Below are 44226 nucleotides of genomic sequence, written 5' to 3' on the forward strand. Positions count from 1 at the left end.
GCCCGAGCCCTGGTCGCTGAGGACCTTGCCGACGGCGAGAGTGGCGCCGGGTGCGACCCCCTGCTCCTTGCCGTCGGAGGCGGCTCCGGTGCCGCCCACGGTCGAGGTGACATGGGTGCCGTGCCCGTTGCGGTCGGCGACCTCCTGTCCATCGATGAAGCTCTTGCTCCGGGAGACGCGCCCGGCGAGATCGGGATGGTCGGCGTCGACCCCGGTGTCGAGGACGGCGACGGTGACCCCCTTGCCGGTGAGTCCCGCCTCCCAGGCCTTCGGGGTGCCGATCTGGGCGTTGCTCTCGGCCATGTCGGCCTTCACGCGCCCGTCGAGCCAGACCTTGCCGATGCCCGCCTGGCGGGTCACGGCCCGCCAGAAGGTGCGGCCCTTGTCCGCGTCGAGGGCAGCGCCGCGGATGCTGGGCAGCTCCCGTGTCCGCTCCGCGCCGGACGGGGTGGCCGTGCGCGCCTTGCGGTCGTAGGTCACGATGAGCGGCAGCTCGTGCGTCTGCCGGTCGGTCAGCCCCTGACGTATCAGCTCGCTCACGTCGAACAGGCGCCGGTCCACGGTGCCCGCCCGCAGGTAGGGCAGCGCCTCGTCCGGTACGACGGTGACGGCACCGTTCGCCACCTGGGTGCGCACCGCGCCGGTCGCGCCCCGCGGGCGCTCGACGGACACGGTCTTCCTCCCGCCGCCCAGGTCGGTGACGGTCACCTTGTCGCCGGTGACGAGGGTGACGGTGCGGGCGGCGGACGCCGCCCCGGCCGGCTCGGGGGTGGCGGTCCCGGTGCCGAGCGCGCCCGCCCGCCCCATGGGCAGCAGGGCGAGCACGAGCGCGGCCGACAACAGCGCCGCCCCGCGTCTCGCTGGTCCTCTGGTCGTCATCTCTGCCCTCTCTCCTCGGCTCTGCTCCGGCTGGGTCCGTGCTCCGCTTCCGCTGTGCCCGGCTCCGCTCCCGCTCTGCCCCCGTGCGGGGCGGGCGCTGCGAAGAGTGTCAGGGGGCTTGTGTTGCAGGGGAGTTGACGCGACCTGGCGGGAAGGTGCCCTGGCGGCTTCCCGCCAGGACAGGCGGGTACGAGCCGCAGAAACCGGGACAGCGCCGAGCACCGTCCGTAACAATGGGGACGGCCGAGGGTCACGACGGACGGGGGAGCCGACGCCATGGACGGACTGGTGGAGTTCAAGACGGACGAGGGTGCGCTGGTCGTCGTCGAGGGCGTCGACGACGAGACCGGATCGCGGCTGGTCGCGCGGGACGACGGGACCGTACAGGCGGCCCGCACCTTCGAGGGCTCGCTGGAGGGCGTACGGGCCGCCGCCCGCTCCGCGCTCCGGGTGTTCCGCGACGGTCTGAACCCCGATGCCGTGGAGATCGAGTTCGGCGTCAAACTCACCGCGGAAGCGGGCGCGTTGATCGCCAGGAGCGCCGTCGAGGGCCATCTCGTCGTCAAGCTCTCCTGGTCGCCGGGACAGTCCGGGGGCACCGGCTCCGCGGAGACCGCCGCACAGTCATGAGCAGCGCCGCGTGGCACGCCAGGATCAGCTGCGGGCGGGAGACGGGTGCCGGGTTCCTCGTCACCGAGCGGCACGTGCTGACCTGTGCGCACGTGGTGGCGCGCAGCGGCACCGAGGAGGTGCGCGTCCGCTTCGGACCGGGCGTGCCCGACGGGCGCGACGGCGACGGGCTGCCCGCGAAGGTCGTCGCGCACGGCGGCTGGGACGGCCGCGACACGGACCCCGGTGACGTCGCCGTCCTCGAACTCGACCGCGCCGTGACCGTCGAGCCCGCGCGGTTCGCACCCCCCGCCGACGCGTACGGGGACCCGCCGCGCAGGCTCCTCGCGTACGGCTTCCCCAAGCGGTACGAGGAGGGGACGCTCGCCGAGTACCGGGCCACGGCCGATCAGCTGATCGCGGGCGAGTGGGTCCAGCTGGAGGCGTGGGCGGCTCACGGCCAGCCCCTGGTACCGGGGTTCAGCGGCGCCGCGGTCACCCTCGCGGACACCGGCCGGGTGGTGGGCATGGTCTCCGCCGCCGCGCGGGACCCCCAGATCCGCAACGGGCGGATGCTGCCCGCGCACGTCATGGCCCGCTACTGGCCGCGGCTCGGCGAGCTGATCCCGACGCCGGAGTACGGGCGGGCGGAGAAGGAGCGGCTGCGGGAGCTGGTGCAGGGGCGCGGCCCGGAGTTCGAGGGCCGCTCCGAGTGCAGCCCCGAGCGGCTCTACAGCGACGCGGTGGGACCGTTCGGGCCGCCGCTGCCGGCCCGGCGGTTCGGCTCGCTGTGGGACGCGGCCTGGTACCTGCTCTCCGAGGTGCCCGACACCGGCGCCGTCGCCCGGTTCGCCGCGCGGCTCGCCGACTTCGTGGAGGACGCGCCGGCCCGCGGCGCGCTGCGGTCCTGGCCGTCCCGGCCGCACGACCGTCACCCGCGGCCCCCGCTGCCCGGTCCCCCGGCGGCACACCGCCCGGCGGCGGAGGGGCAGCCCTGGTCTCCGATCCTCGTCGAGATCGCGCCGAGCGGCTCGGGCGACCACCACTTCCTGGTCGAGGTGTCCGCGTACACCGGCCGGCACCGCCGGGTCGTCGGCTCGCGCGCGCTGCCCGCCGACCGGGTCCGCGGCTACGCCCTCCAGCGCATCGACGAGGCCTACCACGAACTGGAGCCGGAGGCCCGGGAGCTGATCGCGTTCGTCCTGCCCCGCCGCTGGCTCAACACGGACGTGGCGCACTGGCAGCGCAGCGCCGACGACGACAGCCCGCTCGGCTCCTTCGCCCCGCTCGTCGTGATGGACCTGGAGCGGCGGCGCAGCGGCGGACTCCAGCACAAACTGCTGCAGAAGTGGCAGCGCCTCGACGTGCAGCCCGCGGCACGGCTGCACCGCATCGGCTGCGGGGCCCTCGGCCAGGACCCGGTGCGGCTGACGATCGGGCTGCGGCGCGGCGCGGACATGGTGGGGTTCGCGGCCCCGCCCCGCGCGGGCGGCACCCGACGGCTGTTCCAGGCGAGCCTGAACGCGGCGGTGCCGGTGATGTTCTGGCCCCGTACCGGGTGCCGCGGGGACCATCGCGGGGCGGCGCACGAGGACTGCACGGGTGCGGCGTTCCTGGACCGGCTCGCGGAACACCTCGCGGACCTTCCGCCCTCCGAACTTCCCTCCCACATCCACGAGTTGCGCGAGGCCGCGTACGCCTCCGACGCGTCCGAACCGCACTGGGCGTACGACCTGGCGCTGCTCTGGGAGGACCCCAGATGCCTGCCCGACCCCGTCGGCTATCTGCACTCGCCCGTCGGCTGAGCACCCGTCCGCCGTCCGGCCGGCCCGCTAACGAGGAGAGACCATGTCCCTGTGGCCCGTCTACACGGGTGGGAGCGAGCCCCACGACGGCATCGCGAAGCTGCCGGCGCCGCCGCCGTGGCGCGACTTCGACGGCGGCCCCGAGCTGGACACGCCCGCCGTGGACGACGACACCTCGGCGGCCTCCCCGGACCGCAGGCACCGCGCCCGCACGTACCGCGCCACGGACCGTGCCGTCCAGCTCGTCAACGCGGCCCTGTACCTGCGCCGGCCGCTGCTGGTGACCGGCCCGCCGGGCAGCGGGAAGTCGAGCCTCGCGTACGCGGTGGCGCGCGAGCTGCGGCTCGGGCCCGTGCTGCGCTGGAACATCACCAGCCGCACCATCCTGCGCGACGGGCTCTACCAGTACGACCCGCTGTCCCGCCTGTACGCCGCGGGCCGCGCCGCCGCGCACGAACCGTCCGCGGACGACGGGCTCCAGGACCATCTGCGCCTCGGCCCCCTCGGCACCGCCCTGCTGCCCTACCGCCGCCCCCGGGCGCTGCTCATCGACGAGATCGACAAGAGCGACCTCGACCTCCCGAACGACCTGCTGAACATCCTGGAGGAGGGCGAGTACGAGATCCCCGAGCTGGTCCGCGCGGCCCGGCACACTCCCGCCGCCGAGGTGATGATCGCCGGAACGGACGACCGCGTCGCGGTCCTGCGGGGCCGCGTCCGCTGCCGGGCCTTCCCCTTCGTGGTGCTGACCAGCAACGGCGAACGCGAATTCCCGCCCGCCTTCCTGCGCCGCTGCGTCCGCCTCGAACTCCACCAGCCGCGCGACGCCCACCTGGAAGCCATCGTCCGTGCCCACCTCGGCGAGCCCGACGCCTACGCCCGGGAGCTGATCACCCGCTTCCTCTCCCGCGGCACCGGCGGTGAACTCGCCACGGACCAGCTCCTGAACGCCATCTACCTGACGGGTGCCGCGGGCATCGACGCCACGTCACGGGACGACCTGGCGGAGCAGCTGATGCCGTACCTGAGCCGCACCCAGGACGACGATGAGTTCTGACCCCGCCGACGCGACCGGCACACCCGGCACTTCGGACGGCGCGGCCGCCGAGGGGTCCGCGGCGGGACCCGCCGCGCTCGCCCGGCTGCTCGGGGAGGTCACCGGCGGGGAGCCGCCGGGCTCCGTGGAACTGGCCGAACTGCTGTGGCTCGCGGGGCATGCAGAAGGGCACTCGGCACCCGTGCGCGCGCCCCGGCCGCCGTCCGCCGGACGTGAGACCTCCCGCGACCCGGCCACGCCGGGAACTCCCCCTCCGGCCGGGCCGCCACCGTCCGCGCCCCCGGCGGGCCCAGGGCCCGAACCGCCCGCAGGGCCGGGACACTCCGAGGACCGTGTCCCCCTCCGACTGCCCGTCAGCGGCGACACGGCCGGAAGCGGCGGACCCGGCGACGACGACGGCCCGCACACCAGGCTCCTCGCCCCCGCGCCCCCGATGCTGCCCCACCCGCTCGCGCTCCAGCGCACCCTGCGGCCCCTCAAGCGCCGGGTGCCCGCGCCCGTCGGCCACGAACTCGACGAGGAGGAGACCGCGCACCGCATCGCCCGGCTCGGCGCCGCACCGCCCTGGTGGATGCCCGTGCTGCGCCCGGCGACGGAACGCTGGCTGACCCTGCACCTGGTGCACGACACCGGGCCCACCATGCCCGTCTGGCGCCCGCTCGTCCGCGAACTGCACACCGCGCTGGCCCAGTCGGGCGTCTTCCGGACGGTGGAGCTGCACCGGCTCACCGCCGGCGGAACAGTACGGCGGCCGGGCTCGCAGGAGGCGTACGCCGACGGGCGCACGGTCACCCTGCTGGTCAGCGACTGCATGGGCCCTCAGTGGCGGGGCGGGCCGCCGGGCGCCCGCTGGTACCGCACGCTGCGCCGCTGGGCGGCCCGGATGCCGGTGGCCGTGCTCCAGCCGCTGCCCGAACGCCTGTGGCGCACCACCGCCCTCCCGGCGACGACCACCCGGATCTCCGCCCCATGGCCCGCAGCCCCCAACTCGGCCTACTCCGTGGACTCCTGCACCGTCGCGGACCCGCACGGCTCCGGGCCGCTGCCGCTGCCCGTCCTGGAACCCTCGGCGCCCTGGCTGGCGAACTGGTCGGCCCTGGTCGCCGGTTCGGGTCAGCTTCCCGGTTCGGTGGCGCTGCTGGACACCGCTCCCCCGCCGGCCCCGCTGGACGAGCAGGGCCGCGGCGACGTCGAGCAGCTCTCCCCGGAGGAACTGGTCCTGCGCTTCCGGTCCATCGCCTCGCCCGAGGCCTTCCGCCTCGCCGGACATCTCGCCGTCGGGCGGGCCGAACTGCCCGTCATGCGGCTGGTCCAGGCAGCGATCGAGCCCAGCCCGCAGCCGCAGCACCTGGCGGAGGTCATCCTCAGCGGAGTGCTCAGCAGCACACCGGGCCCGCCCGGTTCGTACACCTTCCGCCCCGGTGTCCGCGAGCTCCTGCTGGGCACGCTGCCGCGCACCGCACACACCCGTACGGCCGAACTCCTGTCGCGGGTGGGCGCGTTGATCGACGTGCGGGCCGGGGTGGCCGCCGGGGAGTTCCCCGTGCTCGCTCCCGGGCGCGGGCACGAGCGGGGCGGCGGCGAGCCGATCGCGACGGTGCGGGAGGAGAGTCTCAGGAGGCTGGGCGGTGCGACGCCGCCGCGCTCCGGAGGTCTGGTGCTCGGCCGGTACCGGCTGGTGCGGCGGCTCGGGACGAGCGGCGGACACGCGCTGTGGCAGGCGATGGACACCGCGGCGGACCACACCGTGACCGTGCACCAGTACCCCGCCCCGCCTGCACGGCACCAGTTGTTCCTGGAGCGCGCACGGGCCCTCGCCGCGGTCGGGCACGCCCATGTGATCGCCGTGCGCGACTACGGGATCGACGACGGACTGCCCTGTCTCGTCACGGAGTTCGTCGAGGGGCTCACCGTCGCCGAGCTGACTGCGGAGGGCGGCTTCGGGCTGCCCTTCTCGCTCCTCGCGCCCCTGGCGCAGCAGGTGGCGGACGGTCTGCGGGCCGCGCACGAGAAGGGCGTCGCCCACGGCCGGCTCACCCCGAACGCGCTGCTCGTCGCTCCGGACGGCACGGTGAAGATCACCCACTTCGCGCTGGACGCGGAGCAGCCTCCCGAGCAGTCGCAGGACCTGAGCCGGTTCGGTCATCTGCTGCGGCGGCTGGCCGGAGGCGGTTCGACGCCCGAACTGGGCGCCATCCCGGGCGAGTTCAGGGCGTTCTTCGACGACGCCCTCACCCCGCTCACCTCCTCGGACCTGGCGGCCCAGCGACGCGGCAGGGACCTCTTCCTCACCCCCTCCTTCGCACAGGTCCTCCAGGCCGGGGAGGCCGCCCGGTTCCGGTACCGCCTGCTGGGCCCCGTGCGGGTCAGCCAGGGCAGCCGCCCCCTGGCCGCCGGTGCGCCCCGGGAACAGGCGCTGCTGTGCATGCTGCTCCTGCGCCGCGCGCGGACGGTGACGCACGAGGAACTGATCCAGGGCCTGTGGGGGCGCCGGCGCCCGCAGCGCGCGGCACGGCTGCTGTCCACCTACGCGGCCGGTCTGCGCAGGACCCTGGGCCCCGGCGTGCTGGCCACCACCGCGGACGGCTACGCCCTCCTCGCGGACCCCGGGGGTGTCGACCTGAACCGCTGCGAGGAGCTGATCGCCCGCTCGAAGGCCCTTCGGGACGAGCAGGACCCGGCGGGAGCGCGCGCCGCCGTCCGTGAGGCGCTCGCCCTGTGGCAGGGCCAGCCCGTCGACGGCGTGCCCGGACCCGCCGCCGAGACGACCCGCGGCAGGCTGCGCGCCCTGCGCCTCACGCTCTGCGCCACCCGCGCCGAACTCGACCTGGAGCTCGGCCGCTTCGAGCGCGCGGTGGCCGACCTCACCGAACTGCTCCGCTCCCACCCCCGGCGGGAGGACTTCCGGCGGCTGCACATCCTCGCCCTCAAGGGCCAGGGCCGGATCGCCGAGGCCATCGAGTCGTACGAGGCGTTCGAGGAGGCCGGCGAGCAGTACGGCGAGCCGAGCGCGACGATGCTGGAGCTGTACCGCGAGCTGCGCGGCGCCCCGGAACGGGCCCGGCCCACCATCGTCGTCGAGTACCTCGATCCCGGCGAAGAGGCCGGGCAGCCCCGCGGCCACAGCGCCGTCGGCCGCACCCTGGCCTGGCTGCTCTCGCTGAGCGACATGGCCCCCCGCGACTACGAGCTGCTGTCCCGCGACAACGGCTACCTCGTGATCACCGAGCCCGAGGCGTCCGTACTGACCGCGCTGCATGCCGTCATGCGTGAACTGCCGGGCGCCCTGCTGGAGATGGAGGATCCGCCGCGCCTGTCGGTCACCTTCTGGCACACCGCGCAGTTCACGCCCTCGGACCGTGCCGCGACCCTGACCGCCGACGTCGGCTCCGGCCACGACGTCGTCGTCGTCCTGTCCCCTCCGCTGCACGAGGAGCTGAGGGGCGGCGGCACGGCCGTCACCGACGCCTCCTTCCTCCCCCTGCGCTGGGAGGGATCGGGCCCGCCCGTGGCCTGGTACTGCCCGCTGGACCTGCCGGAGCGGGCGCCGGAGACCGTGCCCGAGCGACGCGACCTGGTGCGCGGCCCGTTCACCACGCGCAATCTGGAGGAGGTCGTCACCGCGGAGTCCTCCCTCACGGCCATCGTGCACAACGGCCGGCCGGACGGGGCACTGGCCCTCCTGGACCCGGCCCAGCTCCACCGGCCGCCGGGCCGGCGCGCCCTGTGGCCACTCGTCACGTACTACGAGGTCGACCTCACTGTGCATCAGGCCGCCCACGAGCTGTCCGTGCCCAGCTCGGGCGGCGGCGCCTTCGCCGCGTCGCTCTGGCTGTCCTGGCACGTGGGCGACCCGGTCGCGTTCGTGCGCGGCAGGACGACCGACGTGTCCGCTCGTCTGCTCGCCCACTTCCTCAAGGAGGCCGGGCGGATCACGCGGCGCCACCCCCTGCGCCGGGCCGGCGCGGCACAGCACGCGGTGCACAGCGCGCTCCGCAGATGGCCGGTACCGGGGTTGTCGGTGACGTGGTCCGTAAGGCTGGCCCCCGAAGGCGAACCGGCGGCCCCGCCCTCCGGGCCGCGCCCCTCGCCCACGCCGGCCCGGGCGACGCCCGCACCGGCCGCGGAGACACCGACGACTGCCGGGACGTCGTCCGCCGTCGACGCCGCCGAAGCACTGCTGCTCGGATTCGACGGCCCCCTCGTCCGGCTCTACTCCACGGAGACGGCAAAGCAGGTCACCCGCGAACTCGTCGCGCGTTTCGTCGAACTCCGCCATCCGGACGAGGCTCTGGGCGGACAGCGGCTCCTGTCGGGCGAGACGCCTCTGAACACGGCGGCCAATCCGCTGGATCTGCTGCGCGCACTGGCGCGGCACCGGCTGAGCGACGACCTGCGCCGGGAACTCGACCTGATCGAAGAACGGGCCGTCCGTCGGGCGCGGCCCACTCGGCACGCCGACGCCCTTGTCCACGCACTCGGTGCCCTCGGTCCGCGGGCGGCCGTGGTCTCGGATCTCTCCCCGAGCGCCCTGAGCGCGTACCTGGCGCAACGGGGCCTCACCGACTCGGTGGCAGGCGGGTCCCACGGCCGCGCGGACGACCTCGCCCTCCTCATGCCGGCCCCCGATTGCCTGCGGCGCGCCCTGGACCGGCTCGGTACGGCTCCGTCGGACGCACTGCTCGTCACCTCCTCCGTCGCCGAGGTCGGCGCGGCTGTGGCCATCGGCCTGCCGGTGCTCGGCTACGCCCCCGACGCACGGCTCAGGTCGCAGCTCGCACGGGCCGGCTGCGAGCAGGCGGTGACCTCGCTGGAGCCGGTCCTCGACGCCGTCCGCGCCGACTGAAACCGTCCCCCGAGTCACCCGTCCGGCGGCACCCCGCCCGGCCCCCCACAGAAGGCGTCGCCCCGGCGGGCCGCGCACGATGCGAAAGAGGACCGCCGCCCGGCGGGGCCCACGCTCTGCGCTCTCGGAGGACCTGCCATGACCGCCAGTCTGGAGCAGCTGCGCCGTTGCCACTTCGCCGTCGACCTGGGCGCCGCGCGGACCCGGGTGTACGTGAAGGGCGCGGGCCTGGTCGTCGACCAGCCGAGTGTCGCCGCGATCAACACGAAGACGGGCGCGCTGATCGCGGTGGGCGAGTTCGCCGAGAGGATGACGGGCCGTACGCCCGACTACATCCGTGTGGTGCGGCCGGTGTCCGGCGGCACGGTCGTCGACATCGAGATGGCCCAGCGGATGCTGCGCCAGCTGCTCGGCGACAAGGTCCGCCGCACGCTGCGCCGCAAGCCGCGCCTGCGAGCCGCCGCGTGCACCCCGCACGACGCGGACCCGCTGGCGCAGCGCGCCGCCGTGGAGACGCTGGTCGGGCTGGGCGCAAGGCGGGTCGAGCTCGTCGACACGCTGATCGCCGCGGCCGTGGGCTGCGAACTGCCCGTGGAACAGCCCGAGGCCACCATGGTCATGGTGTGCGGAGCCGCCGCGACGCAGCTCGCGGTGCTGTCGCTGGGCTCGATCGTCACCGCCGAGCGGGTCCCGGTGGGCGGAGAGGCCGTCGACCACGCGATCGTGCAGCACCTGCGCCACCAGCACGAGCTGATGCTGCCGAGCCAGGCCGTACGCCCTCTTCAGCTGGCCCTGTCGGGCAACGGGCTCACCGCGCAGGGCCCGACGTCCACGGAGATCCACGGCCGGGACGTGGCGACCGGCCTCGCCCGCTCCGTGCAGGTCGACACCGCCGCCGTGCGCAACGCCATCCAGACGCCGCTGACCGCCGTGCTGGACGGCATCGGCAAGGTGCTGCGCGTGTGCCCGCCGGACCTGGTCGCCGACCTCGCCGACCGCGGCATCATGATGGTCGGCGGAAGTGCGCTGCTCCCCGGGCTGGACCAGATGCTGCGGGAGGCGACGGGGATGCCCGTCCACATCGCGGAGCGGCCGGACATCTGTGCCGTGCAGGGGCTGGGCTACATGCTGGAGGGCATGATCCAGCCCATGGTCCTGGACCCGCTGGCGGGTTGACGGCCGACCGCCGAGGGCGCCGCATGACCGACCCGGTCCCCCGCCTCCCGTCCCTGCTGGAGGCCGTCCTCAGCGTCGGCACCGACCTCGATCTGCGCGCGACGCTCCAGCGCATCGTGGACGGCGCGGCGGAGCTGACGGGTGCGCGCTACGCGGCGCTGGGCATGACCGATCCGGGCCACGACGGGCTCGTCGAGATCCGTGCGGCGCGTCCGTACGCGCCCGGCACCGAGAAGGGCCCCGCGGTACCGACCGGTGACCGCCTGGAGGTTCCGCTGTGCATCGGCGACGAGGTGTTCGGGGACCTCTGGCTGGCCGGGAAGCCGGACGGGCCGTTCACCGAGGAGGACGAGCAACTGCTGCGGATCCTCGCCACCCAGGCCGGCATCGCGATCGCCAACGCCCGCCTGTACGAGACGGCACGGCAGCGCGAGCGCTGGATCGAGGGTGCCGCCGCCGTGACGACCGCGCTGCTGACCGCCGACGAGGCGTCGGACGCGCTGGCGATCGTCGCCGAACGGGCCCGGGTTCTCGCCGGCGCCACGGCGGGCGTCATCCTCCAGCCCAACCGGGCGGGCGGCATGGAGATCGTGACCGCGTCCATGCTCGGCGATCCCGGGAACATCGTGGGCGCCACCATCGCGCCCGGCAGCCCCGTGCTGGATCAGCTCCTGAGCGGTGAGCCGGTGTTCATCGACGACTCGGCGACGGACCCGCGGATGACGACGCACGTACGCACCAGATTCGGGCCGAGCATGATGCTGCCCCTGCAGGCGGAAGGCCGCCTGATCGGCACGCTGGCCCTGCCGCGCACGCGCGGCGGCCGGCCGTACACCCCGGTGGAGCGGCTGCTCGCCACGCAGTTCGCCTCGCAGGCCGCACTGGCCGTGGTCCTCGCGGACGCCCGGCACCGCCGTGAGCGGCTCGCGGTGTACGAGGACCGCGACCGCATCGCCCGGGATCTGCACGATCTGGTCGTGCAGCGGCTGTTCGCGACCGGAATGATGCTGGAGTCCACGCGGCGCAGGAGCGTCGCGGCGGGCGGCGAGGACGTGTCCGAGATGCTCGGCCGGGCGGTCGACGAGTTGCAGGCGACCGTCCAGGAGGTCCGGACCGCGATCTTCGCCTTGCAGCAGCCGCCCGCCGACGCCCCCACCACGTTCCGCGGAAAGGTGCTGCGCGAGGCCGCCGGCGCGGCGGCGGTGGTCGGCTTCCAGCCGTCCGCGCGGTTCACCGGTCCCGTCGAGAGCCGGCTCACGGAGCCGGTGGCCGGGCAGCTCCTGGCCGCGCTGCGCCGGGCGCTGGCCGCGGCCACACGCCGCGCCGGGGTGTCGTGGATCGAGGTGACGGTCGACGTGACGGCGACGCTGCCCGACGGCCGCCCCGGGGTCCGGCTGACCGTGCGCGACGACGGCGCCGCGGACGGCGTCCCCCCGGGAGCGGACCGCGGCGCCCGCACGGGTACGGACCACGGCATCCCCACCGGTGCGGACCGCGCGAGCGGGGAGGGCCGGGGCGGCGGCGAGGAGGGCGGGGGCGAGGCCGCGACCGGCGGACGCGGGGCGGGCGGGGACGGCGCGGGCACCACCGTCACCTGGCAGTCACCACTGTGACGTCGTGGCACCCGGCGAACTGACGTCCCCGAATGCCCCGGACGGCCCAGCGGCCCGCTACGGCTTGTCGCCACGCACAGGTCCCGACCGGCCAAGGCATTTTTCGGCCGCTTCCGACGAAGTGCTCGCCTCTTGTCGTTCCTATCGGGTAGAGTCCGCCGATCTCAGGTAGGGTCCGCGGTGGACGCAGTATTCCCCTATCCAAGAGTGGAAAATCCTCAAATGAACGTTTCGGTGATGCCGACGACGCGCCGCCCCGTCGCCGCCCGGCCCGTGCGCAAGCAGCACACTCCCCTGTCGGCCATCGACCCGCTCGGAACAGCCGCCGTGAGGTCGGCCGGACGAGTGACGGACATCCCTGGGCGGCGCCCCACGAAGCCGATCACTTTCGACTCGGCGCTCTAGCCACACAGACTTCGGACGGGCGCATCCGATGGCGCGGAAGCCGCACGGTGCGCCCGTCCGCGTGCGCCGGAGGCGTCAACCGGCTTGAAAGATCTGGGAGTTCGCGGTACAAGCAGCCCGCTGTCGGCACTACCCTTCACCAAGTGAAGCTTCAGCAACTGGTCCTCAAGATCCACAGTCGATGCGACCTCGCCTGTGATCACTGTTATGTGTACGAGCATGCGGACCAGAGCTGGAAAGGGCGACCCACCTTTATTTCCGAGGAAACGCTCGGGATTGTCGCCCGGAGATTCGCGGAGTATGCCGATGAGCAGAAACTCCCGTCCGTTTCCGTGATCCTTCACGGTGGCGAACCACTTCTCGTGGGACCCGTTCGCATGAGAAACATCTGTGCGGAACTCACACGCACTCTCAGCGCGGTCACGGAACTCGATCTCCGCATTCACACGAATGGCGTCCAGCTGAACACCCGGCATCTCGACGTGTTCAGGGAATTCGGCGTCAAGATCAGTGTCTCGCTCGACGGAGACCGCGCCGCGAACGACCGGCACCGGCTCGACCGCCGGCACCGCAGCAGCTACGACCGGGTGCTGCGCGCGCTGGCCCTGTTACGCGGACCCGAGTACCGGCACCTCTACAGCGGCCTGCTGTGCACGGTGGACGTGGCCAACGACCCCGTGGCGGTGCACGACGCGCTGGTCGCGCTGGAGCCGCCGCGCATCGACTACCTGCTGCCCCATTCGACCTGGGACAGCCCACCGCACAGACCCGTCGACTCGCCCACCGCGTACGCGCGGTGGCTGCTGCGGATCTTCGACCGGTGGGACGAACAGGGCCGCACCGTGGCGGTGCGCACCTTCGAGTCGGTCCTCAGCACCCTGCGGGGCGGTCCGAGCCTGACGGAGGCCATGGGGCTCGCGCCCAGCGACCTGGCCGTGGTGGAGACCGACGGCAGCTTCGAGCAGGCCGACTCGCTGAAGACGGCCTATGCCGGAGCACCCGCCACGGGCTACGACGTGTTCCAGCACAGTTTCGGGGAGCTCGCCCGGCACCAGGGCGTACGCGCACGTCAGCTGGGCCTGGCCGGGATCAGCTCCACCTGCAGACGCTGCCCCGTCGTCGAGTCGTGCGGCGGCGGGCTCTACGCCCACCGGTACAGCACCGGCCGCGGCTTCGACAATCCGTCCGTCTTCTGCGCCGACCTGCGCGCGCTCGTCGACGGCATCGCCGAGCGGACCACCGACCGCGCGCTGAGCCCGGCCGTCCACGACAGCGGTGAGCTGTGGTTCGCGCAGGGCGAGTCGATCCGGCACGCGCTGTCCCGCGCGATGGCCCGGCACACCGGGGAAGAGGACTGGGACGAGATGTGGCGGGCCCTGCTGGACCTCGACGGCAGCCCGGAGGGCCCGGCCCACGTCGACGACGTCCTCGCCCACCCCTATCTGTCCACCGCGCTCAAGGAGAGCCTGCACGACCGGCTCGACGGCCCGGCACCGCTCGCCTCGGCGATCGCCGCCGTCGCCGTCCGCGCCGGCGCCGACCTCAAACTCCGCTGGCACCAGAGCACCCGCGCGCTGCATCTGCCCACCCTGGGGACCCTCACCCTCCCCGAACCGGGACGCGTCGAGGTCTCCGTCACCGCCGGCCGGCTGCGGGTGCGCACCCACACCGGCGAGGAGCGCGCGCCCGAGGACGGCCCCTCGGTGTGGCGCCCGGTGCCCGCCACGACCCTGACGGACGGCACCGTCCTGCTCCTCGACGACGCCGATCCGCTGCGCGACTGCTTCCCCGTGCCCGTCGCGCCGCCGCTCGGCCCCGGACCGCTCGACGCGTTCGCCCGGCGGCTGCGCGGGGCGTTCGACCTGATGGACGAGCGCGCGCCCGGCTGGCGCACCGACCCGAACGCGTTGCTGGTCACCACGGTCACCCCGCTGACGGAGGGCTCGGGCGTGCGGCTCGGAGCCCACGGCCTCGGCGCGCTCGGGGTGGCCGTCGACTTCGATCCGGAGGAGTTCGTGCGGGAACTGCCGCGCACCGGGCGGCGGGCACGTCTCACCGCGCTGCGCGGGACGGCCGACCTGAACGTGCCTGGCAACCGTGCCGGCCGGCTGCTCGACGAGGCCAGCCGGGCGCTCGGCAACGCCACGTACTTCGCCGGCGACGCGGCCCTGCGGGCGGCCGCGCTGGAGCGCGCGGAGCGCGCGCTGGAGCAGCTGGGCGAACGCCCGAAGGACGAACTCACCGAGACCGGCGTGGTGCTGGCCGAGCAACTGCGGGCGGAGTGGACGGTCCTGTCGTGACCTCCCCTACCGAACTGGCGCGATTCTTCACGGAGTTGGGTGTGCGTCCCGGCGGTGTCCTCATGGTGCACGCCTCGCTCCGCGGTGCGGGGGTGCGCGCCGCCGACGTACGGGACGGGCTGCTCGACGCGCTCGGTCCCGACGGCACACTCGTCGTGCCCACCTTCACGCCGGAGAACTCGTTCACCTCACGTGCGTACAAGGCGCTCACCGCGGCCATGTCGGAGAGCGAGGAGGCGGCCTTCCGGGCGTCGGTGCCGCCGTTCGACCCGGCGACGACGCCCTGTCCGACGATGGGCGTGCTCGCCGAGTGCGTGCGCACCACACCAGGCTCGGTGCGCAGCGTGCATCCGCACACCTCGTTGGCCGGTCTCGGCCCGCGCGCCGGGGAACTGCTGGACGGGCACGACCCGCACTGCCACCTCGGCGAGGGTTCCCCGATGGCCAAGCTGTACGCGGCCGACGCACATGTCCTGCTGCTACGGGTGGGGTACGAGGTGTGCAGCGCCTTCCATCTCGCCGAGTACCGGCTGCGTCCCTCGCCCGCCCGGCGGTCCTACCACTGCGTGGTGGGCGGTCCGGGCCGCTGGACGGCGTACGAGGACATCGTGCTGGACGACGGGGACTTCGGGGCGATCGGGGCGCGTCTGCCGCGTGATCTTTGGACGGAACGGGAAATGGCGGGGAGAGCGGTGCTGCTCTTCGGGGTGCGGAAGGCCGTCGACCTGGCGGGTGTCCAGATGTCTGGATATCGACATGGTTTGACGTGAAAGAGGCGACCCGTGCGGGCCCTCGGTCGGGAAGATTGTGGGTTCCGGCCAGGTGAACATCCCGTAGGGGCACATCCACAGGCAGGGGGGCGCGTGGACATACCTGAACGGGCATCGGACAACCGGCCGTATTTCTTCCTGAGTTACGCCCACACACCGGCGTGGGGGTCCGGCGGCGGCGATCCGGACCACTGGGTGCACGTCCTGTTCACGGATCTGTGCGACCACATCATGGCGCTCACGGATCTGCCCGCGGGCGCGCCCGCGGGTTTCATGGACCGCGAGATGCGCGCCGGGGACGGCTGGCCGGAGAAACTCAGCGAGAATCTCGCCACGTGCCGGGTGTTCGTGCCGCTCTTCTCGCCGCGGTACTTCACGAGTGAGAGTTGCGGCCGGGAATGGTTCGCCTTCAACGAGCGGATCGTACGGGCGCGGGCCACCGGCGCCGGCGCCATGTCGGCCATCGTCCCCGCCCTGTGGACGCATATCGACTACGCCCAACTCCCTGATTCCGTACGGCATATCCATGTCGACCAGGCACAGTTCGGCGACCGGTACGCGGCCAACGGGATCTACGGCCTGATCAAGCTGAACCGGCTGCACGACGAGTACGAGGAGACCGTGCTCGGGCTCGCCCAGCGGATCGTGCGGCTCGCCCACGAGTCGCCGCTGCCGTCCAGCAGGCCCCGCCCCTACGAGAGCACGCCCAGCGCGTTCAAGCCGCGTGGCGAGGGTCCCCGGCGTATCCATCTGACCGTGGCCGCGCCGACCCGGCACACCATCCCCGAGCACCGGGACACCCGGCCCTACGGCGAGGACGCCCAGGACTGGAACCCGTACCACTCGGAGTCCACCCGTTCGCTGCCCGCGCTCGCCGAGGAACTGATCCGCTCCCTGGACTACCGGATCACGGTGTCGTCCTTCGACGACGAGGACACCGGCGAGAACCTGGTGGCGGACGACTCCGACAAGGCGGCGCCCAGTCACCCCGGCATCCTGCTGGTCGACCGGTGGGCGCTGACCGACGAGGAACGCAAGCGCAGACTCGCGGCCTTCGACGCCAACGCCCGGCCCTGGGTGAGCGCGATCGTTCCCTGGAACCGTGCCGACATCCAGTGCCACGGGGACGAGGGCCGCAAGCTGGCCGCGGACCTCGAACAGACGCTGCCGCTGATCCTGGACCGGGGCCGGCGCGCCGACTGCCGGGCCGCCGTCAACGGCGTCCCCACGCTGAAGGCCTTCACCGACGTACTGCCCGCCGTCGTCGCGCACGCGACCCGGCAGTACCTCAAGCACGCGGAGGCGCATCCGCCCGCGGGCCCGCCGATCCGCAGGCCCCGCCTGCTGGGCCCCATCCAACCGCCACTGGACGAAGGCGGAGCCGACGACGGAGGAGAAGAAGCATGACGGCCGTGCAGGACGGACGCATCATCACCTTCTACTCGTACAAAGGGGGCACCGGCCGCACCATGGCCCTGGCCAACACCGCATGGATCCTCGCCGCCAGCGGAAAACGCGTACTGGCGGTCGACTGGGACCTGGAGGCCCCGGGCCTGCACCGCTTCTTCCATCCGTTCCTGGACCTGAGTGCGCTCGCGGCCACCACCGGCGTCATCGACATCATCAACGAGTACGCCTGGGCCTCCACCACGGGTACCCAGCGCTCCGGGCCCTGGCACCTGGACTACGCGCGCGTCGAACCGCACGCCATCTCCCTGACCCCGGAGCGGCTCGGTCTGCGTTTCCAGGAAGGCGGCTCCCTCGACTTCCTGTCCGCCGGGCGCCAGGACCGCTCGTACTCCGCGACCGTGTCCTCCTTCGAGTGGGACAACTTCTACGAGCGCCTCGGCGGCGGTCAGTTCCTCGACGCGCTGCGCGACGACATGAAGGCCTCGTACGACTACGTCCTGATCGACAGCCGCACCGGGCTGTCCGACAACGCCGACATCTGCACCATGCAGATGCCCGACGTGCTCGTGGACTGCTTCACGCTCAGCGACCAGTCCCTCGACGGCGCGGCGGCCGTGGCCCGCAGCGTCGAGGACGGCTACCGGGACCGCAAGATCCGGGTGCTGCCGGTGCCTATGCGCATCGACGAGGGCGAGAAGGAGAAGGTCGACGCGGGACGCGCGCTCGCCCGGATGAAGTTCGACGGACTGCCCAAGGGCCTCGGCGGCGAGGACCTCGCCTTCGAGGAGATGACCGCGTACTGGGGGAACGTCGAGATCCCGTACCGCCCGTACTACGCGTACGAGGAGACCCTCGCCACCGTCGGCGACGAGAGCGGCATCGCCAACTCGCTGCTGTCCGCGTTCGAGCGGCTCACGGCCGTCATCTCGGACGGCGAGGTCACCTCGCTGCCGCCGGTGCCGGAGCCGGTGCGGCTGCGCTGCCGCGACGCGTTCCTGCGGCGCCGGCCGATGACGTCCGTGGCCGACGTCTCCATCGTGTACGCGGCGGAGAACCGCATGTGGGCGGACTGGACCGAGGCGCTCCTGAAGCGGGCCGGCTGCAACATCGTGCCGCACGACATCTCCACCGGCCCCGTCGAGCAGCCCGACCCGGCGACCCGCACCCTCGTGCTGCTGTCGAACGCCTTCCGCAAGTCCCGCTACGCCGACGCCGTCTGGCGCACCCTCACCGCGACCGACCCGGACACCCCGCACAGCCCGCTGGTCGCGCTGCGGGTCGACGAGGTCCGGCTGCCCGACTCCTACCTCGACCGCAACCCGGTGGACCTGCACCGTCTCGACGAGGCCCAGTGCATCACCTCGCTGCTGAACGTCCTGGAGCTGCCGGGCCGTCCTCTCGACAGCGGACCCTCGGGCCCCCGCTTCCCCGGCAGCACCCCGGGCATCTGGAACGCCCCGCAACGCAACAACACCTTCACCGGCCGCAACGTCATCCTCGACCACGTCCGCGACCAGCTCAGCGGGGGCATATCGGTCGTCCTGCCGCAGCCCCAGGCGCTGTTCGGGCTGGGCGGCGTCGGCAAGACGCAGGTCGCGCTGGAGTACGTGCACCGCTTCATGGCGGACTACGACCTCGTGTGGTGGATCTCCGCAGAGGACCCCGGCAACGTCGTCTCCTCGCTCGCCGAACTCGCCGCCCGCATCGGCGCGCCCGGCGGCGAGGACATCAACGTGGCCAGCCAGGAGGCCGTGCAGATGCTGGGCCGCGGCGCGCCCACCAAACGCTGGATCCTGGTCTTCGACAACGCCGACGATCCCGCGAAGCTCACCCGCTTCTTCCCCACCGGGGGCGGCGGGCACATCCTCGTCACCTCGCGCAACCAGGCCTGGGCGCAGGAGGGCGCCTCCCTGCCCATCGACGTGTTCCTGCGCGAGGAGAGCATCGAGCACCTCACCCGCCGCGCCTCCGGGCTCACCACCGAGGAGGCGGACCAGGTGGCGACCGCGGTGGGCGACCTGCCGCTCGCGGTCGAGCAGGCCGCCGCCTGGCTCGCCGAGACGGCCACGCCCATCGACGACTACCTGCGCCAGCTCGCCGAGCAGACCACCGAGGTCCTCGACCTCAACCAGCCCGCCGACTACCCCAAGACGGTCGCGGCGACCTGGAACATCTCCATAGCGCGGCTGCGGGAGAACTCCCCCGCCTCGGTACGGCTGCTCCAGCTGTGCGCGTTCCTCGCCGCCGAGCCGATCTCCGTCCACCTGCTCTACAGCAAGGAGATGATCGACGCCCTCAGGCCCTACGACCCCGCCCTCCAGGAGAGTCTGCTGCTGGGCCGGGTCATCCGGGAGATCGGCCGGTTCGCGCTCGCCAAGGTCGACCAGGTCAGCAACAGCATCCAGGTCCACCGGCTGGTGCAGGCGGTGATCCGCTCCCAGCTCACCGAGGAGGAGCAGCGCCACGCCCGGCACATCGTGCACACGGTCCTGGCGGGCTGCCGGCCGGACGGCGACGAACCCATCGACGACCCCGAGACCTGGGCGAGGTTCGCGGTCATCTGGCCGCACCTGTCGGCGTCCGACGCCCGCAACTGCACCGAGGCGCCGACCCGCAGGCTGCTCATCGACCGTGTCCGCTACCTCTGGAAGCGCGGCGAGTTCGCGGGTGCCCAGGCGCTCGCCGAGGACCTCCTGGAACACTGGAAGCCGGCCCTCGGCGAGGACGACGTCCAGTACCTCTACCTGCGCTGCCAGCTGGGCAACATCCTGCGCTCGCAGGGACGTTACGTGGAGGCCCGGGAGATCAACACCGAGCTCCTGGAACGCCAGAAGCGCGTGCTCGGCCCCTCGCACCCGCACACGTACGTCACCATGTCCGGCCTGGCCAGCGACCTCGCGGCGCTCGGTGTGTACGGCTCGGCGGTGGAGTTCGCCCGCGAGGCGCACGAGGGCTTCAGCCAGATCTTCCACGAGTCGCACCGGCGCACCCTCAGCGCGGCCAACAATCTCGCGCTGGCGCTGCGCATGGTCGGCCGGTACGGCGAGGCGCGCGCCATCGACCAGGACACCTACGACCGGCGCATCGAGGTCCTCGGCCCCGACCACCCGTACACGCTGGCCTCGGCCGCCCGGCTGGGCCGCGACCTGCGCGAGGTCGGCCGGTACACCGAGTCGGTCTCCCTGCTCTCCCGCGCCTACGACGCCCACAAACGCATCCTCGGCAAGGACTTCCCGGGCACGCTGAGCTGCGCGAAGTCGCTCGCCGTGTCGCTGCGCAGGGCAGGCCAGTTCGAGGACGCGCGCCGGCTGACGACGGCCACCCGCGCGCAGTACCGGGCGCAGTACCCGGCGCCGACGCCGGACTCGCTCGCCTGCGACCTGAACATGGCGGCCGACCTCTTCGCCGCCGACGAGCGGGAGGCGGCGCGCGATGTCGCCCGTGAGGCGCTGACCGAGTACATGAAGGTGCCGGGCGAGGCCCATCCGTACACCCAGGCCGCCCTCAACAACCTGGGGATATTCCACTGGGGCTGCGGCGACGCGGAGGAGGCGGAGACCGTGTTCCGCCAGGTGCTGCGCCGCATGGGCGACGTGCTCGGCGAGAAGCACCCGCACACCCTGTTCACCGGCATCAACTACGCCAACGTCCTCGCCGACCAGGGTCAGCTCGGCGAGGCCCGTGAACTGGAGGAGAAGGCCGTCGTCACCCTGCGTACCGTCCTCGGTCCGCACCACCCGGAGACGCTCGCCGTCGTCACCAACTACGGCCTCACGCTCGCCGAGCTGGGCCGCAAGGACGAGGCCGGGCGGCTGCGCGACGAGGCCCTGTCGGAGCTGCGCGACCGCCTCGGCGACGACAACGGCATGACCCGGGTGGCGGCCGAGGGCCGCCGTATCTACCGGGACCTGGAACCGCTGGCGGTGTGAGCGGCTGCCGTGCCGGACGGGCGTGGGTCCAGCCCGTCCGGCGTCCGGGGCGGGGCCGTTCAGGCCGACGCGGGAGCCTGGGGGCGGCCGTCCCCGGAGGGGGGCAGGGCGGCGGAGACGCTCACGGGCCTGCCCCGCCGGTGCGCCGGCCAGACCGGCACGTCCGCGAGCAGCCAGGTCAGCACCTTCGGCAGGGCCCGCAGCGCGGCGAAGTGCGCCGCGCTCGGCTCCAGCACGGCCGTCGCACGGGGAATCCGCGCCGCCATCCACGAGGAGTGCGACGCCGGTGAGAAGACGTCCTTCACCCCGTGCCACAGGAGCACCGGCACCCTGATGTCCGCCGGGTCGAAGCCCCAGTTCCCGGTCAGCGCGAGCGCGTCGTCGATCCACCCGTACGGCGAAGTGCGCAGCGCCTCACGGTAGTTGCGCAGCAGCATCGAGCGGATGGTGTTGTCGGAGACGATCTGCCGGTCGTCGTCGGTGAGGTCGTGCCGCAGTTCCTCCAGCAGCCGCACGGGATCGCGGCGGATGGCGGCCGACCGTGGGATCAGCCGGGCCACGAAGCGCTCCGGGTCGGTGAACGCGGTCCGGAACTCGTTGACGTTCGACGGCGCCATTCCCTTGAACCAGTCGAGCCCCTCCGCGTTCCGCGGCGCCAGCCCGACCAGTGCGGCGGCCCGGGTGACCCGCGCCGGCATCAGCGCGGCACAGGCCAGCGCGTGCGGGGCGCCGCCGGAGCGCCCGGCCACCGCGAACCGGTCGATCCCCAGGGCGTCGGCGACCTCGGTGACGTCCTGCACGACGTCGACGACCCGGCGCCCCTGCATGCGGTCGGATCCCCCGTACCCGGGTCGGTCGTAGCTGATGAGCCGGGTGCCGCGCTGGTAGAGGAACATGGAACGCGGCCTGGGTCCGACCCTGCTGCCGGGCATCCCGTGCAACAGGAACACCGGGCGCCCCCCTGGATCCCCCGAGACTTCCACGCGCAGCTGCCGTCCGTCCGCCGTCCGCACATGATCGCGCACAGCGCCCCCCTTCCTCGGTCCATGGACCGGGACAAACGCTGCCCCATCCTTGCCCAGCGGGCCGTGCCACGAAACGAATGCGCAGGTCAACATGGCTTCATATCAAGTCACTTGACGCCACTGGGCGGTCTCCGTAGCGTCTCCGTCCATATGTGGACATGACCAGGATTCACATCTGAGGACAACGACGAGACGGGCGGGGTGTCCATGAGCGGGCGACGTGTGGTGGTCTCCGGCGGCGGGACCGGGATCGGTCTGGCGACGGCGGAGGCGTTCGCAGCGGACGGGGACCGTGTGGTGCTCCTCGGCCGCCGCGAGGACGTACTGCGCAAGGCCGCCGACTCACTGGACGAGCGGCACGGGGCGGGCACCGCCTCCTGGTACGCGGCGGACCTCGCCGACCCCCGACAGGTGGAGTCGGTCCGCGAGTTCATCACCGGGAACGACGCCCCGGTCGACGTCGCCCCGTCGACCCGGATCCTGATCAAGATGCCCGCGGGCACCGAGGTGACCAAGACCGACGGCTTCTGCAGCAAGGTGGGCACCGGCACCTAAGAGTGCGGCACCTCGCAGGCCTGGGTGGAGGCCGCGTACGAGGGGACGTACGACTTCGAACTGAAGATCACCAAGGCGGTCGCCGGGGCCAAGGGCTCCGTCGCGCTGGACGGGCCGGCCCGCCCGTTCGACGAGAACAAGAAGAACGACAAGGCCGCCATCACCCTCGCCGTCGCGGGCAGCGGCTCGACCGGTGGTACCGGCGGCTCGACCGGCGGCAGCGGTTCGACCGGCGGTGACGGCTCGTCCTCCGCCGGCGGCTCCGGCTCATCGTCCACCGGCGGATCCGGTTCACCCGTGGCACGGGGGATCGTCCACGAGCGGCACCTCGGGCGATTCCGCCGTCGACGGCGACCTGGCCAGCACCGGCTCCGGTCCCGCCCTGCCCCTCGCGGGTGCCGCCGCCGCGGCCCTCGCCGTCGGCACGGGCACCGTCGTCGTGATGCGGCGCCGCGCGGACCGTCGCTGACGACCGCACCCCGTCATCGGAGCCGGCCGGCGCCCACAGCCCGACCGGCTTCCGCTTGCCCCGGCCCGCGAAGACCGGGCCCGGGCAAGCCGGGCCTTCAGCGACCGGTCCTTCGAAGCACGGGCCGTCGGAGTACCGGTGCCGGAACCCGAGCCGGAGGAGCCCCTCCCGGCACTCGCCGCTCGGCTCCGGCCCCGGCCCTACGGATGGGAAGCCGAGGATGCGAGCTCCACCCACCGAGGCCGGAACCGGGATTCTCAGCGGCCTTCCAGGCCGTGTGGCCTGCCTTCCGTCAACCGACGCGGTTGATGGGCGGGCAGTGCCACCGCGCGTCGATGACCTCGGGGCGCGGGAGGTACATGCGCAGCGCGACGTACCAGATGCCCTGCTGCGGCGTGGGCAGCCAGTTGGACTCCAGCTCGGGCCCCGGCGAGTCGGGCTGCAGGTAGAGGGTCAAACCCCCGTCATCGTCCCTGGCCAGCCCCCGGGTGCGGTCTCCGACGGAGTACCGGTCGATCGGATTGGGGATCAGGTTCCGGTCCTCGTCATAGGCGGTCAGCGACCAGAACGCGTCGACAGGGGGCAGCGACCCCGCGTCGAAGCGCAGCTCGTAGCGGCCGGTGGTCAGCGTCTCGCCGGCGCCGTCGGTGAAGGCCGCCAGGTAGACCGCTTCCTCGGGATCGTTGATGGCGATGCCCACCAGGGACTGCTCCGCTGCCCGCTTGAGGAAGTCGTCCCCGTAGCGCCCGATCTCCGGGGAAGGGTAGCGCCAGCCGTTGATCTGCTCGGCCCACTGGCCGCTGAGCAGTTGCTGTTCGAGCATCGGCACGGCGGTGGCGGCGGCCCGGATCAGGCCCTCCTTCACCGACTCCGGCTGAGCCTCGACGTCCAGCCCTGGGCCGATGCCGATCTCCGCGAACTGCCGCAGCAGGACATCGTGGTGCTTCGGCAGCGGGTTCTCGGCCAGCACCGCGTTGAGCGTCTTCCACGGACCGAGCGGATCCTCGGCGGGGTCGACCGGCACCAGTACGTCGCGGCGTTCCGGGAGCCTGGCGCCCTCCTCGCCGAACAGGTGGAGCGGCGTCAGCCGGTACTGCTGCTGCAGCGCGTGGACGGCCGGGAGGTCTTCCTCGCCCTCGACGAGGGTCCGCCCGACCACCAGGACCCACGGGGTGGGGGCGTTCGCCGTGCGGCGCACGCCCTCCGGGAGGTCCCCGTTCCAGTCCGGACCGATGAGGGCGAAGTCACCGGCTCCTGGTCCGGTCGCCCGCATGCCCACGTAGTCGTAGTTGTCGGAGGTGAAGGCGACCAGTTCGAAGGTGAAGTAGCGGTCGCCCATGTCGGGGTGCGAGAGAATGAGGGGCTCCTCGCGCAGGTCCACCCACGCCCAGGAGTACAACGTGTCGTTGTTGGGGGACACGCCCTCCCGGTCCGAGGCGTCCCAGACCCTGCTCCCGTGCCAGAAGTGGTTGACGGCCGCGTAGGGTGTCGTTTCCCTCTCGGGCTTCTGGGTCACCCAACGGTGACGGAGCCCGGCGTTGTAGATGTAGGGGAAGCCGTAGATGAAGGCCTGCTCCCCCAGCGTGTACGCGTACTCGCGGCGCCAGTCGTCCACCCGGCCGGTCAGCGCCGGTTTCACCGAGTGCCATGCCCCGGGCAGGGCCCGCGTCATCTTCCTGGCGCGGTCGATGGTGTCCCCCGGGTGACGTACAGCGGTGACGGTGGCCTTTCCGGTGGCGGCCGCCGCCTCGCCGATGCCGGCTGCCGCCACGGCGAGATCGTGGCGCAGACGTCGCCCGGGACGGTTGCTGTTGACTGAGGATGCCATCACCGCGTTCCTCTCCTGAGGTTGAACACTTCGGGTTGCAGCCACCACGCGGACTCAGCGCGGGAACCGGGGAAACCGGCGACCGTCGACGACGCGTCCCGCCTCCTCCCGGTGCGCCACGCGGCGGCGTTCTGCGCGGGTGTCCAGGACGGGCATGCCGGGCGGTGGCTCGCCGTCAGGTCCCCGTCCGGCCGGATCACGCGGACTCCCCGTTGCGGCCCCGGCTCGTCGGGTGCTCCTGCGGGTCGCCCCGCACGCCGGTGCCGGGCAGCAGTCCCGGCCCCTGGCCGCGTACCCAGTCGGTCTCCGGCAGGGCCAGAAACGGCGTCGGCCCGTCAGCCGACGCGGCTGACCAATGGGCACTGCCAGCGCGTGTCGACGACTTCGGGGTGTGGGAGGTACATGCGCGGCGCGACGGACCAGATGCCCTCCTGCGGTGTGGGCAGCCGGTTGGCGGCCATCGCCGCGCTCCTCTCATGTGACTCGGCGGCGCGCGATACGGCCCCCTCCGGGCCGGGCCGCCGGCGAGCACCTCTGGCACTCCGTTGAGGACGGCGACTCCCACCCGCCGTACCGCATCGGATACGCGGCAGGCCGTTACATGCGAGTCGGGCCTAATTCGAGTAGATCACCGCAGCCACAGCCCGGCAACAGCACGTCGGTGCGGCAGGATCCTTCCGGCGGCTTCGGGGCCGTTGTCGTCGGCGTCGGCGGACCGGGCAGCGCGAGCAGGGGCCCGCGGACGGTCCGGGCCTTCTCGGCCCCCCGGTCGAACTCCTGGGACCGCGCCGTGAGTTCCGCGATGCGTCCCCGGTTCGCTTCGGCCTGCGCGGCGATCTCACCCTCCCGCTCCTCCGGGTGCGCCGGTAGGCCCGCCGCCCCTCGTGGACCGCGCCGGTCTGGAGCGGAGGCGGCGGTCAGCACCCGTACCACCGGTCGCTCACGGCCCAGTGCTCGACCCGTCGAAGCGGGCCGGCGCCCCTGGCCACGTGGGACTGATCCTCCTGGTCCGAACAGGTGTCGAGCCGCGTGCGCCAGTCCGGGGAAGGCGGACTGAAAGTGGCGGCCCGGTTACGGTCGGTCGACGAGCGGTCGGCGCCGGCCGACGTACGGGAGGTACTGCTGTGTCGACTGCGGAGCCGCGATCCGTCGTCGCGATACTCCCGATCATCTCGGGACTGGCCCTCGCCTTCACGATCACGGCCATCGACCCGCTGGTCCTCAGCCTGAACATGCCTCAGGTCAGCAGGGCGCTCCACGTGCCGCCCGAAGTCGTCGGGTTCCTGGGTGGCGCGGCGACGCTGGTCGTGGCCGCCGCCGTGCTCGCCGTGGGCAGTCTCGGGGACGCCTTCGGGCTCAAGCGGCTGCTGATGCTGGGGCTGGTCGGCGACATCGTCGTCAACCTGCTCTCCGCGATCCCCCCCGGCTACACGTTCTTGCTGGTGACGCGCCTCCTCGACGGTCTGGCTCTGGCCGCGGTCCTGGGCGTGTCGATGGCCCTGCTCAAGGCGTCGGTGCCGCCGGAGAGACGGCCGGCGGCCATCGGCATCTTCATGGCCATCGACATGGTGCTGTGCGGGGTGACCCCCGCGATCGGGGGCTGGGTGGCGGAGGCCGTCGGCTGGCGGTGGCTGTTCCTGCTCGCCCCCCTGCTGTCGCTGATCGCGCTCGGGCTGACGGCCCGGTACGTCACCGAGCCCCCCGTCCTGAAGCGCCTCGGAGTCGACGTCGTCGGCGTCAGCCTGGTCGGCGTCGCCCTGCTGACCCTCGTCCACGGCGTCGCCGGGGCGGAGAACGGGATCTCCCGGCTCCAGGCCTGGCTGCCGCTGGTGATCAGTGCGGTCGCCGGCGCGCTGTTCGTGCTCCGTGAACGCCGGACACCGAAACCGGTCCTGGACCTCTCGCTGTTCCGCAGCGGTCCGTTCGCCGTGGCCGCGATGGCCAGCCTGACGCTCAACTTCCTCATCGCGGGGTTCAGTTTCACCCTCGGGCAGTTCGGCAGTGTGATCCTCTCGCTGCCCCCGCGCACGATCGGCCTGCTGTTCCTGCCCGGCACACTGGCGATCGCAGTCGCCGTCATCCTCGCCGGGCACCTGATCGGGAAGTACGGCCCCCGGCCGGTCCTTGTCACCGGCCTGCTGGTGATGGTCGCCGGCGGGCTGCTGATGGCGGCCACCGCCACGCCCACGATGGCTCTGTGGATCGTCGTACTGGCCACCTGGCTCACCAACCTCGGCTCGCTGGTGACGTCCTCCGCGGTGGCCGAGACCATCCTTTCGCACGCCCCGCCCGGAAAGTCCGGAGCGGTGGCCTCTGTCCAGCCCGCGTTCGGAATGACCGGCTACGCGCTCGGCCCCGCCGTCTACCTCCTGCTCCTCAACCTCTTCTTCCAGCGGCAGTGGCTCAACGACGCCGAAGCGCGCGGTATGTCGGTGTCCGAGGCCGAGGAGGCCGTGGACGCGACGCGAAGCGCGATGGCGCACAGTCCGGGCACCGCCGGATACGACCCGAACCTGCTTCGGCAGTCCGGATTGGACCTCGGGCTGGACTTCACCAACGGCCTGCGGCTCACCATGCTGGTCGTGAGCCTCCTGCCGCTCGCCCTGGCAGTGACGGCCCACCTGCTCATGCCCCGCCGGCCCCGGACCGCACCGTAGGAGCCGTCCGGATCACCGCCCGTCAGACCTCGGACGCGGCGCGGCACGCTGCCACGGCCGCCGGGCGACGCGCCCCGCCCCGCCCGGCCCGCCGAGAGGTCGGCACACCGATCGTCTCCGCCTCCGTCTGATCCCGGCAGCCCCGACCGGACGTCGAGCTGGCCGGGGCTGCTCCATGACCACCGTGCGGGTGATCGTCGGCCTTTCTGGCCGGCAGCGGACCGGCTGGCGTTCTCCAGAAGCACTGAAGCCCCCTCCGCCGGGAGGGGGCTGACGGGCTATCGCAGGTAGAAACGTTCCTGCGCTACAAGCCTTGGGTGGGGCGGGTGGGACTCGAACCCACGGCCGACGGATTATGAGTCCGCTGCTCTAACCGGCTGAGCTACCGCCCCGTACGGCGTGTCGCGCACATTTGTGCGCGCCGTCTGCCGCAGCATAGCCGCTCATACGATCTCCTGCTTCGGATGGTCGGCATCGCATGACCATGAGGACTTCGGCGTGCTCCGCGCGGTTCCCCCAAACATGAAAAAGGACCCCTGAGGGGTCCTCTTCCGTTGCTCTCCCGACTGGACTCGAACCAGTAACCTGCCGGTTAACAGCCGGCTGCTCTGCCAATTGAGCTACAGGAGATCGAGCTCCCCCGACTGGACTCGAACCAGTAACCTGCCGGTTAACAGCCGGCTGCTCTGCCAATTGAGCTACGGAGGATTGCCTCGTTGCATCGAACGTACCTACCTGGGTATTCGCCAGGGGGCGTGCGCTCGCTGCGACACATACATTAGCGCAAGCAGGGGGGTGCTCCGCCAATCGGTTCCCTCCACACCGATGCCGACGCAAGGGAAGGGTGGCCGTCATGCGCTACCGGCTCACATTCGTCGCCGGACTGGCCCTGGGTTACGTGCTGGGCACACGCGCCGGGCGCGAGCGCTACGAGCAGCTGAAGAAGTCCGCACGCCAGGTCGCGCAGAACCCGGCGGTGCGCAACACCGCGGAGACCGCCGCCCAGCAGGGCCGCGTGGTCGCGGGCAAGGCGTTCCACGCCGTGAGCGAGAAGGTCGGCGACCACGTCCCGGACTCGGTCGCCGAGCGTGTGCGCTCCCTGCGCGAGCGGAACACCGACGGCGTGGTCGAGGACGACTGGGGCACCAGCAACACCTAGGGGGCGCCGACCTCCCGTCATACGGCAGAATTTCCGCCATGGGGATAGTCGCCGGGTTGGACAGTTCGCCCGATTTCACTCGCATCGTCGTCTGCGACACGGACACGGGTGCCGTGCTCAGGCAGGGGTATGCGCCGCATCCGGTCGAGACCACCGAGAGCGGCGGCCGTCCTTCGGACGTGGATCCGCAGGCCTGGCTGCTGTCCCTGGGCGAGGCGGCCGGCGGCGGCCTGCTCGAAGGCGTGCAGGCCATCGGTGTCTCCGCGCAGCAGAACGCCCTGGTCCCGCTGGACGTGCAGGGCAACACCGTGCGCCCCGCACTGGTCGGCGGCGACAAGCGCGCCCAGGTCGCGGCGGCCGACCTGATCGACGCGCTCGGCGGACGCGAGGCGTGGGCCCAGGCCGTGGGCTCCGTGCCGCAGGCCGCGCAGCCGGTCACCAAGCTGCGCTGGCTCAGCAGGACCGAGCCGGAGGCGGCGCGGCGCACCGCCCTCCTGATGCAGGCGCACGACTGGCTGGTGTGGCAGCTGCTGGGCCGCCCCGCGCGGCGCACCACCGACCGGAGCGGGGCCTCCGGGACCGGCTACTGGTCCGCGGCCACCGGCGCCTACCGGCCCGACCTCGTCGAACTGGCACTCGGACACCAGGCGTCCCTGCCCGACGTGCTGGGTCCCGCCCAGGCGGCCGGCACCACACCGGAGGGGCTGCTGATCTCTGCGGGGACCGGCGAGACGATGGCGGCGGCCTTCGGGCTCGGCATCGGGCTCGGGGACGCGGTGGTGTCGCTGGGCGCCTCCGGGTCCGTGATGGCCGTGCACCCCGAGGCGCTGGTGGACTCCAGCGGCATGATCACCTCCCTCGCGGACGCGACGGGGATGCATCTGCCGGTCGTCACCACCCTCAATGCCGTACGGGCCCTGCGGGGCGCCGCCGAGCTGCTCGGCGTGCCCGACCTGGAGGGCCTGTCCGATCTGGCGATGAAGTCGACACCCGGCGCCCACGGCCTCGTCCTGCTGCCCTATCTGGAGGGCGAGCGGACACCGAACCTGCCGCACACGGCGGGCACCCTCGCCGGGCTGCGGCGGGAGTCCATGCGGCCCGAGCACCTGGCGCGGGCCTCCTTCGAGGGCATGCTGTGCGGGCTCGCGGACGCGCTGGACGTGTTGCGCGGGCGCGGCGTCGACGTACGCCGGATCTTCCTGCTGGGGCCGGCCGCCGAACTGCCCGCCGTCCAGGCGGTGGCGCCCGCGCTGTTCGGCGCGCAGGTCGTCGTGCCGCAGCCCGCGGACTACGCGGCGCTCGGCGCGGCCCGGCAGGCGGCCTGGGCCCTCGGCGTCTCACAGGGGGCGCTCGACCCGCGGACGCCGCCGGTGTGGCAGGGTCCGGTCGCCCAGGTGCTGGAGCCGGGCGAGGAGCTCGCCGTGGGCCAGGCCGTACGCCAGCAGTACGTGTCCGTACGGGAACAGACGCATCCTGGGGCGTTCCGCGGCCCGGGCGCGCCGTAGTGACGCGTCGGCCTCCGTCGAAGGACCGGGGCCGGGCCCGTCGCAGGACGGCGGCCGGGTTAATTCGGTTGAGGTAACGCGGGTGGAGTGTCCGACGATAGGGGGTGGTGCACCACCCGATCGCGTGCCGATCACCCAGCCGTCGACGACCCCGAGAGACCCCGCGTGCTCATACGACTCCTGCGTACCCACCTCAGTCCGTACAAGAAGCCCATCACCCTTCTGGTGCTGCTGCAGTTCCTGCAGACGTGCGCCACGCTCTATCTGCCCACGCTGAACGCGCACATCATCGACAACGGTGTCGTGAAGGGAGACACGGGCTACATCGTGTCCTTCGGGGCGCTGATGATCGGCATCTCCCTGGCGCAGGTCGTCTGCAACATCGGAGCGGTCTACTACGGCGCCCGTACGGCGTCGGCGGTCGGCCGGGACATCCGGGCCGCCGTCTTCGACCGCGTCCAGTCCTTCTCGGCCCGTGAGGTCGGCCACTTCGGGGCGCCCTCGCTGATCACCCGCACCACCAATGACGTCCAGCAGGTGCAGATGCTGACGCTGATGACGTTCACCCTCCTGGTGTCGGCGCCGATCATGTGTGTGGGCGGCATCATCCTGGCGCTCGGCCTGGACGTGCCCCTGTCCGCGGTCCTCGTCGCCGTCGTGCCGGTCCTCGGCATCTGCGTGACCCTCATCGTGCGCAGGCTGCGCCCGCTGTTCCGCACCATGCAGACGCGGCTGGACACGGTGAACCGCGTGCTGCGCGAGCAGATCACCGGCAACCGGGTGATCCGCGCCTTCGTGCGCGACGACTACGAGAAGGACCGCTTCCGCGGCGCCAACACCGAGCTGACGCAGACGTCGCTGGCCACCGGCCGGATGCTCGCGCTGATGTTCCCCATCGTCATGACGGTGGTGAACCTGTCGTCCATCGCGGTCGTCTGGTTCGGCGCCCACCGCATCGACAGCGGCGGCATGCAGATCGGCGACCTGACCGCGTTCCTCGCCTACCTCATGCAGATCGTGATGTCGGTGATGATGGCCACCTTCATGTTCATGATGGTGCCGCGCGCGGAGGTCTGCGCCGAGCGCATCGAGGAGGTGCTCGGCACCGACAGCAGCGTGGTCCCGCCGGCCGCGCCCGTCGTCGAGCTGCGCCGCCACGGCCATCTGGAGGTCAGGCAGGCCGGGTTCCGCTATCCGGGCGCCGAGGAGCCGGTCCTCAAGGCCATCGACCTGGTGGCCCGGCCCGGTGAGGTGACCGCCGTGATCGGCTCCACGGGCAGCGGCAAGTCCACACTGCTGGGCCTGGTGCCCCGGCTGTTCGACGCCACCGAGGGCGAGGTGCTCGTCGACGGCGTGGACGTCTCGACCATCGACCCCAAGGTACTGGCCAGGACGGTCGGTCTCGTCCCGCAGAAGCCGTACCTGTTCGCGGGCACCGTCGCCAGCAACCTCCGGTACGGCAATCCCGACGCCACCGACGAGGAGCTGTGGCAGGCGCTGGAGGTGGCGCAGGCCAAGGGCTTCGTCCATACGCTGGAGAACGGTCTGGACTCGCCGATCGCACAGGGCGGCACCAACGTGTCCGGCGGTCAGCGCCAGCGCCTCGCCATCGCCCGCACCCTCGTGCAGCGCCCGGAGATCTACCTCTTCGACGACTCCTTCTCCGCTCTCGACTACGCGACCGACGCGGCGCTGCGGGCGGCGCTCGCCGAGGAGACCGCCGAGGCGACCGTGGTGATCGTGGCCCAGCGGGTGTCGACCATCCGGGACGCCGACCGGATCGTGGTCCTCGACGAGGGCCGGATCGTCGGAAGCGGACGGCATCACGAACTGATGGCGGACAACGAGACCTACCGGGAGATCGTGCTCTCCCAGCTCACGGAAGCGGAGGCTGCCTGATGGCCGGGCCCATGGGACGCATGATGGCCGGGGGCGGCCCCGACCAGCGCTCGATGGACTTCAAGGGGTCGGGCAAGCGGCTCCTGTCCCAGTTCAAACCGGAACGCGTCACGATGTGCGTGATGCTGGTCGCCGTCGTCCTGAGCGTCGGCTTCTCGGTGGTCGGCCCGAAGATCCTCGGCAGGGCCACCGACCTCGTCTTCGCGGGCATCATCGGACGGCAGATGCCGGCCGGAGCCTCCAAGTCCGAGGTCCTCGCCGGGATGCGGGAACGCGGCGAGGGCGGCATCGCCGACATGCTCTCGGGGACGGACTTCACCCCCGGCGTGGGCATCGACTTCGACGCCGTCGGCCGTGTGCTCCTGCTCGCGCTCTGCACGTTCCTGCTGGCCGGTCTGCTGATGGCGGTGGCGACGCGGATGGTGAACCGCGCCGTCAACAGGACCGTCTACCGGATGCGCGAGGACATGCAGGCGAAGCTCTCGCGGTTGCCGCTGTCCTACTTCGACAAGCGGCAGCGCGGTGAGGTACTCAGCCGCGCGACGAACGACATCGACAACATCCAGCAGACCCTCCAGCAGTCGATGGGCCAGCTGGTCAACTCGCTGCTGACGATCGTCGGCGTGCTGGCGGTGATGTTCTGGATCTCACCGTTGCTGGCGCTGGTCGCGCTGGTGACCGTGCCGCTCTCCTTCTACGTCGCCACACGTGTCGGCAAGCGGTCGCAGCCGCACTTCGTGCAGCAGTGGCGCACCACCGGCAAGCTCAACGCCCACATCGAGGAGATGTACACCGGGCACACCCTGGTGAAGGTGTTCGGGAGGCAGGACGAGTCGGCGGCCCAGTTCGCCGAGCAGAACGAGCAGTTGTACGAGGCCGGGTTCAAGGCGCAGTTCAACAGCGGGGTCATGCAGCCGCTGATGATGTTCGTGTCGAACCTGAACTACGTGCTGGTGGCCGTGGTCGGCGGACTGCGGGTCGCCTCCGGCACGCTGTCGATCGGCGATGTGCAGGCCTTCATCCAGTACTCCCGCCAGTTCTCGATGCCGCTGACACAGGTCGCCTCGATGGCGAACCTGGTGCAGTCGGGCGTCGCGTCCGCGGAACGCATCTTCGAACTGCTGGACGCGGACGAGCAGGAGGCCGACCCGGTTCCGGCGGTGCGGCCGGACGAGCTGCGCGGACGCGTGGCGCTGGAGCACGTGTCCTTCCGCTACGACCCCGAGAAGCCGCTCATCGAGGACCTGTCGCTGAAGGTCGAGCCGGGGCACACCGTCGCGATCGTCGGCCCGACCGGCGCGGGCAAGACGACGCTGGTGAACCTGCTGATGCGCTTCTACGACGTCACCGGCGGACGCATCACCCTCGACGGGGTCGACATCGCCTCGATGTCCCGGAACGACCTGCGGGCCGCCATCGGCATGGTGCTCCAGGACACCTGGCTTTTCGGGGGCACGATCGCCGAGAACATCTCGTACGGGGCCGCCCGGGACGTCACGCGCGGGGAGATCGAGGAGGCGGCGCGCGCGGCGCACGCCGACCGGTTCATCCGTACGCTGCCCGACGGCTACGACACCGTGATCGACGACGAGGGCACCGGCGTCAGTGCGGGCGAGAAGCAGCTGATCACGATCGCCCGGGCGTTCCTGTCGGACCCGGTGATCCTGGTCCTCGACGAGGCCACGAGCTCCGTCGACACCCGTACCGAGGTGCTGATCCAGAAGGCGATGGCGAAGCTCGCGCACGGGAGGACGTCGTTCGTGATCGCGCACCGGCTCTCCACCATCCGGGACGCGGACACGATCCTCGTCATGGAGAACGGGTCCATCGTCGAACAGGGCGCGCACGCGGAGCTGCTCGCCTCCGGCGGGGCGTACGCGCGGCTGTACCAGGCGCAGTTCGCCCAGGCCGTGGCCGAGGTGGACTAGCGTCCTCGCCCCTCCGCCCCCTCCCGGCCCTCGGCCGCGGAGGCCGGCGGAGGGGGCACCGGCACGTGCCGCGTCAGTCGAGGTAGCCGCGCAGCTGGTCCGCGAACGCGTGGTCGCGCAGCTTGTTGAGGGTCTTCGACTCGATCTGGCGGATCCGCTCCCGCGTGACGCCGAAGATCCGCCCGATCTCCTCCAGCGTGCGCGGCCGTCCGTCCGCGAGGCCGTACCGCAGCTGGACCACCTTGCGCTCGCGCTCGCCCAGCGTGGACAGCACCGCCTCCAGGTGCTCGCGGAGCAGCAGGAACGCGGCGGACTCCACGGGGGACGCGGCGTCGCCGTCCTCGATCAGGTCGCCCAGCGCGACGTCGTCCTCCTCGCCCACCGGAGCGTGCAGGGACACCGGCTCCTGTGCCAGCCGCAGCACTTCGCTGACCCGCTCGCTGGGCAGGTCCAGGTGCTCGGCGACCTCTTCGGGCGTCGGCTCGTAGCCGCGTTCCTGGAGCATGCGCCGCTGTACCCGGACGACCCGGTTGATCAGCTCGACGACGTGGACCGGCACGCGGATGGTGCGGGCCTGGTCGGCCAGGGCGCGGGACATGGCCTGCCGGATCCACCAGGTGGCGTAGGTGGAGAACTTGTACCCGCGGGCGTAGTCGAACTTCTCGACGGCCCGGATGAGGCCGAGGTTGCCCTCCTGGACCAGGTCGAGCATGGTCAGGCCGCGGCCCACGTACCGCTTTGCGACGGAGACGACGAGCCGCAGGTTCGCCTCTATCAGCCGGCGCTTGGCCATGCGGCCCATGACGACGAGCCGGTCCAGGTCGAGGGCGAGCTGGCTGTCCAGGTCGGGCGTGAGGCGGAGCTTCTCCTCGGCGAAGAGTCCTGCCTCCACCCGGCGGGCGAGTTCGACCTCCTCGGCCGCGGTGAGCAGGGGGATCCGCCCGATCTCGCGCAGATACTGGCGGAACAGGTCGGAGGAGGGGCCGGCGGTGTCCGTGGCGCGGCTGCGGGGCGCTACGACCGGCTCGGGGGCCTCGGTCTCGGTCTCCGCCTCACTCTCGACGGCACCGGGCGGCGGACCGTCGAGTTCCGGCGGGCCCTCCGGCCCGGTCTCGGGGTGGAGCGCACCACGGCTCTGCGGCGGGACCGCCGTGACGGCGTCCGCCTCGGCGTCCGCGTCCGTGGTGGTGTCGGTCTGTGTGAGGGTCTGGGTCTGCACGGGGGCGACCTCCAGGAATGTCGCTGCTGAGGCGTGCGGCAGCGGTACGTCGGGGATGGGGTCGACGGCCTCGCCGCTGTCCATCCCGTAGTCGTGTGGCGGAACCGCGGGGATAGGGAACCCGTCGCGTGCGGGCCGGCCGCGCTCCGAGGACTCAGGCACCGGAACCCAGTGTGGAGTACGACACATCGCCGCCACGAGGGGCGTGCGGTGACTTTTTGCGTCCGGTCCGTGACCGCGTGGTTACCGTGGGGACGGGTGCGCGCTTCCCTGGACCCCAAACTGGTTGAAAGCTGCACGTGAGGGGGCAGCGGGGCCACAGGAAGCGGAAGGCCGGGCACCGGTGCCCGGAACCCGGGCGCTCAGAGCGCCTCCGCGCCCCGCTCCCGCAACGCCTGCCCGTACTGCTGGAGGACCCACAACTCGTTCTGCACGGCGGCCAGCTGGGCCGGGTCCCCATGGGCGCTGAGACGGGCGAGGGAACTCTGCACGTCGCGGACGCGACGGTCGACGGCGCGGCGGCGGACCATGACGAGCTGGTCGCCCGCGTACCCCTCGTCGACGGTCTTGCGCAGGATCGCCTCGACGGCGAGCTCGGTGACCATGGCGCGGACCATGTCGTCCGGCGCGGCCTCACGGACCCGGACGAGGTACTCCTGGGAGTCCTGCACGCCGTACTCGGCGCCGCCCGCCTCCATGATCGCCTGGCGCACGGCGGCGTACGGCGGGGCGGTGAACTCGTCCACGCCGTACGCGTCGAAGGCCGGGGAGACCAGCTCGGGCCGCTGGAGGGCGAGTTTCAGCAGTTCGCGTTCGGTGGCGAAGACGGGGTTGCGCAGGGTGAGGGCGGGACCGCCCGCTGGTGCCTGGACGGCCGCGTACGCGTGCTGGGGCCGCGGTCCGGACGGGGCCGGGGTCCTGCCGCCCCGGTCGCGGGCCCAACGGGCCAGCTGGGCCACCCGCTTGACCACGAACTGGGTGTCGAGGATGCCGAGCATGCCCGCGAGCTGCACGGCGACCTCGTGCTGCGCGCCGGTGTTCTTGATGCGGGCGACGACGGGCGCCGCCTCGTCCAGGGCGGCGGCGCGGCCCGCCGGGGTCTCCAGGTCGTAGCGCAGGACGATCTGGCGCAGGGCGAACTCGAAGAGCGGCGTACGCGGTTCGACGAGGTCCGCGACGGCGTCGTCGCCCTTGGCGAGGCGCAGCTCGCAGGGGTCCATGCCGTCCGGGGCGATCGCGATGTACGTCTCGGCGGCGAACTTCTGGTCGTCCTCGAAGGCGCGCAGGGCCGCCTTCTGGCCGGCCGCGTCGCCGTCGAAGGTGAAGATGACCCGCGCCGAGCCGTTGTCCATCAGGAGGCGCCGGAGGATCTTGATGTGGTCGCCGCCGAAGGCCGTGCCGCAGGTGGCGATGGCGGTGGTGACGCCGGCCATGTGGCAGGCCATGACGTCGGTGTAGCCCTCGACGACGACCGCCCGGCTGCTCTTGGCGATCTCCTTCTTGGCGAGGTCGATGCCGTACAGCACCTGGGACTTCTTGTAGATCGCCGTGTCCGGCGTGTTCAGGTACTTGGGGCCGTTGTCCGACTCGTAGAGCTTGCGGGCGCCGAAGCCGACGACGTCGCCGCCGATGTCGCGGATCGGCCACATCAGGCGCCCGCGGAAGCGGTCGATGGGGCCGCGGCGGCCCTCCTGGGAGAGGCCGGACAGCAGCAGTTCCTTGTCGGTGAAGCCCTTGCCGCGCAGATAGCGGGTGAGGTGGTCCCAGCCCTGGGGGCTGTACCCGACGCCGAAGTGGGCCGCGGCGGCCTGGTCGAAGCCGCGCTCGGCGAGGAACGTGCGGCCGGTGTCGGCCTCGGGGCTGGTGCCGAGCTGCTCGACGTAGAACTGGGCGGCCACCTTGTGCGCCTCCACCAGGCGGATGCGCTCACCGCGCTGGTGGGAGGGGTTGTACCCGCCCTCCTCGTACCGCAGGGTGATGCCGGCCTGGCCGGCCAGCCGCTCGACGGCCTCCGAGAAGGAGAGGTGGTCGACCTTCATCACGAACGTGATGGTGTCGCCGCCTTCCTGGCAGCCGAAGCAGTGGAAGAGCCCCTTGCTCGGGCTGACCTGGAAGGACGGGGACTTCTCGTCGTGGAACGGGCACAGCCCCTTCAGGTTGCCGCCGCCCGCGTTGCGCAGCTGGAGGTACTCGGACACCACGGCGTCGATCGGGACCGCGTCCCGTACCGCCTTCACGTCCTCGTCGTTGATCCGTCCTGCCACGCAAGAATTCTACGGTGGCGCACCGACAGTCCTGACGCCTAGGAGACGAGACCGTCGAGAGGGGTGTGCGGGTCGGCCAGCGCCTCGGTGTCCACCTGGGCCCGGGACCGGACCAGCCGCTGGATCGGCTCTGTGACGTCCCACACATTCACGTTCATCCCGGCGAGGACCCGGCCGTCCTTCACCCAGAACGCGATGAACTCACGCTTTCCGGCGTCGCCGCGGATCACCACCTGGTCGTACGAGCCGGGCGGAGCCCAGCCGCTGTACTCCATCCCCATGTCGTACTGGTCGGAGAAGAAGTAGGGCACGCGGTCGTACACCGTGTCGCGGCCCAGCATCGCGCGGGCGGCCGCCGGGCCGCCGTTGAGCGCGTTGGCCCAGTGCTCGACACGCACCCGGGTGTCGAACAGGCCGAGCGGGAAGGACGCCACGTCGCCGGCCGCGTGGATGTCCGGGTCCGAGGTGCGCAGGCGGGCGTCCACCACGATCCCGCCGCCGTGCGCGCGGTCGGCCAGCTCCAGGCCGGCCGCCTCGGCGAGGGCGACCCGCGGGGCGGCGCCGATCGCGGCGAGCACATCGTGCGCGAGGTGCTCCTCGCCGTCGTCGGTACGGGCCGCGAGCACCACACCGTCCTGGCCGATGATCTCGGTGAGCCGCGCGCCGAAGTGGAAGCGGACGCCGTGCTCGCGGTGCAGCTCGGCGAAGAGCTGGCCGAGCTCCGGGCCGAGGACCCCGTGCAGCGGGGTCGGCTCGGGTTCGACGACGGTGACCTCGGCGCCGTACTCCCGGGCCGCCGCGGCCACCTCCAGGCCGATCCAGCCGGCCCCGGCGATGACGATGTGGCCGTTGTCGCGGCCGAGGGCGGCGAGGACGCCCTTGAGACGCTCGGCGTGGGCGAGGCGGCGCAGGTGGTGGACGCCGGCCAGGCCGGTGCCCGGGATGTCGAGGCGGCGGGGCTCGGCACCGGTGGTGAGGAGCAGCTTGTCGTAGTGGACGAGGGTGCCGTCGTCGCCGAAGCGCACGGTCTTGGCGGTCCGGTCGATGGCGTCGACGGTCTGGCCGAGGTGCAGCTCGACGTCGTTCTGCGCGTACCACGCGGGTTCGTGCACGAAGACGCTGTCGCGCTCCTCCTTGCCGAGGAGGTAGCCCTTGGACAGCGGCGGCCGTTCGTACGGGTGGTCGCGTTCGTCGCCGATCAGTATCACGCGCCCGGTGAAGCCCTCAGCCCGGAGCGTCTCGGCCGCCTTCGCGCCGGCGAGACCTCCTCCGACGATGACGAATGTCTGATCCGCGTCGACCACTTGATGCCTCCTCGTAAGGATGTCGCCACATGCGAGCGTCCCGCACGGAGCGTGATGCGGGAAGAGGGTGTGGCCCGATCAGGCCACGCAGGGTCACACTCCTGCGCCCCCATGGGAACGTGTGGTGAGCCTGTGATGCAGGGAACGCGCCGAGGCGTCGGTGAGGGATGCGATCTGGTCGACGATCACGCGCTTGCGGGCCCGGTCGTCGGTCGCGTCGTCGAACAACGCCCGGAACTGCGGATCCAGTCCGTCGGGGGCGCGCGCGGTGAGCGCCTCGGCCAGCTCGGCGACCACGACCCGCTGATCGGCGCGGAGCCGCTCCTGCTCGGCGCGCTGCATCACGTACCGGTGGGCGACGGCCTTGAGAACGGCGCACTCGTGACGGGCGGCGCGCGGCACGACCAGCTCCGCCGTGTACCTGCCGAGGCGGCCGCTGCCGTAGGTGGCGCGGGTGGCGCCCTCCGCGGCCAGGCAGAAGCGGCCGATGAGCTGGCTGGTCGCGTCCTTCAACCGGGCCTGCGCGACGGCCGATCCGTCGTACCCGTGGGGCCACCACTCCTGGTCCAGGAGCCGGTCCAGGGCCTCGGACAGCTCGGCGGGGTCGGTGTCCGCGGGGACGTAGCGGCCGATGGCTACCGCGAAGATCTCCTGCCGTTCCGGTTCGGCGTGCAGGCAGTTGGGGTCGATGTGCCCGGCGTGCAGACCGTCCTCGACGTCGTGGACCGAGTAGGCGACGTCGTCCGACCAGTCCATGACCTGGGCCTCGAAGCAGGTGCGGCTGCCGGGGGCGCCCTTGCGGATCCAGTCGAAGACCGGCCGGTCGTCCTCGTACACCCCGAATTTCGGGGACGTGGGGTCGGTGGGGTGGCCACCGCGCGGCCAGGGGTACTTGGTGGCCGCGTCGAGCGCGGCCCGGGTGAGGTTGAGCCCGACGCTGACGAGGTCGCCTCCCCCGCCGGCGGCCGGTGCCACGGCGTCGCTGCGCACGAACCTCTTGGGCTCGATCCGGGTGAGCAGCCGCAGGGACTGGGCGTTGCCCTCGAAGCCGCCGCAGTCCTCGGCGAATTCGTTCAGCGCCTGTTCGCCGTTGTGCCCGAAGGGCGGGTGGCCGAGGTCGTGCGAGAGGCAGGCCGCCTCGACCAGGTCGGGGTCGCAGCCGAGCGCGGCGCCCAGCTCACGGCCGACCTGGGCGCACTCCAGGGAGTGCGTCAGACGGGTGCGGGGGCTGGCGTCCCAGACCTGACTCCGGGTGCCGGGGGTGACGACCTGCGTCTTGCCCGCGAGGCGGCGCAGGGCGGCGGAGTGCAGCACGCGGGCGCGGTCGCGCTGGAAGGCGGTGCGCCCCGGGCGTTTGTCGGGCTCCACGGCCCAGCGCTCCACGGCGGAGTCGTCGTACCCGCCGTGCGGGGTGGGGAGCCCGTGGCCGGTCCCGGACTGCGCGGACCGTACGGGGTTCTCGGGGCGGTGGGGGCTTTCCGGGGTTTCGTGCGCCTGCGGTGCGGTGCCTTCCATGCCACCGACAGTAGACGCAGGCACCGACATCCGGGGCATGGGCATCGGCGACCGGCGGGGCGGAGCCGTCCGGTTCAGGCCGGGGTGAGAGCGCGTTCGGTGACGGTCCCGGAGGCCGCGACGGCCTGGTCGTAGCGGTGCAGGACGAGGCGTGCCATCGCGGGATGGTCACCGAGCGGTTCGGCCGCGATCCACGGGGCGGCCTCGGCGCACTGGGTGGCGAAGCGGCCGGGGGCGGTGAAGTACGAGGCGACGGCGATCCGGTGCCTGCCCCGGGCGGTGAGGGCACGCACGGCCGCCGGGACGGTGGGCGAGGCGGCCGACGCGTACGCCGGGACGACGGGGACGCCGAGGCGCTCGGCGAGCAGGTGGGCGGTGCGGCCGGTGTCGACGGCCGAGTCGGGGTCGCGGGAGCCGGCGGCGGCGAGCACCACGGCGCTCGCGCGGCGGGCCGCCTTGCTGGTCCTGGTCCGCCAGCCCGCCTCGACGAGCCGTGCGTACAGCGTCTCCACGAGCAGCGGGTGCGGGCCGAGCGGGGCGGCGACACGGGCCCGCAGGTGGGGCGCGGCGGCGACGGCCTCGGGGATGTCCTGCTTGACGTGGTAACCGCGGCTGAGCAGCAGCGGGACGAGAACGGCGTCGCCGGCGGGCAGGGCCGCGAGGGTGTCGGGCAGCAGGGGCTCGTTCAGTTCGATGTGCCCCAGGCGCACGGGCAGCCGGGGGCGCAGTTCGCGGACCCGCTCGACCAGGGTGCGCACGGTGGCGAGGGTGCGCGGGTCGCGGCTGCCGTGCGCCACGAGGACGAGCGCGGGCGGTGCCGGACGGCGCGTGCCGTCGAGCGAGACGAGGCTGAGCTGGCTGCCGAGCTGGCTGGTGATCCGGTTCATGAGTTGCGCCGTACTGTCGAGGTGGCCGTCGAGGAGGCTTTCCGGGTGGGCACCGCGCGGCGGCGGGCCGCCCGGGCGGTACGTGGACTCGTCGCGAGGAGTGTTCGACGCCGTCATGGAGCGATCCTGCCGGTACCAGGTTGCCGGGCCGTTGCGCGGGCATGACGGGTGTTTTCCAGGGGTTCACGCCGGGACGGACGGGCGGTGTGAGCGTGCGCGACCTGCGGGGACGGCACCGCGAGTGAACCGGGTCACGTCCTGCGCCGTGAACCGGACCGCGTCCCGCCGCGTCCTGAAGGGTCGGGGCCACCTGGGGAGGGGACAGCGAAGATGCGCTTCGTGATGCCGCGTGCGGTGCGGCGGCTGCGCCGGCCGCGACTGCCACGCACGCGGGCCGGACAGCGGCGGGCCGTGCAGGCGGTGATGCTGCTGTGCGTCCTCGCGCTGCTGCCGGCGACCTGGATGTACGTGGTGACGGGCGACCGGCTGCGCACCACGGCGGACGCCCCGCGCACGGACGTCGCGGTGGTCTTCGGCGCGGGCCTGTGGGACGGCGAGCCGTCGCCGTACCTCGCCCACCGTCTCGACGCGGCGGCCGCGCTGTACCGCGACGGCCGGATCAAGGTCGTCCTCGTCACCGGCGACAACAGCCGCGAGGACTACGACGAGCCGGACGCCATGCGGACCTATCTGACCGCGCGGGGTGTGCCCGACGGCCGCATCGTCAGCGACTACGCGGGCTTCGACACCTGGGACTCCTGTGTACGGGCCCGGAAGATCTTCGGGGTCCACGAGGCCGTGCTGATCAGCCAGGGCTTCCACATCCGGCGGGCGGTCGCGCTGTGTCAGGCGGCCGGGGTGCGGTCGTACGGCATCGGCGTGGACGCCAAGCACGACGTCACCTGGTACTACGGGGGCACTCGGGAGATCTTCGCCGCGGGGAAGGCCGCCCTGGACGCGGTGTTCAAGCCCGATCCGCGGTTCCTCGGGCCGAAGGAGCCGGGCATCTCGCGCGCGCTGGCCGTCGCCGGCGGGTGACGGAGGGCCTGCCTCACGGCGCGCCGGACCGGGCCGGGAGGTCCCCGTGCCGATGGCGTAACGCGGCCCGACCCGGCGCGTAACACGGCCGACCCACGCTGAGCGGTATGAACACCTCCGCGACGCCCACCCACTGCCCGTACTGCGCCCTGCAGTGCGGGATGAACCTGACGCCCGCCGCCGGCGGTGTCGAGGTGACGGAGCGCGCGGACTTCCCGGTGAACCGGGGGGCGCTGTGCGGCAAGGGCCGTACCGCGCCGGAGCTGCTGTCGTCCCGGGTGCGGCTGACGTCGCCGCTGGTGCGCAGGGCGGGTGTGCTGGAGCCGGCCGGCTGGGACGAGGCGCTCGACCGGATCGCCGCGGGTCTTTCCCGCACGCGCACGGAGCACGGCCCGGACGCGTGCGGTGTGTTCGGCGGGGGCGGGCTGACGAACGAGAAGGCGTACGCCCTCGGGAAGTTCGCCCGCGTCGTCCTCGGCACCTCGCAGATCGACTACAACGGCAGGTTCTGCATGTCGTCCGCGGCGGCGGCCGGGATCAAGGCCTTCGGTCTCGACCGGGGGCTGCCCTTCCCGCTGGAGGACGTGCCGCGGACCGGCTGTGTGATCCTCGTCGGCTCCAACCTCGCCGAGACGATGCCGCCGGCGCTGCGCTACCTCACCGAGCTGAAGGAGAACGGCGGCACGCTGATCGTCGTCGACCCGCGCCGGACGCGTACGGCCGAGCAGGCCGACCTGCACCTCGCGCCGCGCCCGGGTACGGACCTGGCGCTGGCGCTCGGGATGCTGCACCTGGTCGTCGCCGAGGGGCACGCCGACGAGGAGTACATCCGCGCCCGGACGAGCGGCTGGGAGGACGCGCGGGCGGCGGCCATGGCCCACTGGCCGGAGTACGTGGAACGGATCACGGGGGTGTCCGTTCCACGGCTGCGGGAGGCCGTGCGGCTGTTCTGCGAGCCGGAGGCCGCCATGGTGCTCACCGCGCGCGGGCCCGAGCAGCAGTCCAAGGGCACGGACACGGTCGGCGCGTGGATCAACCTGTGCCTGGCCACCGGGCGGGCGGGGCGGCCGTGGTCCGGGTACGGCTGTCTCACCGGGCAGGGCAACGGGCAGGGCGGGCGCGAACACGGCCAGAAGGCCGACCAGTTGCCCGGCTACCGCAAGCTGACCGACCCTCAGGCGCGCCGCCACGTGGCCGAGGTGTGGGGCGTGGACCCGGACACGCTGCCCGGCCCCGGACGCAGCGCGTACGAACTCCTCGACGCGATGGGCACGGACATCCGTTCGCTGCTGCTGATGGGGTCGAACCCGGTGGTCTCCGCGCCGCACGCAGCGCACATCGAGGAACGCCTCGCCGCGCTCGACTTCCTGGCGGTCGCCGACGTCGTCCTGTCGGAGACGGCCGCGCTCGCCGATGTCGTCCTGCCGGTCACCCAGTGGGCCGAGGAGACGGGCACGACCACGAACCTCGAGGGCCGCGTGCTGCTGCGGCGTCAGGCGCTCACCCCGCCGCGGGGTGTGCACAGCGATCTGTACGTGCTGCGTGAACTGGCCGCCCGCCTGGGCGTGGAGAAGGGCTTCCCGGCGGACCCGGAGGAGGTCTTCGACGAACTGCGCAGGGCGAGCGCGGGCGGGGCGGCGGACTACTCGGGGATCACCTACCGTCGGCTGGCGGAGGAGAACGGCGTGTTCTGGCCGTGCCCGGCGCCGGAACCCGCCGGGGCCGGTGAGCCGTCCCGCAGGGACGTGGCCGGGACCGGCGCAACCGCCCGCACGACCGGAGCCGGGCCCGGGGCCGCCGGTGACTGCGACGACTGCGAGGACGCCTCGCTCGACGTGTTCGAGGACGACCCCGCGGGGGACGCCGGCGCCGTGCCGGGCGGCGGCAGTGGCCCCGCACCGGCGGACGGGGACGGCCCGGCGGGGACGGGAGTCGGCCCGGCGGGGACGGGAGTCGGCCCGGCGGGGACGGGAGTCGGCCCGGCGGGGACGGGAGTCGGCCCGGCGGGGACGGGAGTCGGCCCGGCGCCGGCCGCCGACGGCCCCGCGCGGGCGGGCGACGGCGCGGGCGTGCACCCCGGGACGCCGCGCCTCTTCCTCGACCGCTTCGCCACCGAGGACGGGCGGGCGCGGTTCGTGCCCGTGTCGCACCGGCCGGTGGCCGAGGAACCGGACG

Annotated in this window: 28 protein-coding genes, 3 tRNA genes and 1 pseudogene (1 of these 32 only partly in view); 19 read left to right on the forward strand and 13 right to left on the reverse strand. The window is 72.6% G+C overall.

What is annotated here, in order from left to right; all coding sequences use genetic code 11:
* Positions 1 to 879: the 5' end (the start) of a S8 family serine peptidase gene (locus H305_RS0114170; RefSeq protein WP_028800981.1), read on the reverse strand. It extends 2742 nt beyond the left edge of the window; 879 of the gene's 3621 nt are visible here — the first part of the coding sequence; its start codon is at positions 877 to 879; its stop codon lies beyond the left edge, outside the window.
* Positions 880 to 1155: 276 nt separating this feature from the next.
* Between H305_RS0114170 and H305_RS45765 the strand changes: the two genes are divergently transcribed.
* The 11 genes from H305_RS45765 (at position 1156) to fxsT (ending at position 20799) form a co-directional block, all read left to right on the forward strand.
* Entirely contained in the window at positions 1156 to 1509 is a 354-nt protein-coding gene (locus H305_RS45765; protein ID WP_037763790.1) for a CU044_2847 family protein, read from the forward strand.
* Positions 1506 to 3293 (forward strand): trypsin-like peptidase domain-containing protein, encoded by a 1788-nt coding sequence (locus tag H305_RS0114180; RefSeq protein WP_028800982.1) that lies wholly within the window; start codon positions 1506 to 1508, stop codon positions 3291 to 3293. The genes H305_RS45765 and H305_RS0114180 overlap by 4 nt, the downstream gene beginning before the upstream one ends.
* A gap of 43 nt (positions 3294 to 3336) precedes the next feature.
* Positions 3337 to 4350 carry an AAA family ATPase gene (locus H305_RS0114185; protein WP_028800983.1) on the forward strand — a complete coding sequence of 338 codons (1014 nt, stop codon included), beginning with the start codon at positions 3337 to 3339 and terminating at the stop codon, positions 4348 to 4350.
* Positions 4340 to 9196 (forward strand): SAV_2336 N-terminal domain-related protein, encoded by a 4857-nt coding sequence (locus H305_RS49365; protein ID WP_051370568.1) that lies wholly within the window; start codon positions 4340 to 4342, stop codon positions 9194 to 9196. The genes H305_RS0114185 and H305_RS49365 overlap by 11 nt, the downstream gene beginning before the upstream one ends.
* A 138-nt stretch (positions 9197 to 9334) precedes the next feature.
* Entirely contained in the window at positions 9335 to 10372 is a 1038-nt protein-coding gene (locus H305_RS0114200; protein WP_028800984.1) for a rod shape-determining protein, read from the forward strand.
* A 23-nt stretch (positions 10373 to 10395) separates the two neighbouring features.
* On the forward strand, positions 10396 to 11985 hold the full coding sequence (locus H305_RS45780) for a GAF domain-containing protein (protein WP_078629036.1): 1590 nt from the start codon (positions 10396 to 10398) through the stop codon (positions 11983 to 11985).
* A gap of 222 nt (positions 11986 to 12207) precedes the next feature.
* Positions 12208 to 12390, forward strand: coding sequence for a hypothetical protein (locus H305_RS0114210; protein WP_028800985.1), 183 nt, complete (start codon positions 12208 to 12210; stop codon positions 12388 to 12390).
* Positions 12391 to 12533: 143 nt separating this feature from the next.
* Complete coding sequence (gene fxsBH / locus H305_RS0114215; protein WP_028800986.1) at positions 12534 to 14690, forward strand: radical SAM/SPASM protein FxsBH, inactivated beta-hydroxylase extension form; 2157 nt, start codon at positions 12534 to 12536, stop codon at positions 14688 to 14690.
* 62 nt (positions 14691 to 14752) lie between these two features.
* Positions 14753 to 15460 carry an AAC(3) family N-acetyltransferase gene (locus H305_RS0114220; RefSeq protein WP_078629042.1) on the forward strand — a complete coding sequence of 236 codons (708 nt, stop codon included), beginning with the start codon at positions 14753 to 14755 and terminating at the stop codon, positions 15458 to 15460.
* Positions 15461 to 15553: 93 nt separating this feature from the next.
* Positions 15554 to 16867, forward strand: a complete 1314-nt coding sequence (locus H305_RS45785; RefSeq protein ID WP_063611325.1) for a TIR-like protein FxsC — start codon at positions 15554 to 15556, stop codon at positions 16865 to 16867.
* Positions 16864 to 20799 carry an FxSxx-COOH system tetratricopeptide repeat protein gene (fxsT, locus tag H305_RS0114230; RefSeq protein ID WP_028800988.1) on the forward strand — a complete coding sequence of 1312 codons (3936 nt, stop codon included), beginning with the start codon at positions 16864 to 16866 and terminating at the stop codon, positions 20797 to 20799. Before H305_RS45785 ends, fxsT begins: the two co-directional genes overlap by 4 nt.
* A 59-nt stretch (positions 20800 to 20858) precedes the next feature.
* On the opposite strand, the gene H305_RS45790 is transcribed toward fxsT, so the two are convergent.
* On the reverse strand, positions 20859 to 21824 hold the full coding sequence (locus tag H305_RS45790) for an alpha/beta fold hydrolase (RefSeq protein WP_234020781.1): 966 nt from the start codon (positions 21822 to 21824) through the stop codon (positions 20859 to 20861).
* Between the two features lie 207 nt (positions 21825 to 22031).
* On the opposite strand from H305_RS45790, the pseudogene H305_RS54750 reads away from it, so the two are divergent.
* A pseudogene (locus H305_RS54750) lies at positions 22032 to 22286 on the forward strand (SDR family NAD(P)-dependent oxidoreductase); the annotation flags it as partial.
* A gap of 89 nt (positions 22287 to 22375) precedes the next feature.
* Here the strand turns inward: H305_RS54750 and H305_RS45795 are convergent.
* The 3 genes from H305_RS45795 to H305_RS55755 form a co-directional block, all read right to left on the reverse strand.
* Positions 22376 to 22657, reverse strand: a complete 282-nt coding sequence (locus H305_RS45795) for a hypothetical protein (protein WP_037763793.1) — start codon at positions 22655 to 22657, stop codon at positions 22376 to 22378.
* Positions 22658 to 23140: 483 nt separating this feature from the next.
* Positions 23141 to 24676 carry a DUF1254 domain-containing protein gene (locus H305_RS45800; protein ID WP_051370570.1) on the reverse strand — a complete coding sequence of 512 codons (1536 nt, stop codon included), beginning with the start codon at positions 24674 to 24676 and terminating at the stop codon, positions 23141 to 23143.
* Between the two features lie 335 nt (positions 24677 to 25011).
* Positions 25012 to 25137, reverse strand: coding sequence for a hypothetical protein (locus H305_RS55755; RefSeq protein WP_267880793.1), 126 nt, complete (start codon positions 25135 to 25137; stop codon positions 25012 to 25014).
* Positions 25138 to 25800: 663 nt separating this feature from the next.
* On the opposite strand from H305_RS55755, the gene H305_RS0114260 reads away from it, so the two are divergent.
* Complete coding sequence (locus H305_RS0114260) at positions 25801 to 27333, forward strand: MFS transporter (protein WP_051370571.1); 1533 nt, start codon at positions 25801 to 25803, stop codon at positions 27331 to 27333.
* Positions 27334 to 27651: 318 nt separating this feature from the next.
* Here H305_RS0114260 and H305_RS0114265 read toward each other — a convergent pair.
* The 3 genes from H305_RS0114265 to H305_RS0114275 all read right to left on the reverse strand — a co-directional run bounded on the left by H305_RS0114265 (position 27652) and on the right by H305_RS0114275 (position 28041).
* A tRNA-Ile gene (locus H305_RS0114265) sits at positions 27652 to 27725 on the reverse strand.
* 165 nt (positions 27726 to 27890) lie between these two features.
* Positions 27891 to 27963: transfer RNA gene (locus H305_RS0114270), tRNA-Asn, on the reverse strand.
* A gap of 5 nt (positions 27964 to 27968) precedes the next feature.
* Positions 27969 to 28041, reverse strand: a tRNA-Asn gene (locus H305_RS0114275).
* A 145-nt stretch (positions 28042 to 28186) separates the two neighbouring features.
* Between H305_RS0114275 and H305_RS0114280 the strand changes: the two genes are divergently transcribed.
* From H305_RS0114280 to H305_RS0114295, 4 genes are all read left to right on the forward strand, one after another.
* The gene (locus H305_RS0114280) at positions 28187 to 28492 is read left to right on the forward strand and encodes a hypothetical protein (RefSeq protein ID WP_028800991.1); all 306 of its coding nucleotides are present in this window, start codon (positions 28187 to 28189) and stop codon (positions 28490 to 28492) included.
* 38 nt (positions 28493 to 28530) lie between these two features.
* A complete protein-coding gene (locus H305_RS0114285) occupies positions 28531 to 29997 on the forward strand; it encodes an FGGY family carbohydrate kinase (protein WP_028800992.1) in 1467 nt (488 codons plus the stop codon).
* 165 nt (positions 29998 to 30162) lie between these two features.
* Positions 30163 to 31896 carry an ABC transporter ATP-binding protein gene (locus H305_RS0114290; protein ID WP_028800993.1) on the forward strand — a complete coding sequence of 578 codons (1734 nt, stop codon included), beginning with the start codon at positions 30163 to 30165 and terminating at the stop codon, positions 31894 to 31896.
* Positions 31896 to 33824, forward strand: coding sequence for an ABC transporter ATP-binding protein (locus H305_RS0114295; RefSeq protein WP_028800994.1), 1929 nt, complete (start codon positions 31896 to 31898; stop codon positions 33822 to 33824). Before H305_RS0114290 ends, H305_RS0114295 begins: the two co-directional genes overlap by 1 nt.
* 73 nt (positions 33825 to 33897) lie before the next feature.
* Here H305_RS0114295 and H305_RS0114300 read toward each other — a convergent pair whose 3' ends face one another.
* The 5 genes from H305_RS0114300 to H305_RS0114320 form a co-directional block, all read right to left on the reverse strand.
* Positions 33898 to 35205, reverse strand: coding sequence for an RNA polymerase sigma factor (locus H305_RS0114300; RefSeq protein ID WP_028800995.1), 1308 nt, complete (start codon positions 35203 to 35205; stop codon positions 33898 to 33900).
* A 200-nt stretch (positions 35206 to 35405) separates the two neighbouring features.
* The gene (dnaG, locus tag H305_RS0114305) at positions 35406 to 37307 is read right to left on the reverse strand and encodes a DNA primase (protein WP_028800996.1); all 1902 of its coding nucleotides are present in this window, start codon (positions 37305 to 37307) and stop codon (positions 35406 to 35408) included.
* A gap of 38 nt (positions 37308 to 37345) precedes the next feature.
* On the reverse strand, positions 37346 to 38611 hold the full coding sequence (locus H305_RS0114310) for an NAD(P)/FAD-dependent oxidoreductase (protein WP_028800997.1): 1266 nt from the start codon (positions 38609 to 38611) through the stop codon (positions 37346 to 37348).
* Between the two features lie 93 nt (positions 38612 to 38704).
* Positions 38705 to 40126 carry a deoxyguanosinetriphosphate triphosphohydrolase gene (locus tag H305_RS45805; protein WP_078629038.1) on the reverse strand — a complete coding sequence of 474 codons (1422 nt, stop codon included), beginning with the start codon at positions 40124 to 40126 and terminating at the stop codon, positions 38705 to 38707.
* A gap of 74 nt (positions 40127 to 40200) precedes the next feature.
* The gene (locus tag H305_RS0114320) at positions 40201 to 41130 is read right to left on the reverse strand and encodes a sirohydrochlorin chelatase (protein WP_028800998.1); all 930 of its coding nucleotides are present in this window, start codon (positions 41128 to 41130) and stop codon (positions 40201 to 40203) included.
* Positions 41131 to 41343: 213 nt separating this feature from the next.
* Between H305_RS0114320 and H305_RS0114325 the strand changes: the two genes are divergently transcribed.
* Together H305_RS0114325 and H305_RS0114330 are read left to right on the forward strand one after the other, a co-directional pair.
* Positions 41344 to 42051 carry a SanA/YdcF family protein gene (locus H305_RS0114325; protein WP_078629039.1) on the forward strand — a complete coding sequence of 236 codons (708 nt, stop codon included), beginning with the start codon at positions 41344 to 41346 and terminating at the stop codon, positions 42049 to 42051.
* Between the two features lie 107 nt (positions 42052 to 42158).
* Positions 42159 to 44226: molybdopterin oxidoreductase family protein (locus H305_RS0114330; protein ID WP_028801000.1), on the forward strand; the 2068-nt coding region annotated here is incomplete at its 3' end.

The organism is Streptomyces sp. 142MFCol3.1 (genome assembly GCF_000424945.1).
Lineage (GTDB): Bacteria > Actinomycetota > Actinomycetes > Streptomycetales > Streptomycetaceae > Streptomyces > Streptomyces siamensis.

Coding starts and splice junctions, on each gene's coding strand:
- H305_RS55755 (WP_267880793.1), bottom strand. CDS start 25,137: ATGGCCGCCAACCGGCTGCCCACACCGCAGGAGGGCATCTGGTCCGTC.
- H305_RS49365 (WP_051370568.1), top strand. CDS start 4,340: ATGAGTTCTGACCCCGCCGACGCGACCGGCACACCCGGCACTTCGGAC.
- H305_RS0114200 (WP_028800984.1), top strand. CDS start 9,335: ATGACCGCCAGTCTGGAGCAGCTGCGCCGTTGCCACTTCGCCGTCGAC.
- H305_RS0114285 (WP_028800992.1), top strand. CDS start 28,531: ATGGGGATAGTCGCCGGGTTGGACAGTTCGCCCGATTTCACTCGCATC.
- H305_RS0114210 (WP_028800985.1), top strand. CDS start 12,208: ATGAACGTTTCGGTGATGCCGACGACGCGCCGCCCCGTCGCCGCCCGG.
- H305_RS45800 (WP_051370570.1), bottom strand. CDS start 24,676: ATGGCATCCTCAGTCAACAGCAACCGTCCCGGGCGACGTCTGCGCCAC.
- H305_RS0114295 (WP_028800994.1), top strand. CDS start 31,896: ATGGCCGGGCCCATGGGACGCATGATGGCCGGGGGCGGCCCCGACCAG.
- H305_RS45780 (WP_078629036.1), top strand. CDS start 10,396: ATGACCGACCCGGTCCCCCGCCTCCCGTCCCTGCTGGAGGCCGTCCTC.
- H305_RS0114325 (WP_078629039.1), top strand. CDS start 41,344: ATGCGCTTCGTGATGCCGCGTGCGGTGCGGCGGCTGCGCCGGCCGCGA.
- H305_RS45805 (WP_078629038.1), bottom strand. CDS start 40,126: ATGGAAGGCACCGCACCGCAGGCGCACGAAACCCCGGAAAGCCCCCAC.
- H305_RS45765 (WP_037763790.1), top strand. CDS start 1,156: ATGGACGGACTGGTGGAGTTCAAGACGGACGAGGGTGCGCTGGTCGTC.
- H305_RS0114185 (WP_028800983.1), top strand. CDS start 3,337: ATGTCCCTGTGGCCCGTCTACACGGGTGGGAGCGAGCCCCACGACGGC.
- H305_RS0114320 (WP_028800998.1), bottom strand. CDS start 41,130: ATGACGGCGTCGAACACTCCTCGCGACGAGTCCACGTACCGCCCGGGC.
- H305_RS0114180 (WP_028800982.1), top strand. CDS start 1,506: ATGAGCAGCGCCGCGTGGCACGCCAGGATCAGCTGCGGGCGGGAGACG.
- H305_RS0114280 (WP_028800991.1), top strand. CDS start 28,187: ATGCGCTACCGGCTCACATTCGTCGCCGGACTGGCCCTGGGTTACGTG.
- fxsT (WP_028800988.1), top strand. CDS start 16,864: ATGACGGCCGTGCAGGACGGACGCATCATCACCTTCTACTCGTACAAA.
- H305_RS0114220 (WP_078629042.1), top strand. CDS start 14,753: ATGGTGCACGCCTCGCTCCGCGGTGCGGGGGTGCGCGCCGCCGACGTA.